Source organism: Bariatricus massiliensis (assembly GCF_900086725.1).
Classification (GTDB): domain Bacteria; phylum Bacillota; class Clostridia; order Lachnospirales; family Lachnospiraceae; genus Allocoprococcus; species Allocoprococcus massiliensis.
Window position 1 is genome coordinate 1,700,000 of record NZ_LT574838.1, and the last position, 57,671, is coordinate 1,757,670.

A 57,671-nucleotide genomic window follows, 5' to 3' on the forward strand; every position below is an offset into this window, starting at 1 on the left:
TTTCCTGCGCGGCCTGCGAACCGGCTCGGGCTCCGGAATTGGCTCCGGTTCATACTCGTCGTCGTCCTCATATTCGTCGTCCTCGTCGTAGTATTCTTCCTCGCCTTCATACTCTTCGTCGTCTTCGTACTCTTCGTCGTCCTCGTACTCTTCGTCGTCCTCGTACTCTACTTCTTCGTCTTCGTACTCTTCGTCGTCTTCGTACTCTTCCTCGTCCTCGTCTTCGTACTCTTCTTCGTCGTCTTCGTACTCTTCTTCGTCGTCCTCGTACTCTTCGTCGTCCTCGTACTCTACTTCGTCGTCTTCGTACTCTTCTTCGTCGTCCTCGTACTCTACTTCTTCGTCCTCGTACTCTTCGTCGTCTTCGTACTCTTCTTCGTCGTCTTCGTACTCTTCTTCGTCTTCGTACTCTTCTTCGTCTTCGTACTCTTCCTCGTCGTCTTCGTACTCTTCTTCGTCTTCGTACTCTTCTTCGTCGTCTTCGTACTCTTCTTCTTCGTCTTCGTATTCTTCCTCGTCGTCGGACTCCTCTTCATCTTCATCAAGGTGGAGAAGTTCTACAACGTTGCCCATATTCTCTACTTCTTCCTCTTCTTCAGGCTCGTCCTCATATTCTACGGCAGTAAGGAATTCCGAATCCTCTTCGTCCATCGGCTCAGGCTCTGTACCATTTTCCAACTCTTCCATCAATTTTCTGATATCTTCAGATAAAATAGTCTTTGTATCTTGTGGCACAGCGCTCTCATCGCTTTCCTGTTCAACCTTCTTTGCTTTTTTCTTTTCTATTTCTTTTTTATTCTTTTCAATTATCTTTGCGTTTTCCTTCTGTGTTTCTTCCCAATTGGACAGAATCTCTTCTATCTTCATCTGTCCCGTAATCTGAGGATCATCCTCTTCTTCTTTGGCAGCCACATCGACGCCGCTGGCTACAGCCACACCAGTCTTCAAGACATCCGCAAGACTTGCGCCTGTGATTGTAGTCACAATCTCAGACGTATTCTCAATCTTAGTTCTCGGCCTTGGAGGCTGCGGTCTTTCATCAGGAAGACTCTCCAAATCAGGTTCGATAATCTCTGCCATCGGTTCCGGCAGATCAGGCAGATCTATACTTCCGGTAACATGCACATTCTCTCTGATCTTCTGGGATATTCTCGGATCCGGCGCCGGACGCTCTTTCGGCTTTTTAAACATCGGTTTCTTTTTGACAGGCGCTGCCTTGCCCGCATTCCGCTGATCATACTTTTCTTGCTGCAGCGGAGTCAAAGGCTTATATTTCATCTTAAGCTCCATAGCCTGATAGACATATTTGCCCTCGCTGAACCAGAGTATCAAATCATCACACTCTTCCAAACACTCTGCTGTCATCCCTGCTTCATGATACAGCTTGGCCAGCTCAAAGGCCCATTTTTCTACATACTCTGCCCGCTTAAATTCTTCCAGCGCTTCAATCTGCTGCGCCAGCGGTGCATTCTGTGCTTTTAATATTTTATATCGGAGAATATGCTGATTCGGATCCTTCGGCGCAATCTTCACATATTCCTCGTAACAATCCATTGCCTCTTCCAGCTCATTTGTCTTCAATGCCAGAAGGCCTAAACGGTACACAATCTTTCGGCTTGTGGGAGCTTTGTCATAAGCGATAAATAAGATATCACGAGCCTTCTGGAACTCACCGGTATTCTCATATATCTCACTTACAGTCGAAAGCATAGACGTATTCTTGACCTTCCTCCAGTCAATCGTATCTGCAATTTCCATCGCTTTCCTATAAGACTTATTCTCCACGTATTCAAGCATCTGTTCTGTTTTTACGCGATATTCATATTTATCCAACGTCTCTCACCTCATACTAAATACATTTTTACTACATAAGTGTATCATAACGTTTAGTCAAAGTCAAAAAAATAGCAGTAATTTCCGCAAAAATATTAAGAAAATGTTACAGAAATTATAACTTTTGGAAACGCACACACAATGAAACAGCCATTATAATATGAATTATAATGGCTGTTCTCTATTTAGTTTTATTTTATTTATTTTTAATCGGAGGAATCAAATTGATTCCCGTCCTTGTGAGCTATATAAAATTTTATATTTAATATAATTCAAAGTTCAGATTTAATTTTTATATTTCTATATCAATCTATCTGGATATCTTATTTATATTCCCTCAATCTTCATATAAATATCTTACTTAGTTATTCCTATCTATAACCCTTCAAACTATTATCAGCGCCCTTATCATTTAATAATAATTCTAATAAGCTATTCCGTCTATAACTGATATTTATATAATTGTTCTCATATAAATCTGATATTATTAGTTAATGTTTCTTCACACATCTTCTAATGCTTTGAATTACTGTGGTATTTATCTCAATATGTCTGCAAATTATGAATCTTAGTAATAATCTTTATCGGCTTAATCTACATCTCCGATTTCTTAATCATTTTTTTCTGGTGCCGATTATTATCTATGGTAAAGGCTCATCTCACAAGAACTTTCATTTGCCATACCACTAACATATTGAGTTGTAAATTCGAAATTGTCCAACGGTCAAAGCCTCCATTTCCACTTATTTCCAAAATTCTTTTAAAAGTTAAACTTTAATTTTTAATTATTGTCCTATTTTTTAATTTAAAATATCTAATTATAGAAACTTGGAATTAAAAAACTTTGTTGCTATTATGGATTATCAGTTATAAAAGTTTGATATGTTATAAATCTCATCTACGAAACACTCATAAACCAAACATATAACGCGCCCTTTTAAAACTTTCTAATCTTCAAATAACAATTACTTTTTAATTGCATTTCTAAGTTAAATTACTTTAATTCTTAAATTATTAAAACCATTAGAGCTTTAATAATTATTTTAAAATAGAAACGATAGTTAAAAATTATGAAGCTACTTTTTTGAAATTCCCTTTCTCGTCAGGAGTTTCTTTTCTTTTGGATTGACTTTATAATATCACTGCGCCTTTCTTTTGTCAATACTATTTTTGATTATTTTTTAAGTTTTTTTATTATTGATTATCATAAACTTAATTATCTGAATATTCAGTCGGTAGGGATTGTTTGTTAACTCTATTATATTTTTGGTTGACAATAGTTATCACTTATATTATTATGTCTTCAGAGTTCAAAATAAGGCTTTTACTTATGTCTTATCACTAAAACGAAAAAGGAGCGTAACCACTATGCACAAAACCTCAGCAAACTTTCAAGCCAGTATGAACACCAGACAAATGGTTCTTATTGCTCTCATGACCGCAGTCACCTGTATTCTGGCCCCTTTCTCCATACCTATTCCCATAAGCCCTGTTCCCATATCCTTGACTAATCTTGTCCTCTATATCAGCGTCTTTATTTTGTCATGGAAACAGGCCACACTGAGTTACGCAGTATATCTGCTGCTCGGCATTGCCGGGCTTCCAGTGTTTTCCGGGTTTGCAGGGGGGCTTGCCAAAGTGGCTGGCCCTACAGGCGGTTATCTGGCCGGTTTTATTTTTCTAACTATTTTGTCTGGATTCGTAATACAAAAATCATCGGGAAAATATCGGTATCTCTTCTATACACTAGGCCTGCTTCTTGGCACGGCAGTCATGTATGTCTTTGGAACATTTTGGCTTGCCGCACAGATGAACCTGACCTTCGCACAGGGTTTAGCGGTCGGAGTCCTTCCTTACCTTCCTGTAGACATTATAAAAATCGTCATTGCATTGGTTCTTGGGCCGATATTAAGGAAAAGATTGTGCAATATCCATTAAATTTATAATATGCAAAAAATCCCCTTTCTTCTTTTCCACCATTTGTGCTAAACTAAAAGTAATGTAACCGCGAAAGGAGATTTAAAATGGGAGGTTTTTTTGGAGTTGCTTCAAAAAATGACTGCACTCTTGATTTGTTTTATGGAGTAGATTATCATTCTCACCTCGGAACTAGAAGAGGCGGGATGGCTACGCACGGACAGGATGGATTTAACCGTGCGATTCACAATATTGAAAATTCACCATTTCGTACGAAATTTGAACGGGATGTAGAAGAACTGAAGGGGAACTTAGGAATCGGCTGTATTTCAGACTTTGAGCCGCAGCCCCTCTTAATCCAATCACACATTGGAAGCTTCGCTATCACTACCGTTGGAAAAATCAACAATATGGACAAGCTACTGAAAATTGTATATGAAAACGGCCATTCACATTTTCAGGAGATGAGCAACGGTCAGGTGAACGCTACGGAGCTCATCGCCGCGCTTATTAGTAAAAAGGATTCTTTTACCGAAGGTATCCGTTATGTGCAGTCGCTTGTCGATGGTTCCATGACACTTCTCCTTTTGACGGAAGAAGGCATCTATGCCGCAAGAGACCGTTTCGGCCGTACTCCTGTGGCCATAGGCAAGAAAAAAGATGCCTACTGTGTTTCTTTTGAGAGCTTTGCCTATATCAATCTGGGTTACACAAATTATAAGGAATTAGGCCCCGGTGAGATTGTATATATTACTCCCGAGAGTGTGGAGACGGTCAGCGCTCCCTGTGAAAAGATGCGTATATGCTCTTTCCTCTGGGTATACTACGGGTACCCCACCTCTTCTTATGAAGGTGTCAATGTAGAGCAGATGCGTTACAATTGTGGAAGTCTTCTTGCCAAGCGCGATGAAGGGACTGTCGAGCCTGACTGTATCGCCGGTGTGCCCGACTCTGGAATCGCCCACGCCATTGGGTATGCCAATGAATCCGGTATTCCCTACGCCCGGCCATTCATCAAGTATACCCCGACTTGGCCTCGTTCTTTCATGCCGACCAGCCAGAACCAAAGGAATCTCATCGCACGTATGAAACTGATTCCCGTTCAGTCGCTGATTGAAGACCGCAGACTTCTTCTAATCGATGATTCCATCGTACGTGGAACGCAGCTGCGTGAGACCACCGAATTCCTATATCACAGCGGAGCCAAAGAAGTTCATGTCCGTCCGGCATGTCCGCCACTGTTGTACGGCTGCAAATACCTCAATTTCTCCCGTTCTAAATCCGAATTGGATTTAATTACAAGAAGGATTATCAAAGAATGGGAAGGGGACAATGATGAGAAATATCTGTCCGAGTACGCAGACCCTAACAGCGACCGTTATCAAAAGCTGTTGGACGAAATCCGCCGTCAGCAGAATTTCACTTCACTGCGCTATCACCGTCTGGACGACTTGATCGAGGCAATCGGCATTGACTCCTGCAAGCTCTGCACCTACTGTTTTAACGGAGTAGAATAAAAATGACAAAAGGGACACGGTGTAACCTCAGAAATGGGGTTGCACCATTTTCTTTTGCTTACATTTTGAATAAAAATCGGCGCTTCTCCATTATCGCTCATAATTCTCTTTCTTTTCTAATTTGGAATATCCACAGAGTTTATCCACGGCAAGAGAAGCATTTGACTGAAAATAAATATCTTTTCCTCTATTGCTCTCGTACATAAAATCTCTTAACGGCTTGCTTGTATAATGGGAGAAATCACCGTATATAGCAAATTTCACTCCATAATTTATAAACTTTTGAAGGATCTCTCCTGCCATACAGGTACTCAAAATAAAGAAATCATCTACAATCGCTTCTTTATTTACCGCAATATTTTCACATCCGGTTTCAAACTTTACACTCATAATTAGATTAAGCGCTGTCTGAATATCCGTAATTAAGTGTTCGTCGCTATAGATAACAGCAACAGATACATTATTCTTTTTTACAACTTCTGTTTTCATTTTTATCTCCATCAATTCTAATATTTAATAGTTCGTCTGGCATTTTTGGTGTTGTTCATGGGGGTCTCCTGTTATTCGTATAAAGTATCAATCAAGTGGTCAGCCATAAAATCAAAAACTTCCAAATGATTTTTTGGCAAAATATCTTTGTTTTTGATATTCATAATCAGCGAATAGATAACGGAAATAGCCATATTGACATCACCTTTAAGTTTCAAAGCAGGGTGACTGGAAAAAAGTTGTCTGCTTAATTCTCCTGCTTGTTCCATTTCTTTTGCCTGTTCCTCTGATAGTTTGTTCATTAAAATTGTATAGTCGGTAGTATCCGAACCGTACAAAAAAGAATTCTTATCATAAGCTCGATAGATAAGCTTCAAGGCTTTTACCACACCTGATTTTCCTTTTTCTTCTTTCATTGCCGCCGCAGCCATTTCACAAATTTCACGCTGTACAGAGCATAATACCTCACAAAAAAGAGCTTCTTTCGACTCAAAAAAAAGATAAAATGCTCCTTTTGATATGCCAGCCTGTTTACATATTTCATCAACACTTGTTTTTTTATAGCCATACTGAGTCCAGTTCTGCTTGCAAATGTCACTCAAACTTTTTCTAATATTTTCTTTTTCTCTTTCAGAAAAGCTCCTTGCCATAATTCAGCCTCCTTTATATGACTAAAAATACCAATTCGGTCATAGTTATAATAACATTCAAATTCCCAAAAGTCAATCAGGAAAAAAATTTACTTTTCGCACAAAAACAGACAGAGTTTTTACACCCTGTCTGCTATTTGTTTATGCGTAGATTATCTAAATGCGAATGTGACTGTCCCTTTTGTCTCTTACAGTAATATATCATCCACCTTCGCATAATCGCCGATACGGTAGCTTTCAATCGCGTTTCCTTTCACCACATAGAGCTTATCTTTGATATAAACTCCTCTTGTTCCCATATAGGACATACCGTTTACTTCTTCTTCCATCTCCTGATGAAATCCGTTCGTACGGTCATAGCTGAATATATAATACATCTCGCTGTTTCCATATGTGGAGAATCCTATCATATTCCGTTCTTTATCGATGAGCACTGCACGATAGTCACTGAATACATCCGAAGAGTAAGCTCCTTTTATCGTATATTTCTGAACCTCCTTGACGTCAGCGGGGTCGGAGATATCGAACATGGACAGCTTTACTCCGTTCGTCACACCAGACTCTTCCTCGGTATCCATTCCGATTCCCAGCAATAGTCCGTCATCGTAAAGGTGGAGATATTGAGAGAAGCCGGGAATCTTGAGCTCGCCTATGATTTGCGGATTCTTGGGATCCGAAAAATCTACGGAAAATAGCGGGTCTGTCTGGCGGTATGTCACAAAATAGCCAGTCTTGCCTAACAGGCGGGCAGAATATACACGTTCATCCTTCGCAAGATCAGTAATCTTGCCCACGGTCTTCAAATCCTCGTCAAGAACATAGACAGCATTGGTTGTATTCGTAGTTGTATTTGTGGCCGCATTGATTGTCGTGACGATACGAAGATATCCGTCATATTCATCAATACTGAAAGAGTCGTTGATATAACCCTTTACCTTCCCCTGCGCTTCGCCCTTGAGCATGCCGTCTGCATATGAGATTCGGCGTACCGCCGTTGTACCTCCTGACGTAAGGGACTGGAACCGCGCGTTCCTCCAGATGCTCTCATAAATATAAATGTTGCTGCCACTGACATAGCATTGTCCATTTTCAGCCAGCACCGCTTTTTGATCTACTATCTCATCCGGTTTATCTGCCTTTACGGAAGTCACCACAGTATATTGATTTGCCGTATTCATAGGCGGCAGAAAAATATCGGTACCTGCAATTGATTTACCATTTACCATTGGAATATAGGAATCTATATCTTCTGATCTGCAGTCTCCCTCAACGGTAAAGCTACTGAATAGATACAGGTATCCGTCCACGAAGCGTGAGGTAAGATACCGGCCGCTCTGACTTAGCTTGGCGGTCAGTTTGGGATTCTCCCTGTCAGAGATATCGTAAGTCAGCAGTGTGGCGTCCTCTCCATAATAAAAATATACTTCATTCTCGTCCAGATTGGTCTTGGGAATATTACAAAGTACGAATAACTGGTCGCCTGCAACATAGAATTCCGATATCTGCGCCCCTCTCTCCGGACTGATAGAGCCTATCTTTTTCATGTCATCCCCCGAAGGATCCACAATCGCGATCTCTGCGGCGCTTTCTTTCAAGGCGTACAAATAATTGCCGTCAGTCTTGACAATATCCGCCTCCCCGACACCTTCCGTCCTTACGTTTGTATCAGAGTAGGAGCCTTCTGAGCCCCCATAAGCCTGAGGCGCCGCCCCTGTGTCCGCCCTATCCGCAGACGAACTCTCCATCTTTGCTTCCTCCCTGCCAGCCGACGCATTTTCATTGACTGTATCACCCAAAAAGCCGCTGCCACCGGACGATCTAGAAATTGCCTCCTCATAACGCTCAAAATACTGGAATACTTCATCGTAATCCTTCGCACTTGCAATGGTGCTGCCTACCGATACCTCCTCGTCTGTTCCCCCTCTGCCGGAAGAACTGTTCCTCATCAAAAGTCCATCAGCCCCGCCCATCTGTTGGTATATGGCGGCGCCTCCGATTACCACGGCAAGACATGCCGCAGCCAGCCAGTAACTGTAGCTGCGCTTCCATACTTTTTGTTTCACTCCCTCAAGCTTCTCTTTCATCTTATCCGGCTCAAGGCTTTCTGGTATCTTCACATCAGAGGCCGCGGTATCCAAAGCTTCCAGAATCTTTTTTTCCTTATCCGTCATCCTGATACCTCCTTTTTTACTCTTTTAATATCAAACTCATTTTTTCCAAGGCTCTGCTCCTTTTAGAGCGTACCGTATTGGCATTCAGATCGAGTATCGCCCCAATCTCTTTACTGTTATATCCGCCAAAAACAGAAAGGGATACTACCAGACGTTCCTCTTCGCTTAAAATAAAAAAGGCATTTTGTACGTCCTCCCTTAATCCGCTGTCGGCGTCGCCTCCCCCTGCAATATGTTCCGGTTTCAGCTCCGATTCCGTCCGCTCCTTTGCCTTTAGCTTTTTCCTGCACACATTGGAAAGTATGGTGAATATCCAAGACTTAAATGCCTCATCCTTCTTCAGCTTATGTATATTCTCATATGCCGATATCACAGCCTCACTAACTGCGTCTTCTGCATCCTGAGGATGCTTCATCATACAAAGTGCGAACCGGTACAATTCTTTATAAACACTGCGGTACAGCTCCGTAAATGCTTTTGCATCTATCACGGCATTCCCTCCTCCCTCATTCAGCTTTTTTGATATGGCGTCTGATATATATAAGAGTAAAAAAAAAGTCCTTCTGTTGCATAAACTTTAAATTATTTTCAAAAAACATATGGGGATGCACCACGCAATGCATCCCCATAACTTATCTTATCCTCTATAATAATTAATGAGGCACCCCTTCAAGATAATTTCACGCTCGGCGTCAGTAAGGTCGCCCAGCTTTAACTCTATTTCTTTTATGGAACCGGCCACTACATACGCCTTCACCACAGGACTCTTTTCTTCCACCGCCCTGCGTATATCAGGCACAAAGATATAGTCACCGTTCTTAAAAGAAAGTGTCGTGTGCGCTTCTTCCGTGATGAAAGGAAGCATGCCCCAGTTGATTAAATTAGAGCGGTAACGCTTCGTCGCATACTCATTGGCAATATTTGCCCAGCCGCCCAATACCTTCTGGCAGGATGCCGCCTGTTCCCGGGCAGAGCCGTCGCCTGGTTTTACCGCAAAAATGGTGCTTCCTACACCAATATTTCCTTCTCCGGCCTGCGGACAAATCTGTTGAATCTTCTCCATCACAGGTTTCAGCTCTTCCAGAACGTTCAGCGGGCACTGCCCTGCCTCGATAGCCTTCTGGGCTTTCTGTACTTCCTTGGCCCTTGCCACATAAGCAGGGTCTTTTCTTGACAAAGTAAATTCGGCCAGCCCAAGCGGATTGGAGCGGTAAGAGGAAGTCTCGCCGGATGGAATCAGCTCATCTGTAGTTGTGACCGGATCATGAATCTCAGATACCACTTTTAATACCAGATTCTGAGGCAGCGCGCTCATTTCCGGCCAGTCTTTGATATTGGGGCCAAACTTAATCTCCACATTCGGATCGGCAGCACCCTTGCTGTCGAACACGCGGTTCGCATAGATATTTTTATCAAAATGATACGTAGGATTCGTATATTCCACATCCATGTCCGTGGCCGCGGTCAAAAAGCCCTTATTCGCCGCTGTCGCCGCAATAGAGCGGGCGTCCATAAGCGCCACGGAAGAGATTTGTCCGTTCTGAAGCTTCGAGCCTTCGCGGTTCGGGAAGTTTCTGGTGGAATGCCGGATGGAAAATGCGTTGTTGGCTGGCGTATCTCCCGCGCCAAAGCAAGGGCCGCAGAACGCCGTCTTCACAATAGTACCAGCTTCCATGAGACTGGCCACCGCGCCGTTTTTCACCAGCTCCATATAGATTGGTGTACTTGCAGGGTACACGCTAAAAGTAAATTCATCAGAACCGATATATTTGCCTTTGATGATATCGGCTGCCGCACAGATATTTTCAAATCCGCCTCCTGCGCATCCCGCAATAATTCCCTGATCGACGTACAGCCTGCCATCCACTATCTTACTCTGCAGTGAATAATCTACCGCACCGTCCAAGGACACAAGTGCCCTCTGTTCCACATCGTGGAGCACGTCTTTTAGATTGGCATTCACTTCCTCGATGGTATACACATTGCTCGGATGGAACGGCATGGCAATCATCGGCTTAATCTCACTTAAATTCACATAGACCATTCCGTCATAGTATGCCGCTGCCCCCGGATTCAATTCCTGATACTCTTCACTTCTTCCATGAATATCATAAAATTCTTTAATCTTATCGTCAGTCTTCCAGATAGAAGAAAGACAGGTCGTCTCCGTCGTCATAACATCGATGCCGATACGGAAATCCGCACTCAGCTTATCTACACCCGGGCCGACGAATTCCATGACTTTGTTATTGACATAGCCATTCCCAAAGGTAGCGCCGATAATGGCAAGCGCCACATCCTGCGGGCCTACTCCCTTTGCAGGTTCACCGTCCAGATAGATTCCCACCACGCCGGGCATCTTAATATCATAAGTCTTATTCAACAGCTGTTTGACAAGCTCCGGGCCGCCCTCGCCCATGGCCATCGTACCAAGGGCGCCATAACGGGTATGGCTGTCCGAGCCGAGAATCATCTTTCCGCCGCCTGCAAGCATCTCCCGCGCGAACTGGTGGATGACCGCCTGATGGGGCGGTACATAGACGCCGCCGTACTTTTTAGCGCAGGTCAGTCCAAACATGTGATCATCTTCATTGATTGTTCCACCTACCGCACAGAGACTGTTATGGCAGTTAGTCAGAACGTAAGGAATCGGGAACTTTTCAAGCCCCGACGCTCTGGCTGTCTGGATAATACCCACAAATGTAATATCATGAGAGGTCAGCTTATCGAACTTAATCTGAAGCCGCTCCATATTGCCGGATGTATTATGAGATTTCAAAATGCCGTAAGCCATCGTCTGTTCGGCCGCTTCTTTCTTCGTCACGTCCAGACCAGTTTTACTCTTTACCGCCGCACACGCGTCCTGCGCGTCAGCGATGATTTCTATGCCATTCACAAGAAAGGCTCCGCCGTCATACAATTTCACCATCGTTCTACTACTCCTTTTCTGTCAAATTAATTAGTTGCGTTATTCCTCAGAACGGACAAACTTCATATGGTCCGCCACCATCAATGCGATTTTAAATGTAAGCGCGTCTTCAAATACCCGGACATCCAGCCCTGTCTGCTTCTGTATCTTCTCCAGACGGTACACTAATGTATTACGGTGGACAAAAAGCTTTCTGGCTGTCTCCGAGATATTCAGATTATTTTCAAAAAACTTGTCTACCGTGGCAAGCGTCTCCTCGTCAAACTGGCTCACCGCTTTACCAGAAAAGACTTCTTCCAAGAACATCTCACACAGCGTTATTGGAAGCTGATGTATCAATCTCCCGATACCTAGCTCTTTATAGGCAAGTATGTTCTTTTCCGCATAAAAGATACGCCCCACATCCAGCGCCATCCCCGCCTCCTTGTAGGACTGGGAGACATCTTTGAGCTCGTTGATAATAGTACCGTAAGATACGCGGACATTCACCATAGCCTCTGTATTTATGACATCCACCAGCATCTCGGCAATATGCACCGCCTCACGGTAGTCTTCGGTCTCCTCCAGCGCCTTGATCAATATGACGTGCCCTTCATCCACCGCCGTGACAAAATCCCCTGTGCCCGTGGCATAGATTCCCTTTACCATATCTAAAACAATCGTATCCTCAGGACTCTTCGGCTCCAGCAAAAAGACGATGCGCCGCTTCTCTACCTGAATCCCCAGCTTCTTTGCCTGATTATAGATATCGACTAGAAGCAGGTTGTCCAGAATAAGATTCTGCATGAACCGATTCTTATCCATGCGCTCACGGCATACACGAAGCAGGCTTTCCAACTGGCTTACCCCCAGCCTTCCGCAGATGCCAAGATCGGCGGCTGTCTGTCCCCGCTCAAGAGTCAGCACATAGACCGGCTCCAGCTCCTCACAGATAAGAAACATCGCATATTCTGCTTCCACCTTCTCGGAAAGATTCCCTTCCTCACGGACACTCCGGATAAAACGCCCCGTCTCCTCTAACGCCTCACGTCCCTGCACACCGGCAGACGCGACGCAGCTTCCCGCCATACTCCATATGGCGCAGACGCACCCGGTGATTTCCCCTATCTCATGTATCGTTCTCTGTAATATCTGATTGGATAACAAATTATCACCTACTCCCTCTAAGTCTTGTGCAATGTAAGGAAAAAGGGGCTGGTTTCATCAAACAGCCCCATACCCCGCCTTATAATCTCTTTAACAGCTCTTCCCGCTCCTTCTCAAATCCAGGTTTGCCGAGAAGGGCGAACATATTCTTCTTGTAACTCTCTACACCGGGCTGGTTGAACGGATTCACCCCAAGCAGATAACCGCTCACACCACATGCGAATTCAAAGAAATAGAATAATTGTCCAAGACTATATTCATCCTGAGCAGGAATGGTCACTTTCAAGTTCGGTACATCCCCGTCCGTATGAGCCAGAATCGTCCCGTTCATCGCACTCTTATTAACAAAATCCACAGTCTGTCCGGCCAGATAGTTAAGCCCGTCCAAATCCACCGTTTCTTCATTGATTACAATCTCTGCACTTGACTGTGCAATCTCCATAACTGTCTCAAACAGGATACGGTTCCCGTCCTGAATAAACTGCCCCATAGAATGCAGATCCGTTGTCAAATCCACGGCAGCCGGGAAAATGCCTTTTCCGTCCTTGCCTTCACTCTCTCCATAGAGCTGCTTCCACCATTCATTTACAAAATGGAGGCAAGGCTCATAGTTGGCAAGCACCTCCACAGTCTTACCCTTGCGCAGTAAAATGTTGCGCACCGCCGCATACTGAAGCGCCGCGTTCTCCTCGAAGGGCTGCTCTAAAGCGTCCTTTCTGGCATCCTGCGCGCCCTCCATCAGCTTCACGATATCCGCGCCGCTGGCAGCAATCGGAAGAAGGCCGACCGCGGTCAGTACAGAGAAACGCCCGCCCACGTCGTCCGGTACTACAAATGACTCATAGCCTTCTTCTGTGGCGAGATTCTTAAGCGCACCTCTGGCCTTGTCAGTGGTGGCATAAATTCTCTTCGCAGCCTCCTCTTTGCCATACTTTTTCTCTAGCATATCTTTAAAAATACGGAAGGCAATAGCCGGCTCAGTGGTCGTCCCAGATTTGGAGATGATGTTTACAGAGAAATCTCTGTCCCCGATCACCTCAATCAAATCACGCAGATATGTACTGCTGATACTGTTCCCGGCAAAATAAATCTCCGGAGTCTTTCTCACTTCCTGGGAAACCATGTTATAGAAGCCATGGCGCAAGAACTCAATGGCCGCTCTGGCCCCCAGATAAGAGCCTCCGATGCCGATTACGATCAAAACCTCCGAGTCACTTTTAATCTTCTCGGCCGCTTTCTGAATCCGTGCGAACTCTTCTTTATCATAATCTACAGGCAGGTCAATCCATCCAAGAAAATCATTGCCTGCCCCACTTTTTGAAACAAGCGTCTCCTTCGCGTCCGCCGCCAGTTTGCTCATGTACTCTACTTCATGTTCTCTTATGAATGTTCCTGCTTTAGAATAATCAAACGTTACTTTTGCCATTACTATCCTTCCTCCCTGAATTCAGTTTTAAAAACACTTAAGCATTGTATAACTTTTTGACCCTGACATCATTTTATCAAACTGACTGTACTTTAGCAAGTTAAAATGAACTGTTTACACCATCTCATAATACTGCTCAGCCACATTCAGCGCATGATCGCCAATACGCTCAAAATCTGTGAGCATTTCAGAGTAGAGGATACTCGCATCCGCTTTACAGGTTCCCTTTATCATTCTCTTCATCTGCTGTCTTTGGTATTTCTCACGCATATCGTCTATCTTCTGCTCACGCTTCGCCGTCCTCTCCAGCACGTTCTTCGCGTCCGGCCAGCCTTGGATTGTAATTGCATCTAAAATCTCCAGACAAACTGACTTCATATCCGAGATTTCCTGCCTTGCCTCTTCGGAAAAATCAGCCTGTCTCACAACAATATCCTCCGCATATCCAAGAATATTCATAGCATGGTCGCTCACCCGCTCCAGATTGCTCAATATCTTATAAAAACCGGTCAGCTTCACGGAATCCTGCACCGCCATCTCCGAAGGCATCACAGATACAATATATCTGGAAATCTCAGCGTTCAGATAGTCCACATATTCCTCCTTCTCAAGCAACGCTTTCTTCTCTGACAAATCGCTCTTAATTACAGCGTCAAAGCTGCCTGCCACTGTGTGCAGCACCATTGCCCGCATGCGCTCTACTTCCTGCTCGATCTGAGTCAGGACAAGTGCGCCATGCCCCACTATATAGCTGCTCTCAAAAGGACGGATGAATTTAAGCTCCATCTTCTCTTCTTTGGGTTCTTTCCCATCGGGAAGAATCTTCTGGGCCGCTTTTGCCATGAAATTGCCAAAGGGCAGCAAAAGCAGTGTAGTCACAATATTAAAGACGGTGTGCACATTGGCAATCTGCGCTACCGGATTGTGCGGAGTCAAGCCTTCCATAAATTGGGCAAAGGGTGTGAGCACACAAATGAAAGTAAAAATCACGGTGCCGATAATATTGAACATCAAGTGGATCAACGTGGTTCTTTTGGCATTTACTTTCGTCCCTATGGACGCAAGGACCGCCGTGATACACGTACCAATATTCTGGCCGAACAAAATGAATACCGCACTGGAAAGGGGAATCATCCCCGTGGCCGCCAGAGCCTGCAGAATACCAACCGATGCGGAGGAGGACTGGATTACCGCCGTAAATACCGCGCCGATCAAGATACCCACCACCGGATTGCGGAAGGTCGTCATAAAATGAATGAAACTTTCCGAGTTCTGCAGCGGAGCCATCGCGCTGCTCATCATGTCCATCCCGATAAAAAGAACGCCGAGCCCGGCAAATATCTCGCTGATATGCCGCACCTTCTCGCTCTTTATAAACATAATTGCCGCCACACCTAAAAAAGCAATTAATGGGGCGACTGCACCGATATCCAGCGCAATCAGCTGCCCTGTTATGGTCGTACCTATATTGGCGCCCATAATCACCCAAACTGCCTGATTCAATGTCATCAATCCGGAATTCACAAATCCCACCACCATGACCGTAGTGGCGGAGGAGGACTGAATCACCGCCGTGATAGCCGCCCCCACCAGAACGCCTTTGAAGCGGTTGGATGTAAGCCGCTCCAGAATCTGCTTCATCTTGTTACCGGCAGCAGTCTCCAGACCACTGCTCATCATCTGCATTCCATACAAAAATAAGGCAAGGCCTCCGGGCAATGCCAGCAAATCTTTTATCTCCATGTATATTCCTCTCCATCTGTGTTATTTACAAAGTTTATATAGCTGGGCAGACTGAGGCCTCTTCTTGCCATCCTCCCTGTAAATAATGTGGAGTGTATATATCGTAAACGAAATCAGCCAGATACCGGCTATCAGACCGCGCAGAAAATAATCTGCACGACACTGAAAAAGAAAAAGTAGAGGTAGATAGGCAGCCGGTATTGATACAACCTTTATCAAAACCCTGCCTGCCGTCTTCACTTGAACTGGACGAAATACCAGATCAACAGATTGTACACTGATATCTGTACTGTGAATACTTGCTGAGTCTAAGGTGGTATCCGTTTGTAGTAAAAAAAACACCCCTATGAAAAGGGAAAGTAAAAGCAATGCTTGTCTAATCATCCGGCTCATAAGGCTGCTCTCCTCTCAAAAATACTAATGATATTCTAGCATATGAAAATGAGAATTCCAATAATATAAAAATATTTCAAAAGAAAATGCCGGAACTTTCGTTCCGGCACCGTATCGTTATTTTGTTACAGCAGAAGCTGTCAGCACTTTTTCATTCTCTTGCGTGATTTTCTCCTTCAGTTCCTGAAGCCTCACCTGTTTCCCGGTCAGAGCCTCCGCCTCATCATCGGTGTAGGTCAGGGGCCTTCTCACATATCTGAATCCTGCCTGATACGCTGAATCAACTGTGACGCCGTTCTTTCCAGCATTGCAGTGTACCGCGATTAAGGAGCCGTCGTCGTTTCGGCCTACCACAATACCTACATGATTGATGCCTGCCGCGTTGGGCTGCTGCAAAAATACAAGATCGCCCGGAAGCGCTTCTTCCTCCGAAACTGCCTCGGACATTGCCCACTGAGTGGCTGTACCGTGACCAATCAAAGAGGCCGCCGCAGAATTCTCATACCCGTTTACAAAGGCCCATGTCACGAATCCGCTGCAGTCAAGCCCGTAGTTCTGAATCGTTCCGCTGGAGCTGGTTCCCGCCGCAGTCACCTGAGCCGGATTTCCCCATCTGTCGTCCCATCCAACTACCGAGGACTTGCCGCCCCAGAAATATGGAATCTTGCCTACCAGACTATAGCCCGCCGCTACAACCTGTGCTCTCTCAGCCGATACATCCCCGCCGAGGCTCTCAAGGATAAATCCCTCCGCCCCCGTTGCCGCAGAACATAAAAGTGAGAAGCTTGACGATGTATATTCTTTGAGAAATGCAATTTCATTCTCTGTAAGTGTCTCTTTATTTGCTTCTATATAAGCGTCGATATACTGTGGTTCACATATAAGCTCTTCCGCTGTAATGGTCGGTGTATTCATCTCGCTGAGTAATTCAGCCAAACGTGCTTTACAGGAATCATCCAATCTAAATTCTGTCACGCCGGCCCGGCTCTGTTCCAAAAGGTAGACTGCCACTATATCCTGCCAGTTCTTGACGGATATCTTTAAGTCTTCTGCCTTGATTTCCTCCAGCACAACATCCTCTGCCACCTGAACCTTAGACACGGGTTCCTCCGGCGCCGGAAGTTCCGCCGCCTCTGCTTCTGCCTGCGCTTTCTTTGCGGCAGCCTCAATGGCCTTTTTCACTGACGCTTCTCTATATTCCGATTCAATCTCTGTAAGTATATTGGCAAATGTCTCAGAGAATTCAAGACGGTATGTATCTTTCAACTCATCTACATAAAATCCAATACCCGCCTTAAGTGACGGACTGGCAATGCTAAGAGACGGAACGTCTTCCTTACTGCCGGCAAATGGGTTCCCTACGCCCGGCAGGCCATTACTTTCCAAGGAAGCATTCCCCTCAGCTGGTTTTTCTAAAGGTTCTGACGGAGCTGGCGTCTCTATATCAGGATTTCCGGCATCGGGATTCTCTGTATCCGGCACTTCTGTATCCGGATTCTCTGTGTCAGGCGTTTCTATATCCGGATTCTCTGTGTCAGGTACTTCTGTATCCGGGTTCTCTGTATCAGGTGCTTCTGTATCTGGATTCTCTGTGTCAGGTGTTTCTGTATCTGGGTTCTCTATGTCAGGCGCTTCTGTATCCGGGGTTTCCACATCAGGATTCTCAATATCCGGTGTCTCTCCGTTTGGCGCTTCTGTACTTGGTACTTCCGGATTCACCGTCGCCTGAGAGTCCGTTGATTCAGGCGTTACCTGTTCCGGAATAAGTTCACAATCAGTAAGCGCTATTATCTGGCCATCCGGCAGAATCACCTTGTCACCATTTACCGTTACGGTCACTTGCTGTCCGTTATATATGGCAGTGCGCGTTTCTTCGCCCGCCACCAAAACTGCCGTGTTGGACACGAGCATGACCGACGCTATTGAAACACACAATAATCTCATTACTACTTTTCTTTTCATCTTCTGCCCTCCAATGCTAAGTTTATATATATGCCTTTCTTTCCAAGAATCAGAATAAAACTACTTTATATCACTATATCAAAAGAAAGTCATACTCCGGTCACATGAAGTTCATTTTAGAAAAAATTATCGAGTCATTTGTGACCTTAGCACAAATTTAGTATACACCCTAAATCTAAAATATGGTAGGTAAATAAAGCTAAATGTTTATTAATTTTTCTGCTCTTCTTCTTTTACGGTTTCAACCGCTGAATCAAGCAGCCGTATCAATTCCAATGTACTCCTGAAGGACTCCTTCTTCTGCTTTTGAACCCACAATATGGTACCCTGCCATGTGTTATTATGACTCCCTTTTATATCAATAATAAATGTCTGTCCGTACAGTTCTACTTTCCTAGTCTTTTTATCCATGACAATCGCTCCTTAAACCCTCATTCAGAAGTCTTATACATTCCAATGTAGTTGCAAATTTTCCTCTTTTGCCGCTCTCCATACATGTGAGCATACCCTGCCACTCTGCACTGTGCCTTGTGAGCATGAGCATCTCAAAGGTTCCTTCTTCTCCATGCATAGCCTTGATCTCCTCATCTGTATGATATCTTTCGGGCTGTCCACAATAAGCACAAGGTTCATCCGTTTCTCCAAAACTGCGTAAAATCTGATGCGGCTGTGGATGGCCGATTCGATTGTATACACTGTCAATTTTAATAATTAAATCGGCAGCGTCATAAAATTCCACCACATCCTTACAGGCAACTCCACATATCCATCCTTGGAAGCATTCCGGCCGGCGCTCCCGGAAACATATGCGGATGCTGTTTGCCGGCAATTTTGCTTGTTTTGTATCACTCATATCCATCATAAACCTTTCCCTATTTAGGCAAATCCCAAAAACCCATTTCTTCTAATCCAAATTGCAGGCCCACCCGCTTCTTATTAAGATTCAAAAAGCCGGCTTCTATTCTGTGGACAACTATCTTTGCCGTCTCATACTGACATGTCGGCAGGAGAATCAAATACTGTGAGCCACTATATTTTGTAATTACATCACCGGCACGTAGGGAATTGAGAAGCACCGTCCGCAGTGTCTGCATTGCTTCTCCCAGTATATCAAGATAAGCCTGAGAGTCCGTTTTAATCTCCTGTCTGGGAGTCACAGTGACGAGAACTAGATATTCCGAAATTCCCAAACGTTCCGCGCGTCTTTTTTCTAACTGATAGAGCTTCTTAAAGACACCATATTCACAGTAAAAAGCTCCTACATTATCGTCTTCATCCATTTCTTCCTTGATTACCTGAAGACTTAATTCCTCTTCATGTGTCTGCCTTAAAATATTCTCATAAACCTTCCGCAGATTCTGCGAAGGGCTGATTCCTAAATTTTCATAGAGTGTATCGACTGCTTTATGATATTGTTCCCTCGCAAGATAGAGCTTATTCTGGTGGACTAAAGCCTGCACGCTTAGGCAATACAAATCTTCATCCAGCGGCTCCAGCTTTAGGGACAAACTACAGACTCTACTCATCTCTTCAAATCTCTCTGCCTCTTCCAAAAGCCCTGCCAGCTCTTTTACAGCAGACAGATACATAGAGTGATAATACGTAGAAAGTGACAGCGCCCAATACTCTCCCGTAATATTAGGGAGAAACATACCTTTGTACAATTCAACTGCCTTCGTAAGAAGCCGGATTTTTTCTCCCTGCTCATTTACATCTGCGGCCCTGCCGCAACATGTTTCAAACTCTTCGGTATCAAGCACCAGCGGAAGATTCTCATTGAGCCGGTATGTCCCGTGCCCTGTGATGATAAAATCATACTCGGGCCAAGTTCTTTTCAGTAAAGTCCGGAGCCGGTATATCAAGTTCTTAAGTGCTCCCGCGGGATTTTCACTTTCTGTCTCTCCCCACAGTACATCGATAAGTTCCTGTGAAGGAATCTCTCTCGTCCGGCAGCATAAGAAATACGAGATAAGTCTGGTCAGCATCGTAGACCAGATTTTCTCTTCGTCAAGCACAATTCCCTGCGCTGTCATGCTGAAATTACCAAACATCTGAATCTTTATTTTATTATGTTCCTCATTCATAGCATCACTTCCGTTTGTCAATAGCCGCCGCTGTTATCTGAAGTATCACTGCCAACCCAATAAGCCCCGCTGCCGCGAATTTACCAGAATTACTGGTAAACACTTGCGCAATTCTTCCCATCCCGGGAACAGTAAGCATCACTTTCCCTATGTAATTGTCATAAGGGACAGGATTCATATCCTTCTTATCATTGGCGTCACCTTTGGTAACAAACTCACTCATAATCTCACTGTTAGCCACGACCCTATGGGTGATAATAGAGGCGCCGTCCATTGACCCATAAAATGCAATGACATCTTCCTCATCCACCTCCTCAGGCGGTATCCCCTTTACATATACAAGACTGCCTGTGGAAATAGCCGGTTCCATACTTCCACTTATAACCGTATATATATGAAATCCAAACACCCGCGGTACAGTAAGTGGAAGACAGACAAGTACAAGTATTATTAGTAAAACAGTGCCCAGTGCACTGCAAACAACAGCCACTGGGCTCCTTTCCTTTTTCCCTCTGCTCAAAACTGGTTTCCCCTTTTATCACATGAAATATAGTTTTATTTTGCACGCTTCTTTAAGTATACAACCAATGCTGTCAATGCCGCAAGTGATAATACTATAATCGCGATACCAGCCGCAATCGGTGCTTTCCTGCTAGTCTCTTTTTCAGAAGCGTCTATATTTGAAGTTGGAGTGTCTTCATCGTCTAAGTCCACCAGTCCTTGTGGCGTCTGTTCATCTGGATTTTCCACTGTTCCTCCGCCTTCGGTCTCAGGCGTCTCCCCTGTTCCCTCGGTGGTACCTGCTTCACCGGCTGCTCCTGTTCCTCCTGCCGTACCTGCAGTTCCGCCTGTCGTGGCAGGAGTTCCCACTACAGTTGTCACCGTAGTAGTAGTCTCAATAACCGTTCCTGATTCACCCGGTGTATACATAAAGTCAAAAACATTTTCTGCTTCATTTGCACTTAATGTCTTCGTCAGCGCCAATGCCTGCGGTACATAGTTTTCAATATACTGATATGCCACCACCGGTTTGTCACCCACATTGCCGTAAAATGTACTGCTTGGAGCAAGTGTATTGCCGTCGGCGTCAAGATAGTTCACTGTATAAGCGACCATGTTCCCCTTGACACCATAGGCTACCACATAATCCGCGTCTTCTGTTATTTTAAATGATACTACAGCTAAAGCTTCTTCATTGTCTCGCCCACTGCGTCTGAAGCCCTTCACATAATACTTACTGTCAGTCACCTGCACGTTATCGATACTAAGGTTTATCCCACTTCCTTTGCGAATATCCGTAAGCACCTCTTTGTCTGCTCCATTGATAGTACCCTTATTTCCCGCTGATATGGTCAAGGTATATCCGTACTCATCGGCTGCCAGTGCATTTGTAAAAGAAAGAGCGGAGAACAGGCAGACTATAAGGATAGACACGAGCATCTTTTTCCATCTTTTCATCTCTGCTACTCCCCTTTCCTTCTGCGGTATCTGCGGTTCTTCTTCATCGTCACAATGCCTAAAATCAGGAGAACGATTCCGCTTATCATCGCCAATGCACAGAGCAATAATATTTTCGAAGTATCGCCCGTCTTAACGACCTGTTTAATCACTTTGTTCGTTGTAGTTGTTCCACCTTCGGCTACCTCCTCAACCGCAAAATTCATCTGCAGCTTTGCAAGTGTCTGCTGGTAACCGTTACCCTGAGTCTCACCGTCTACCTTGACCCAGAGATGAACGGTTCCCTTCTCTCCATTGCCAAGGCGGTCAAGATAGAAGTAATCTTTCAGCGTATCTGATGCCTGTTTCAGGCCTTCCTGCCCTTTACCGGCGTCTTCTCCTCCGACTGTCGCGCTGTCATACAGCACTTTCGTCTCAGAGCTGTTTACATAAGTCAGGCGGTATTCATACACACCACCGGAAGCCTGCTCATTGGCATCCTCCAAAGTCTGGATGACCTCATTGGCCATATACCAGTCTGTCTTTCCACTGGCTGAATTCTGTATCTGAACCTTCAGTTCAATGCTGTCACCGGGCTGAACAAGGGCCGCCTCATCTGCCAGATTAGAAGAGCCAAAGTTACTGTCAAGCTCCTTGCCGTCAAAGTTGACAAGCCAGCCGTCCTTCCCCTGATGATCCTTTGCATATGTTGTCATGGAAGCGCCTACAACCATAATCATTGTCATGGCAAGGCACAAAATTTTCTTTTTCATGTTCTGTACCTCCTATTGTAAGCTTATACTTGTTTCGTCTGATGACACATTGACATCCACGCCCCAGGCGCTCTTGATCGCGTCCTTCGCATTATTGGTCTGTACTGCGTTGACCTCCGCGTCCAAATGGAATGTGTAACCATTGTAGTCATATACATACTGTATCGTCTTTCCGTCAGGTGATACTTGCTTCGTCACCATCTCGGCAATTTTATTGTCGATTCTGATCGTGTCGGAAAGTTCGGGTGTAGTCTCTCCTGCCGGAAGCGCCTGTGTATAGTAAAGTACTAACCGCTCCGGGGAAGATGCTACCTTGGCCTGCTCCCAGCCATTGCCTGTCAGGTTCAGCTCAATAAGCTCCGGTGAGAGATCTGTCGCTTTTCCTGCCTCATCCTGCCAGCTCTTTGTGATGATAACTCTGACAAATGTATCGATGTTGCCGCTGTTCTTCACACTCAGCTTTTCCTCATATTTCTTACCCGGCGTCAGCTTGCCGTCCTTGCCGAGCATATCGCTTAGAAGCTCACCCTTTGTCTCGGCCCATTCTCCGCTGTCTGTATAATTCTTGCTGCTGATTTCCTTGCCATTCTCCATAAGTGTTACGCCGATACTTGGCATATTTACTTGAACCGAATAGTTCTCACTGTAATATGTTAACGCCGCTCTTGTGCTTCCGATAGTACTTCCAAGCAGCAGAAGCGCTGATGCCGAAAGGAGCAGGACCGGTTTTAAAGGAAATGACTTTTTATTCTTTTTCATTTTCTACCTACCTCCTACCTGTTAGTCCGTACTGTCGGAAGTTATCACTCTGTTCCAGTCCGCGATTCCATTGCCCTCTGCATCGTAGACAACCGGCGTACATTCCTGAACTACTATAATGTTGAATTCTTCCTTCTTATCTTCTTCTGTGTTCTTCGGATATTCAAATGTTACTAACAATTCTTCTGTGCTTCCTCCTGCCGGAAGTACGGAATCATAATACCAGTACCCGTCTCCCCCGTCTCTCCAGCTGCCGGTGGGCTTATAATCCACATCGATTACTGAAAATACCTTCACTCTCACAAAACAGTCATAATCTCCAATATTGTTAATCACGACATGCTTGCCGTCTCCGTCTACCGTTTCCTCCACCTCTGTCTCGGTAAAACCGATGTTGAGCTGCACAGCCCCGCTCGCTTCGGAATGAGCGGTAAAGTAAGCCATCGCACTTCCTACGGAGAGAGTGGCAGTGAGGGCCAGCGCCGCTGCTGCCAGAAGAACAGGCTTTTTATCAAACTTTATTCTCATCACTCATACCCCCTACTCTTGTGCGTCCGCATTGTCATTCATCTTATTCCAGTCATACTGATTATTTTCATTTAACTTAAAGTTATTCACGACACCATAGCCGCCCTGCAGGTGCCCGTCATGCTGGTTCTGGAATCCTGCTGATACGGTGTCATCCGCCACGATTGTCGTGTTGACGGAATCACTGCCCACTGTTTCATAACCCGCTCCGCTGTATATCTCAGTCACTACAACATCAGAGCCTGCCGGAATGTTATCAATCACCGCTGATTTACTTCCGTATCCGTCGAAGGTCAGTGCAATCTGTCTCGCCTCCGTCTTACCGTCCAGCGTGGTAATATCAATCTGGAAAACAAAGGTGGCTTTCTCTCCAAGTGTAATATGATGGTCGAGCAACTCTTTTGTAATTTCCAGAGAGCCGAACCGCGCTGTCTGTTCCGGCTTAAGACCGACTGCGTTCGCTCCTGTTAAATCGTAGACCCATGTATCGTCTCCACTTGCGTAATAATAATTATTTGGCAGCGAAATGAGGTATGGGGTGAAATTATATACATAGTTGGCGGCTTTTACTTCTTCCGCCGTTATCAGATATAACCCGGTGGCAAGATTACTGGCAAGGGCCTTTCCTCCAACTGTGGTTGTTGTAGCGGCCGGGGTAGTACCTTTTATTAATTTATTTGCCTCTTCTGCCCTCTTGAGCCATGTATCTGCCGAGCTGTTATTATTTTCAACAGAACTCAAATCCAAACTTTCGAACCCTTTCTCCGCTTTATAAGCCCCCGTCTCGTCGATGGATGCAACCTTATAAAGATTAATCGGGACACCACCCTCTATCGTCTTTAGGTCCTCATAATCTCCGCCGATTGAAAATTCAACAGAACAGGAGGCATTGGTGTCTACCGCGTTCGCTGCCCGTGCTCCCGGCAGACTAAGTGCGGAAAACGCAAGAGCTAAAGCCAGTAATACAGCACTTCCTTCTTTTACTCTCTTCTTCATCATCGCATCTTATCCTCCTTAAGAAATCTTGTTAGCTAATGCTTCCTGTTCTCTTTCCTTTTAAACAGGAACTTCATTAATAGTATCACAAGTATCGTTATAGATAACCCTAATATCAAATATATCATATAGTAATTCTGGACTGACTGGAGCATGGAATCGGCCAGCGTCTCGGTCGCCTCTTCTTCTCCGTTGTACGGTACTCTTGTTCCTCGTACTAGTAAACGGTGGGAATTCACTCCATAGGGAGTGCAGGTAAATAATGTCACATAGTCCTTTCCCTCTTCTATCTGCAGCGCCCCCTCCAGCGTCTCATGGTCATCTTTTTCGACCATATCAAGTATCTGATCCACTTTATAGGCAAGCACCTCGTCCAGCACATGTATATAAAATTTGTCGCCCTTTTCCAACTGATCTGCGTCTGTGAAAAGTCTGGCGCTTGGCAGCCCTCTGTGAGCCGCAAGTACACTGTGTGTACTCTCTCCGCCTATCGGGAGCTTGGTGCCGTTCAGGTGCCCGGCCCCGGTCTGAAGTACCTTATCCGCAGTCCCGTGATAGATAGAGATTTTAACATTAATCTTGGGGATGGATATATAACCCATAATACCATCCTCTGCTATATTAAGAACCTTCCAGTAGTCAGTTCCTGTGACATCCTCACTTGACTCGCCGAACACATCCGTATACAAGTTATTCTGCTGCATCGTGTCATTGAAATTTCTCGCAGCTTCCCACTCTCTGGTGAAATCTTCCGGCTCCATCTCATTTACGACCTGTTCATAATTGCTAATCAATTTACTCTGTCTGTAGGTGTTCCACTGGTTGGCAACCGTCGGATAAACGAGAATTCCAAACCCTATCAGAAACAGCAGGCCAAACAGGACTGTGGAAATCTTTCTTTTCATATCTACTCCTTTTTTGGTTCCTCTTCAGCCGCTTTGCGAATCTTCTTCTCGCGCCTGTACAATACGAAAACTACTGCACCGGTAACAGCCAGACCTACAATCACCCAAAGGAGATAATTGGTATGCAGACTGAACACTCCAAGTGGTGACGCTTCGTCCTCAACTTCCTTTTCTACATAGGGCACTCTGTGTCCTCGTACCAGAAGCCGCTGCGTATTCACACCGTAAGGTGTGCAGGTGAGGAGTGTCATCAAATCTTCTCCTTCTTCCACCGCAAGGCTGTCCGTCTCTTCCGGCTCTACCACTGATATCTTATCTACTTCGTAACATAAAGTCTCATTCAATACGTGGATTAAGAAATGATCTCCTTCCTCCAGCTTATCTAAGTCTGTAAAGAGGGACGCGCTCGGCAGTCCTCTGTGCGCCGATATGACAGAATGTGTGCTTTCACCACCAACTGGAAGGGAACTTCCTTCCAAATGCCCCACTGCTTTTTGAAGAACCGTATCTTCTGTTGTGTGGTAGATTGGAAGCTTAATATTAATCTTCGGTATCTCCACCATCCCCATCATACCATCTTCCGCAATGTTGAGACAAGACATATATACTTCATCCTCTTCCTCGGTGGCATCTGCCACTGCGAAGGAATCGGGCAGGATACTGGGAAGCAGTGCATTGTTATACGCCGCCGCCTTCTCCATCTCGGCCTTATAATCTATCTTTCCGGCCGCTTCTTTTTCGGATACTACACTCTCGTAGTTGCTGATTAACTGCTTCTGCCTATAATTGTTCCATTGGTTGGCTACAAAAGGATACAGCAGTAAGGACAAACCAGCTAAAAATATAAGACAAACAATAATTGTAGTTGATTTCTTTTTCATCCGGACTCTCCTTGTTGTTGTATACTTTTTTATGAATCCGGGGCGTTTACCGCCCCGGATTATCTAACATCTAAATGAATTACTTTGTATGTTTTTTGCGGCTTGCGAAGAATAACGCTGCTGCTGCAATCATAATCAGGCATCCGCCAACTGTGAAGATTGTTGTACCGATACCACCTGTTCCCGGAAGAGCGGAAAGCTTGGTATCTGTCATAGAAGCAGTACCTTTAACGGTTTCTTCTAATTTCTCATCAACTGTTCCCCATGTGGCTACGGAGTCTGTAGCATTGATGCTATATCCTTCCGGTGCTTCAACTTCTTCAAACTTATATGTTGCGCCTGCATCGAGACCTTCAACTTTTACAGCACCGTCTTCACCAGTAACTACTTTAGTAGCTTCCGCTTTATTCGTTGTCCAAGCAACAAATTTATTGTTAGCGTCGAATTTCGCGTAGTTCTTTGTTCCTTCAACTTCTTTGTATACTACAAACTTAGCGCCTGCAAGTAATGCTTTATTCTCACCTGTCTTTGTCAGCGTGATTTCTCCTGTAACAAGCTTATCGTAATCTGTACCGTATTTTGTGTCGTTTTCTCCGTCCCCCGCTTTTACAGTATTTCCAATAAGTGTATCTGTTACGATTGCCTTATAAGTAAGAACTAATTTGTTATTTGCATCTTTGTTTCCGGTTAATATTTGGCTTAAATCAAGCGTAAAGGTTTCTTTGCCTTCTGTATTTACAGTAGGCGTTACTTTGTAAGTTGTAGCTGCATTTGCGCCTATTTTTACACTAACCTCAAGATCGCCATCTGCATTTAAAGCATACTTCGCACCAGAAATGGTATCTGTAATGATATACTTCGGATTTGAAACATTTGCCGCAATATACGGAACCGTTGTCTCAACATTGTATGTAACTTCACGGCCGATTTCAACTACTTTATCTTCATCATCATTTGTTTTAATAACAGTAGTCGGTACTCTTTTTGCTTCTATTGTAGTACTCTTTAATGTCTGCGGCACGCCTGTTGAAGCGTTGTAATTTTCAAATGAAATATATGCTGCCATTGAACTATATGCATAACCTGTTTCTTCACCTTTAATAGCATAAACACCGGCCTTTGTAACTGTAATCGGACTCGCTGTTACTGCGCTTAATGTCTGAGTGGAAAGGACAGCGTCTAAAGCTGCCTGAGTCTTAGCTGCGTCTCCACCCTTAATTAAAGCAGCGATAACCGTCTGTGCGTCTGTAGCATCATATGCTGTTAGATAGGAAGCTTCAATAGCGGCATTGGAAAACTTCCAACCTGTTACTGTCGTTGTGTCAGGCTCAATTACCTGCACATATTGAAACTTAGCTGTTGAACCTGCGTTATTAATTGTAATAGTAGCTGTTTTGTCAGCTGCAAATGTTGTCATGCTCATTCCGAGCACCATAGCCAATGTCAATAACACGGCAAAGATTTTTTTGATTTTACTCATAATCGTTCTCCTTCTCTTTTTGTGGGCCCTGCCCAAATTTCTCATTTTACTCTTAGTTCCTGATTACTGTATTTTGCGGTGCCGGGACCGCTGAAAAGCCTTTTTCATACGCTAACTCTTCAGCACCTCCCTACACTTATTTTTATATAAGATTAGTGCCGCAGCTATCATTAACAGCATGCCACCAATCGAATACCAATAGATTCCGTAACCTCCTGCACTGGGCAGGTCATATACTGGAGTATTCTCAAAGTAAAAATGTATGATAGTTTTACCCTCTATTATTTCACTTTGATGTGCAGGCTCTTTTTCTGATGATGTAATAGATTTCAGTCCGCCTTTCCCAATTTCTATAGTCCAGTTTTCTTCGTTAATAGAATAGCCTGTTGGCGCTTTTTCCTCTGTCAGAATATAGGAACCATGTTCAAGATTGTCTGTTGTTATTTTAGTTGTAAAATCCTTATCGCTATACCATTCTATTATTCCATCGTTACTGGACCGTCCATAATATGTTGGCTTACTTAGGGCCTCTATGGCATTACTTGGTCTTAGCTTAAACTCCGCACCGCCCAAAACGATATTCTCTCCACTGGTACTCCTTTTGATAATATCCCAGTTTGTAAATACAACTGCATTGGTAAATTCTACTTTCCCGACAGTTCCACCATCTTTCATATTATAACTGTAGTTCTTAATGACATTTTCTTTGTCGGTATTGTTTCCTAAAACAAAAGTTGCAGATTCACCCTTAATATCTGTATAATTTTCACAATTTGTTATGGCATTATCTACTAAAAGATTTTGTAAATCGTATCCAGCCACAGGAACTTCTGTAATTTCATAACTTCCTCTTGGTAAATCCTTAAGCTCCGCTGAAGTTAATGATACTGATGTCTCGCCTGCCGGTATAACAATAGAAACTTCTTTAAACTCTTTACCATCCTTCTTGATATTAAATTTAAAAACTTGCTTTTTTTCAGATGCTTTTTCTAAATTTTTCGTAAGCTGGATTTCACCAGAGATTACTTTTACTTTGTATATACCATAAGGCTTATCAATTACATCTTTGAAATCCGGCGACTCTTTACCAGAAACTTTGCCATCATTTAAAGCTTCTACGATATGATCCTCATCACCAGAAATATAAACTTTATTATCTATAGTAGTATTAGTATTACTCTGATCTGTAGGGATTCCAGCGTCATAGGTAACCTTTAAGTAAAATGTAGTATCACTATCCGGTATTCTATTTGTTAGTTCTTCGGCAGTAATCCCTTCTGTACACGCTTCATTTGTGTACCAAGATAGATTAAAATCGTTAGCCTCCACTCCATAGTGTCCAATATATTTTGTATCAAAGAGAGAGTTTAATATTGCTTCTTCTGTAGGTACAACATCGCCTTTATAAATAGTTACTATCTGATTGCTTACATCCAATTCAGCTTTTACATTAACTGTTGGCTGTGGAAGTTTTGCTCCAACGCCATTTTCAAAAACTATAGAGGAATTGGATTGGTTCGTTGTAACAGCATTACCACCAATATAATTGTCTCTTGCTTTAATATAAATATTTGCTGACCAGCCAGAGTTACCTGTCTGACTATTTTTAGGTGGAATTGTTATTTCTGACCACACAACATACCAGTTTCCAGAGCCATCTTTTTTAAGTAGTCCTTTGTTTCCAAGATTATCTGAAATCTCTGAATTTTCAGGCAAAGGAACTCCGTTTATATCAGTCACTTCAAAACGTGAATCAATATAGTCTTTCACTGTTGCATTTTGGATTGGTATACCAGTTATAACTGATTCCAAAATTAAATCAAATGAGTCAACCAAGCTAGCAGCACCACTGGCAAAGAGAAATTTACCATTGCCGTTATTAGCAATTTTTGTTAAATGATTCTCTCCTTCTGTATCTACGAAAAAGCCTATCGTATGAATTGTTATACCTTTTTGTCCCATAGTGGCGGCAAAATTTTCAGCACTCGTTTTATTAGTGGTAGGAACACCGTCTGATAATAAAATTGTAAATTTTTCATTTTTGCTATCAGCGCTAAATGTTCCATTTGCTTTAACAAGCCCATCATACGTATTCGTAGATGATGTAGTTGACAATCCATTAATGTATGATTTCAAAGAATCTTTATTTTCGCCGATATTCTGCATGGTTCTTCCTACCGACGCGCTCCCTGCAAAAGCAGTTATTGAAATATTACTGTTAGGAGAAATCTCTGCCAATGAGTCAATAAATTCGCATGTTGCCCGCTTCATAATTGCCAATCGTGTAGAATATCCGGTGTAATATTTTAATGAAGTATCAAGAGTTACATTTGTTTGGCTCTTCCATCCATGATTTTCATTGTCCGGTGCATCTGCAGAGTCTTCTACATAGTAAGTCCATCGTCGCCATCTGTTATTACTATACTGCAACCGATATAAATTTCCATCAGCTTCATAATAATAGTATGTTCCGTTTGGAGAAGGCGCACCAGAAACTGGTTTACTTATATCTACCCCGCCATAATAGTTCATGCTGTTTGACCTATCAAGGACCAGAGCAACATCTACTTCTTTAGTACCGCCTTCTGTGGTTATAGTTTTAATCGACGACGCGTTTAGCTTAATTTGATAAGTTCGTTTATCCCAATCAATAAGTTGAGCTGTTTTATCATAGACAAGCTGTTCGTTTATGAACTCCTCAATTAACTGGTTTGGAATTTCAGTGATAGCTGTTTCGTCTTCATCATCTATAGCAAATAGTTTGGCAACAGCTTTACCGTCCTCGTATGCGACGGTAATCTTATAAATCTTATCACTAGGAATATATCCGTCAGGAGCAGTCGTCTCTTTAAGATAATACACATCTCCTAATTTTAAATTTTCAAGTGTAATGGTTCCGTTTTCAGATGTAAGCTCTTCTTTTGCTACTGTCTCACCATCCTCATTTTTGTATGTGTTAACAGGCTGTGTTAATTCTGCATCTTTATAAAGTGTGAAACCAGCACCTGCAAGTTTTGCTCCTGTTTTAGAATCAACTTTTGTAAATGATAAACTAGTCGTTCCAATTTCATTGACTTCGATAATACTGCTGTTTGGTAATGTATAATACATATTACAGTTTGAAAGGTTGGCTCCTCGTTCCAAATAAAGAACTGTTAACCGATGTTTCTCGGCGCCATTTTCTTTTACGTACTGCGTTTTATCTTCTTCGGAATAGCTTTGCTTATTAAGTAATACAGTCCACAAATCGACTTCTTGTGGCATAGCGTCATGAATTCCGCCTACGTCAACAACAACTTTTGTTCCATCCAAAACTACCCATAAGTCATCATCTCCTGAAAAACTATAATTTAATTCACCAATATAGTCTTCTAATGAGAATTCAATGTCGTAACGCATACCAAAATAATAATTATGGTTACTATCCGAATATGCTTCTTTACTTGCTTCCTTTCCCTTATAATCGTCTAATGGGAAAAACTTACTCATATCAGTAGCTTTATTTACACCGTTCTTTGTTACTTTACTTAACCTATAAGTATTTCCATCCCGGTCTAAATTTAGCTTATAATTCTTGTAGACCTGCTTTCCTTCAAACTCTTCATCTGTAAATAATCCTGGTTCTGTTAACGTTGCGCCATTGCTATTTGTTCCCATTAGTAAAGCGCCTGTATCAATGTCAACACCCGTTATAATATCTTTGTAAATATAATCGTCATATGTCTGAGACCAATTATTAATGTTTACCGTTGCGGCACTAAATGTATTAGTCTTTCCATTTTTGTCTTTATAGCTTACTCCTCCATAACTTTTTTTGGTGACATATTTTTCGCCTTGTTTCCTGTATTGTTCATTCCCAATTGCTAATTTAGTATTGTCTGCCGCCCCTTTAGGGTAATTACTACTGTCATTGATACTTTTGCCTGATTTGGGATTTATCTGATAGTCATAAAATGTTACTCCACCCTCAACATTTTTTTCTTTTGTAGCCGTATAATAAACTCGGTAATTGGTATCTTCAGTAATTACACGGTCATCGCCTATTTCGGTTTCCACTTCTTTTCCATACTTATCAATCGTAACTTTTACAATTTTAGTAACCTCATAATTTCCGCCTTTTACTCCTAAATCAATGGAACCTGTATTATCTAAATACAACGTGCTGTCTGCAAATATTTTGTCTTTACTTCCATCAATAAAGTGTTGGATATTTACTTCTATCTTTTTAGAAGTAGTTGTCGTGATTACATATGTAGAAAAATGATTTGTCGTCATTTCAACTGTATTGTTTTCTACGGTTTTTTCTATATTACTAGCTATCTGCTGTTCTTCATTAATATGATATACTTCAACATTTTCTGCGCCTGCAACCTTCTCTTGCACTTCTCCACCTTCAAATGTTACATTTACATTGCCAGTAGGCTGTGCTTCGGTTCCGTCCACGAGGAGCTTAATATCATATGCCTGATAACGTGCAATATTAGTATTCTCTTCTAATTCTTTTTTCTTTAATGCAATTTCCACATCTTTTATTTTATCTTCTGATAATTTAGATGCAGAAATCTCATAAGAACTTCCTTGGGGAAAGGATGTACTCGAACCGCTCATTGTAATAGTTGTTCCATCAATTATAGTTGAAACAGAAATATCGTTCGCAGTTTCTTGCCCTGTAGATTCTACTTGCTGCTCTCCACTTCCTTCTGGATTGCCTGTTGATGTATCTACTGTCGGCTGCTCAGTCTCAACATCTTTAGATTCTTCTTCCACATCAGGTTGGCCCTGTGTCTCCGCTGTGGAGTCCGCCTCTTCTGAAACTGCCGCCGGCTCGCTATTCACTTCTTGATTCGCTTCCACGCTTCTGGTATTTCCTGCGTCTGCGTCATCTGCCAGAACGGATGTCGCGCTGCTAAGCACCATTACCATGCAAAGCATAAACGCTAATATTCTTTTTTTCAAATTACTTTTCATGGCGTCCTCCTTCTATCTCTTTGTTTCCTTCTAATGCTCCATCTATCAGCTTCAACAATTCCAAAGCGCTTCTGAAGTACTGTTCCTGCTGCCCTTCGACCCATGTAACGCTTCCCTGCCAGGTAGCATTTTGACAATCTATTATTTTCAATATAAATGTCCCTGTTTTTTCTTTCTTCGCGCCCATACAAGTATCTTCATCTTCCCTTCTGGAATTCTCCGCATATTTCGTATCTTGATGCTATTTTACCGCACCAACTATTACACAAACCATTACCAAAAGATGTTTCTATTAACTTTTTTACTTTTTTTTAGATTTTATAGGCTTTGTGTAATGATTTTGTCTTAGCGATATAAAGAATGCGCCTTGGCACAGTCTTGCGCCGAGCGTGGTCGCTTGCGACATACTACGTCTTCACGCGAGTGTGCCTCCTCCCGGAGGGTTTTTATGAATAGGGGACATGGTTTCCTATGTTATAAAAAACTCCGGAGAAATCTATGGGAATCCCATAAACTCTCCGGAGTCTCTTTATATTATATTTAGTCCATTTCCAACGCATTGCTTAAAATCTTCAGCAGCTCCAGCACACTGACAAACTGCTGGACATTTTCCCCTTCCACCCATTCTACCTCACCCTGCCAGGTAGCATTTTGGCGGTATTTTACACAAATCAGGAAGGTTCCCCTGATTCCTCTGTACTTAGCCACATCTTGGGCGTCCACGACCTTCTTCAATGTCCCTTTTTTATAGTGTTCCACATTGGTAAATGTACGTGCCTGTGTAGAAGCCTGAGGGAAGGATATTCTATCAAAGAAATCCTCCATCGCCTCCATCAATCTCATCACATTCGCGAATGGCCACGGGGATTGATCATAACAGTGGTAGATTCGTCCTGTCATCTCGCCTTCGGTATTCTTATCTATACAGACGTTCATGATGTTTGGCGCATGCAAAGGTACATGCGTAATTTTCTTCTGACTCATACTATCCCTTTCCATCTCTTGTCCGATACCTGTATAAATTATTTCCACATTGTGTCATCCTTATCAAAACGAATCGGGGAATCTCCCTGATCCACGTCGGCCACGGATGATATGAAATATTCAAGATACTGTCCCCATGACTTATGCTCTCTTGCATAATACTTTTTTATCCGTTCAAATATCATGGCGCAATTTTCTTTATTCGCGCCTACTAACAAAATCAAGAACTGGGATGGGCTGTATTTGGTAAAACAGTCTCCCCTGCGCAGGCAGTATTTAATGGAAACATAGAGCTCTTCTGTCATCGCCTCAAGCTTGCTGCCGTTCTCCATAGGCTGACCTTTACCGTTGGTAATGCTGCACAGCATCATGTAGACCGACTGTCCATTCCTTTCTATCATACGGGAGATAAGGCGGTAATTATCACGGAAACTGGGCAGATTACAGTAATAGGCGCCGCCCTCTTCCTCTTCCTGCTCCTTCAGCCGTTTCTCTATATCCTTGAGCGCCTGTGGATTATAGTTCACCTTGCTGCTCATCATTTCAAATTGTGTCAGCATCTTCTCCGAAGGACTGATTCCCAGCTCTTCAAAGAACATTTTAGCTGTGTTTTCATACTCTTTTAAAGCTTCTTTATATTGATTCAAGGCGATGTAACAATCTATCCGCACGGCCTGCCACTCATCGAACGGATACATCTCACAGGCCGGGGCGCAGAGCTTAAGCACCTCCTCATAGTCACCGCTGTCCATTAAATAATTACATAACTGCTTTAACGCCTCTGTATATTGGTTCTTATACTGTATACCTTCCACAAGCGCCCAGTCATCACCGGACAAATCCGGCAGAAAATCACCGGTATATATCATACACGCCTTTTTCAACAGCATTATCTTCTCTTTCAGGTCTTCCGCCTCTTCGGCTTCCTTGATGAGCTGTGAGAATCTTCTTGCGTCCACCTCGGTCTCCATCGGCGCATCCCACCGGTAAATGCCCTTTTTAATATTTACATAATCATACGGGGGAAGTCCCGCATCCGCCAGCATTTTCTTTAATCTATGTACGGTGACCCGCAGATTGTTGGCCACATCCGCAAGTTCCTCCCGCCCGTATAATTCTTCCAAAAGCTTTTCTCTGGCAATCCCCTGCTCGCCCCTGTATATCAGAATCTGAAGCAGCTTCATTGCTTTAGTCGCGTTGTTGCGGCCGAATGATACCGGTTTATCACCATATGTAATAGAAAAGCCTCCTAAAACATGTACACTTAACTTAGGTAAATTCTCACTCATAATTCGCTCCTATAATGCTTTCTACATTGAAATTTGACTCGCACTATAACTATTATAGCCAATCACAAAATTTATGACAACGTATTTTCTGAAAAGTTACCAAAATTGTAACTCTTATGCTATACTAAAATATATATTTTTCGGAAGGAGAGGAGGTTCGTATATGCAAGGTCACGCTGTTGTTCGCAAAGGCTGTCTCTTAGTCATATGCTGTTTAATTCTCTCTTTTTCTATTGCCTGTACGGCCTGTTCTTCCAAGAGTGAGGCAAAAAATAGCTCTTCTAAAAAGTCCTCCAGTTCTAAAGGCACAAAAAAAGAAGCGCCCCGGGATAATACACCGCAGGTACTGATACCTCAGGCATCGGGAAGTACTGTATACACCGGGGATGTGGTGTCGATAGACGCCTCCAATACGGCAGAGGGCTATGTAATGGTCCAGTACAACGGCAGTAATGAAAAGGTCAAATTCCAAGTAAAGACGCCAGACGGTAAAGACTATACTTACCTCGTCACACAATATGGAGAGTACGAAGTCTATCCTCTGCCGGGGGGCAGCGGCGCATATACTTTAACGCTTCTTGAGTCGGCTTCCATCGAAGATGACTTGTATGCCATTTCTTTTACCCAAGATGTAGATGTGGCCATTACCAATGAATTCACCCCTTTTTTGTATCCGAACAAATATGTTGACTTTAACGAAGGCACGAACGCGGTCAAAAAGGGAAAATCACTTGCCAAAGACTGCTATTCGGATTTAGATGTGGTGACAAAAATATATAATTATGTTATCAAGACCATTAAATACGATACCCCTAAAGCAGAGAAGGTTCCTTACGGATACACGCCGGATGTGGACGAGACACTTTCCACAAAAAAGGGAATCTGCTTCGACTACGCAGCCGTAATGTCCTGTATGCTGCGCACCCAGAAGATTCCTACTAAGCTTGAAGTAGGATATGTCGGCGATATCTATCACGCATGGATCAGCTGCTATGTAGACGAGATTGGCTGGGTCGATAATATTATTGAATTCGACGGCAAGAACTGGTCCCTGATGGATCCTACTCTGGCCGCCAACAATAAAAGCTCCGATGTCAAAAAGTACATCGGTGACGGCAGTAAATATGTTGTAAAATACACCTATTAGAATTAGAGTTTTAATACGGAAAAGGAAAGGAGTCGCCTATGGCCGCACAGGTACAGCAAAAATCACTTTCAAACATGGAAATCGCCGCTTTCTCCGAACAGATGGCAATGATATTAAAGTCAGGTATTTCCTCAATGGAGGGGCTTTCTATCATGCTTGAGGACGCTCAAAGCGAGGCAGAAAAAGTGCTTCTCGGCACGATGAATGAGGAGATGCTTGAGAGTGGAAAGTTATATGATTCATTGAAAAAAACAGCGGTCTTCCCCAGCTACATGCTGCAGATGGTTCAGATTGGCGAAGAGACGGGCACTTTGGATGAGGTCATGGAATCGCTTTCCTCCCACTATAAGCGGGAAGAAGCGATAGCAAAAAGCATACGGAGCGCACTGACATATCCTTTGATTATGATAGGAATGATGCTGCTGGTCGTTATTGTCCTCATCACAAAAGTAATGCCTATATTCAATCAAGTATTTATCCAGCTCGGCCGTGAGATGACAGGATTTTCAGGGGGAATTTTAGCTTTAGGAGGCGTCCTGTCACGATATGCTTCCGTATTTATTGCTTTACTGATTGCATTGATTCTTCTTTTTATATATTTTACAAAAACGGCATCGGGACGGAGCAGATTACTGAAATTGGGATATCATTTTCGTTTTTCCAGAGAGCTCTACGAAAAAATGGCTGCATGCCGTTTTGCCGATGGGATGTCTCTAACCTTAAAAAGTGGCGCTACTCCAGAGCACGCTCTGGAATTTTCTAAAAATTTAATTGATAATCCTTATTTTTTAAACAAAATTGTTTCTTGCCAAGAATTATTAAGTGAAGGAAAAGATTTACCTGAAGCACTTCATGAAACAAAAATATTTACCGGCATCTATTCGCGCATGACTTCTCTGGCTGGAAAAGCCGGAATTATGGATGAAATCATGGAGACGATTGCCGCACAGTACGAAGAGGAGGTTGATGAGAAAATCAACTCATTTATCTCAGTTTTAGAGCCTACTCTGGTAATTATCCTTTCTATAATCGTAGGTATTATCCTATTTTCTGTCATGCTTCCACTTATGGGAATTATGGCGGGATTATAGCAAATAAAGGAGGTATTCGATGGCACGTTTTTACCATGGCAAAAAAGAACACCATTTTCGCCGCCTTGTCCTTTCAACATTGTTGTTCTGCAGTATTGCCGCCTGCTTTTATGTTGGAGTGGATTCGGTTTCTTCCCGTACAAAAGAAGAGCAAAAAAAGAGTCTTGAGGCAGCTATTCAGAGAGGGATCACCCACTGCTTTGCCGTAGAAGGAAGATATCCTGAAAGCCTGACCTATTTGAAAAAAGAGTATGGGATTCAATATGACAGTAATGATTTTTTTGTAGATTATCAGATTGCCGGCGCAAATATAATGCCGGATGTAACAATTATTGAAAAATAAATGGGCAGGAGGACAGACATGCGTTTTTCAAATGAAAAAAAACACGTAATAGACTTTATGTTTCCAATTGCATTATTTTTTGTGTTTGCAGCCTCCTCTCTGGTTGTCATTATCTTATCTGCCAATATTTACAGCAGTACGACCAAAGCCTCAGAATCTGGCTTTAATACCAGAACGGTTCTTTCTTATGTAACAGAGAAGATTCATCAAAGCGATCAGAATCAGGCAGTGTCTATCGGTACTTTCGACGGCCTTCCGTCATTAGTCATTGAACTTACCTATGACAACGATCAGACTTATGTCACATATATATATGAAGATAACGGTATTCTGAGAGAATTATTTATACAGGACGGTGTAGCTGCCTCTGCGGATAGCGGCAGGGAAATTATGCCCGTCCACAACTTTTCTATGGAGCAGCTTTCGGATAACCGCTTTTACTTTACTTGTACCACGGACAGTGGAGAGACCTCGTCAGCCGTTGTCTCCACAAGAAGTGAGAAGGAGGCGCCTTATGAGTAAGCAAAGCTCCAGACGTTCCAGTCTGTTCCTATTAGAATTAATTGCCGCCATCTTCTTTTTCAGTCTGGCTTCTGCAGTGTGCGTGCGCTTTTTTGTCAAATCACATACCATAAGTCAGGACACAAAAAATCTGGACATGGCTGTCAATCAGGCCTCTACCTTTGCAGAACTTTTCCGCAGCGGCGACGACCTATTTCCCTTGCTGGAGAAAGAGTATTCCGCCGGTAAGCTATCGCCGGATAAAACTACATACACAATTTATTATGACAAAAACTGGGAACTATGCCCGGTAGCAGACGCAGTCTTTAGTCTCACTATTGAGCAGACGACGGACGGGCACATCTCTTCCGGTAGTTTTGTCGTCGAGGAAATAAAGGGTAATAAAGAAATCTATAATCTAGAAGCCCAGAAATATATCCAAGAGGAGGGCTGGAATTGATGAAGAGAAGACAAAAAAGTTATCCCGCCGTCCAGTTTGGCACCTCGTTGATGCTTGTTGTATTTATGATTTTATGCCTTACAGCCTTCGCTACGCTTTCCTTGTCAAGTGCCATAAGAGATTATGAATATAGTAAAAAGGCCGCGGATAAAACTTCAGATTATTATAAGGCAGACGCGGCGGCTGGCTGCAGGCTGGCGGAGATTGACACAATACTAAAAGAGACGGCTCAGGCAAACCCGGCATCCGGCGCCCCGTCCTCTTATATGGAACAGGTTCTGGACAGACTGCAGGACGAGAAGTTGTTTGATACACTAACGGACGAGGATTCTTCAAATCCACAGATAACTTACAACGTACCAGTCAACGAACGCCAGTCACTGCAAGTGACGCTGGCTTTAAACACCCCTGATACATCTGGTGACCGTCTATACCGGATTGTACAGTGGAAGGAAATATCCTCTCAGGAGTGGAACAATTCAACAACACTTCCAGTCATAGGAAGTGACTAGGAGGTAAAATCATGGATGTTATAAATTTACTGGAAAAAGCAGTTGCCGACCGGGCCTCTGATATCTTTATCGTTGCCGGGCTTCCCGCCTCATGCCGCACAAACGGAGTCATTGTACGGGAGAGCGAAGAACGGCTGATGCCGCCCGAGACCCGGGAACTTTTGAATCAAATCTATCATCTGGCGGACGACAGAGATATGACCGATCTCCTTCAAAACGGGGACGATGATTTTTCATTTGCCGTCAAAGGACTTTCCCGTTTTCGGGTAAGCGCGTATAAACAGCGTGGAACTCTTTCCGCGGTAGTACGTGTAATCACATTCCAGCTTCCAAGCCCCGAAGAAATAGGGATTCCTCCCAAAATCATAGAATTCGGGCAGCTCTCCAAGGGCCTCGTCCTAGTCACCGGGCCGGCAGGAAGCGGCAAATCAACGACACTGGCCTGCCTTGTGGATCATATAAACCAGACCCGTGAAAAACATATCATTACTCTGGAAGACCCTATTGAGTATCTTCACAGCCATAAGAAAAGTATCGTGAGCCAGCGCGAAATCAACGTGGACACCGATAGTTATGTCACAGCCCTGCGGGCCTCACTGCGCCAGAGCCCGGACATTATCCTTCTCGGAGAGATGCGGGACTATGAGACCATCGATGTAGCAATGACCGCGGCCGAGACAGGCCACCTCATTATATCGACCCTGCACACAATCGGAGCCGCCAACACTATCGACAGAATTATAGATGTGTTCCCGGCCAACCAGCAGCGGCAGATAGCCGTCCAGCTCTCCATGGTATTACAGGCCGTTATCTCCCAGCAGCTCGTCCCGGACAAAAACGGAAACGTCATTCCCGTTTTCGAGATTATGACCGTAACACCCGCAATACGCAACATGATAAGAGACAACAAAATCCCCCAGATTGACGGAATCGTATATTCCTCCAACAGAGAAGACATGATTGCCATGGACACCAACCTACTTAAACTCTACCAAGAAGGACACATCACCGCCGAGACAACAATCGCATACGCATCAAACCCTGAGATGGTGAAAAAGAAGATGGGGGTTCATTGAGGTAAAGGGGAGGGTGGCCAGAAGAGGATATACTGGGAAGAGAGAGGCGGGGCGGAAAGTTTCTTACCACGGCACGTTCTCAGTATATCCCCTTCTGGCTTTTTACTTTACTCAAGACAGAAATCTGTGTTGTTGTGTGTTGTACGCTTTTCTGTATATGAAAGTTTTTTATTTATTACTTACGAATGAGCCTTGATACACTAAATATTCTGGGATTTGCAAAGATATGGTACAACACATCAGTATTGAACATCAAAATTGAATAAAGCATATAGGCAACGGAACGCATAAAATCGGCGTTCCTTTTCTATTTCCAGTCGAATTTACTGCTACCTATACCGTAGCTGTCCGTGTGGACGCAGACGGAACGGCATTTCTGGGAACCTTTTTCAAGCTCTACCCTTATAGGTCATTTTATAATATTTGTAAATCTCTATGAAATCTTCAAAATTAGTCCTTATAATGAATTAGAGATAAAGAAAGGATATGAAAGATTATGAGAACAATTTTGAAAACAATAAAACTCTGTAAGTCTTTTAAAAATCAAAAGGCAGTAGACAATGTGTCGCTAAGTATTCATGAGAACTCAATATATGGATTGCTAGGACCGAATGGTGCAGGAAAATCAACAATCCTAAAAATGATTGTGGGCATATTAAAACCTACTTCTGGAAAAATTCAAATCAACGAGCATGACTGGCGCCGTAATGATTTAAGAAATATTGGTGCTTTAATAGAAATGCCCCCATTGTATGAAAATTTGACCGCATATGAGAACCTAAAGGTTCGTACATTAGCGTTGGGATTGCCAGATACAAGAATTTTAGAGGTTCTTGATATTGTAAATTTGACTGATACAGGTAGAAAAAAAGCAAAGCAATTCTCGTTAGGGATGAAGCAACGTCTTGGAATAGCACTTGCCCTCTTGCCAAATCCCCAAATTTTAATTTTAGATGAACCGACAAATGGGTTAGACCCGATAGGCATTCAAGAATTACGTGAGTTTATCCGTTCTTTGCCATCTAAAGGCATAACAGTAATCTTATCCAGCCATATTTTATCAGAGGTTGAACAAATTGCTGATGAAATTGGTATTATTGCAAATGGAAAATTAGGATATGAAAATCAAATTGATAATAGTACAAATTTAGAAGATGTTTTTATGAATGTTGTTATGAAATCTGAAAGGAGAAATATGAAATGAGTACCTTGATTCGTTCTGAAATCCTAAAAATGAAACATACTTTCCCATTAAAGTTAGTTGTTATTTCTCCCGTTTTCACTATTTTGTTAGGATTGGTTTTAAGTGGAACATCTGTTCAGCCTGCTTCTTATAATTGGTGGTACGAGATACTGCTTCCTATTACGCTATCAATTTTGTGTGCAAATACAATCATTCGTGAAAAGAAAACACATTATCAAAATGTATTATGCTTATCCAGCAGTCGAAACAAAGTATGGTTAAGTAAAATGATAGCAATCGCTATTTTACTATTACTTTCAAACTTGATAATGTGGCTTGGATGTACTATATTAGGGACTGTTGCAGAAACAAAGATTTCAATACTTAATGGTTTTATTAGTTGCATACTCTTGACAGTAACATATTTATGGCAAATACCATTTATTATGATACTATGCAAATTTGGCAGCTATCTGTCCTCAATATTACTTTCTATTGGTGGGAATGTTATCATATCACTTTGGGGTGCCGAGAAAAGCTACTTTCTTATCAACTTATATGCGATACCCGTAAGAATAGTTTGTCCTTTTTTAGGCATTCATCCTAATGGACTGGCTATAGAAACAGGCTCTTACTTATTGAATAAAGGAATTGTTCTTCCAGCTTTGTTCATTAGTTTAATGACAGCGGTTTTATTAACAATACTTTCCTCTAAATTATTGTCAAATGAGGTTAAATAAAATGGTTGAATTTATTAGATATACAAAAAGTGATTTATACAAACTAAAATATTCCAGCTTTTATTTCATACACCTCGCTTTGCCAATCTGCGGAGTTTGTTTACTTCTTTTATATACAGCGTTTTCATCAATAAGTGAATTAAATATAGTATCATCATTCTTTCAAATTTTTGCAATATGTTATCCTTTTGTCATTGCCATTGTTTGTACTATTGTTGAAGAACAGGAAATGGGTGCAGGATATTTTCAAAATTTGCTTACACTTCCTCATAGGGGATTTTCTGTTTTATCAAAATTTCTTATTCTTATAACCTTTGGTCTTTTAGCAATGATTGGGAGTGCTACTCTTTTCTATATATTGCTCCCTATTTTTAGAGATACTACGGCACTTTCTATTGAATTGTTTCTATTTCCTGCCTTTGTCTTATGGTCTACCAATATTATATTTTATGTAGTCCATTTCATGATAGCTTTTAGGTTTGGTAAAAATGCTTGTATAGGATTGGGTGCTATTGGCAGTCTATTGGTAGCGTTATTGCAAACGGGATTAGGGACAGGGATTTGGTTTGTCATACCATACGGAATCAGTATTCGTCTAAGTAATTATGCTTTAAATTATTTATTACGTATAGAATCTATACAAAATTCAGAAGTAACCACCGCTATAGTGATTTGTTTTACATTAACAGTTTTATTGATAATTATCTTAATGATTTGGTTTGGAAAATATAGCGGTAAACATACAGTGGAATAAAAATCCGAAACAGAAAATGGGGTGTTTATATGGCAAATATTTTAGTTGTAGATGATGAAACAGCAATGTTACATCTTATAGAAAGAATACTTGAAAAGGATAAGCACAATATAACTCTATGTGAAAATGCCAAAGATGTTTTAGACTTAGACTTTAGAAAATTTGATTTGATTTTATTAGATATTATGATGCCAGAAATAAACGGGTTTGAGGTCTGTGAAAAGATTCGCTTTTATGTTGATTGTCCAATTATTTTTCTGACAGCAAAGACACAAGAGATAGATATTATTAAGGGATTGGGCATAGGTGGAGATGATTATATTACTAAACCCTTTAGTGCAAGTGAATTACAGGCTCGTATTAGCGCACATTTACGCAGAGATACTAGAGAAAAAAAGTATTCTGTATCAATATCGGGAGTGACCTTTTTACTGAACGCAAAAGAAATTAGGGTAGATTCAACAAAAGTGCCACTTACAAAAAGTGAATATGAAATTTGTGAATATTTAGCGTTAAATAGAGGACAGGTATTTTCAAGAGAACAAATTTATGAAGCAATATTCGGGTTTGACGGAGAAAGTGACGACACGGTAATTGCCACCCATATTAAAAATATTCGTAATAAATTATCGGAAGTTGATATATCCCCGATAGAAACGGTTTGGGGGTGCGGTTATAAATGGCTGTAAAAAAACTACGCACTATTTTTATGAGATATATTTTATTAGTTGCCTGTGGAATTATTTTAATAGGCGCTATCAATATTGGAGCATATATGTTTTGTGTGAATACAAATGTTATAGTCCCAACCGTAAAAATTGATGAAGAAATCAGTAATGCCAGCGAAAAGTTAAAAACTTCCAACGAATTGGATTTCAATGATATTCCATTTTTTTGTGAATACTCCCTTTTTTCAGAAGATGGAAATTTAGAAAACAGTTCTCTTGAAACGAAAAAGGCTAAATCATTTTGGAGTATAAATATCCTCAATCACAAAGACAGTGAACGCCCATATCGTTATAAAACGATTGATCGCGGCAATGAAATACTGATTTTGCGTTATCGCATTGCGTCACAGTTTAAAAATGATATGTTAAGAAATTTCTTTCCTGTTGCAGATATACCTGTCTTAATCATAGCTTTCATTGAAATGATTGCTTTATTGATTTTTGTGTCACACTTGTTCGGCAAATATACAGGTGGAAAAATTCGGCAATTACTTGTTGTAACTCAAAAAATAGAGGAACATGATTTAGATTTCACAGTAAATGATAGTGGTATTTTTGAAATCAATGAAGCTCTAAAAGCATTGGAACACATGAAAAATGAATTAAAGAAATCACTTATGGCTCAATGGAAAGCAGATAAAATACAACAAGAACAAATATCCGCACTCGCACATGATTTAAAAACACCTTTAACCATTCTACGGGGAAATGCAGAATTATTGTATGATACAGAACTTATGGATAAGCAAAAAGAATGTGCTGATTATATTATGAATAGTTATGAACAAATGTATAATTATGTGCAAATTTTAATTGATGTCACAAAATCGAAAATCCCTCTTTCTTTTTCATTAGAGCAAATGAAAATTGCTGAAATCCTAAAGGAAGCGAAAATAAACGTGAAAGGCTTATGCGCTGTAAAAAATATTACTTTAAAATGGAATGAAGATTATAACACTATTTATATTCTTGCAGATAAAGAACAATTATTAAGAGCCATTTTGAATATCGCTTCAAATGCTGTTGATTATACACCAGATAACGGTAATATTTTGTTTGATGTTTATGAAGATATTCAGTATTTCAACATTGCTATCTCTGATACGGGAACGGGATTTTCTCCAGAGTCATTAAAACGTGCAAAGGAGCAATTTTATATGGGTGATAACAGCCGTACTTCTGGTACACATTATGGAATGGGGCTGTATATTACAAATACGATTATCAAACAACATAACGGGCAGTTATTGCTCGATAATTCTGTTGAAACTCATGGAGCAAAGGTTATTATTCAAATTCCTTTAAATACCATATGGAAGTGATTATATGGGAAAATTTTCGTCAGAAAAAGACAGAAAAATTGGAAACATACAATTTCCAAAGATTTCTGTCTTGAACTAAGCAGATTGAGAACGTGCCGTGGTAAGAAACTTTCCCATGCTCCCCTGCTTACGCTGGCGCAAATCGGCTCTATCTTTTCGTCCCCTATTCACGAAAATCTCCCTACTGGGCCAACCTGTAAATTGCTTCTAAATATATTTTCATCCAGATTGGTAGTTTATCTAACTCGAGATATTCGTTTTTTTGGTGCATCAAGTCTGGCTGGTCTGGGAGGATTGCGCCGAATGCGACGCAGTTATCCAGTGCTCTTGCGTAGGAGCATGCCCCGTCTACTTGTGGCTGGGCATCTACATCCCCGGTAACGTCTCTGTAAACGTCCATGAGTGTTTGTACGAGGAAGCTATCTTTGGGAACGTATATGGATTCTGTAATTTGAGGGTTCTCAAACTTAAATCTTGTGTTTTTTAATGTTTCTTCTATACGTTTCTGCGCGTCTTCGCACCGGTAAGTGACCGGTACGCGGTTGTCTATGGAAAAGATGAGTTTCCCGTCTGTAGTTTCGACTTTACCCACATTGAAGCTGAGGCGGCCGGACACTTCGTCCTCAAGTCCTACTCCCATATTTTCCCCATAGAGATCTGTTCCTATTTTTTCCATATAGAAATGAGCGATGCTGCCCAGTTCATTTTTCATGTGAAGGTCGTCGACGGCCTTCATAATTCCAGTAATTGCATTGGTACCCTTGGAGGGATTGGCAGCGTGGGCCGCAAATCCAAAGGCCTCCAGCTTTAACTGACTTTTTTCCTCGCTGCAGGCATAGCGGCATCCTGTGTAAGCTTCCCATTGTTTTAGACAATCCTCAATCTCTGTTTTTTTATCCGCAGAAAGCAGGACATAGGCATATTCGGCCACGGAATTGTAGGCATTTCCGCCCTCCAAAACAAGGTCTTCCTTCAACTCCGTCACGAGCTGGTACTGAAATACACCCTTCTCTGCATGTTTCAGAGGAAACTCTGCATCCGGCGTAAAGGATATCTGCGGCGGAGCTATTTTCTTCTTATTAAAATAGTAATCTACACATTTCCAATCTGTCTCTTCATTTGCGCCCACGATCAAGCGTACTTTTTTCTTCAAAGGAACTTGCATGTCTTTTAAAATCTTGAGCGCGTGGAGGCAGACCGTCATGGGACCTTTATTATCGAGAACGCCCCGTCCGTACAGCTTGCCATCAATGACTTCCGGCTGGAATGGATCGCATATCCAGCCGTCTCCGCATGGAACAACATCCACATGGCCAAGGATGCCCAGCACTTCCTCGCCGTCCCCATACTCTACATGGCCCGCATAATTATCGAAGTTCTCTGTCTCAAATCCCATCTCCTCCGCCATATTCAAGAAGCACTGCAGCGCGTCGGCCGCCCCTTTTCCAAAGGGCATGCCTTCCACTGCTTCAGATTCTACGCTGTTGACCGATACCAGCCTCTTGATATCCGCTATCAGGCTTTCTTTATCTTCTGCTATCTTTGTTTCAAAATCCATAGTGACACTCCGTTCTATTTATTATAAGAATAACTGAATGACAAGCATAATCGCACTGAAACCTGCCGTAATTCCCATCAGCGGCATAATGAATTTCAGCCATTTGTCATAGGTAACATCCACCATCGCAAGGGAAGCCAGAACAAGCCCTGTCGGTGTGATAAAGGAAATCAATCCCAGACCGTAAGCGTAGGCGGATACAATTGCTGCCCTTGAGACTCCTACGGTGTCGGCAAGCGGCGCCATAATCGGGACAGAGAGAACCGCAAGCCCGGACGAGGATGAGATGAAGAATCCAAGTACGATGAATACAAGCATCATTAAGATGATAAATACAATCGGATTCATGCCGCCGATTGCTCCGGAGAAGAATTCCAATATCGTGTCAGAGACCATGCCGTTTTCCAAAATAATGTTGATTCCGCGGGCAACACCTACGACAAGTGCGACGCTCATCAAATCTGCGGCTCCTCCGATAAACTGATCCATAAAATTCTTTTCACCGATTCCCGACGTGAAGGCCAAGAGAATCGCGCAGGCGAGGAACAAGGCCGTCATATTGTCGAACCACCAGCCTTGGGAGACAAGCCCCCAGACAAGAACACAGAAAGAAATACCAAATACCGTCAGGGACAGCTTCATTTTTCCGGTAAACTCAGGAACCTCACCCTGATGGCCGAATTTCTTCATATGATGCTCATACTGGTCATAACAAATGGACTTTGTCGGGTCTGCTTTAACCTTCTTAGCATAACGTAGGATATAGATTAACGTAATCGCTACGCCCAGAACCAAGGCAACGGCACGGATTCCCATGCCTTCCGCAAGACTGATTCCTGCGGCATTTGATGCATTTCCAACCGAAAATGGGTTGATGGTGGGGAACATTGTTCCGATAGAAGAGCCCATGTAAATCGCCGCGATGCACACCATTACGTCATACCCGGCCGCCAAAAATACGGGAACTAAAATTGGATACAGGGCGATTGTTTCTTCTGCAAGACCGAACGTGGTTCCTCCCGCTGCTATGATAACGGTAATCAAAATAATCAAAATATATTCTTTACCCTTTGTCACTTTTGACAAGACGGCAATTCCCGCGTTAAAGGCGCCCATATAGTTCAAAACGCCTATGCACCCGCCCAGTATAAAGATAAACAAAATAATATCGATTGTATCATATACACCCGATATGGGCGCAAGCAAAATCTTCAGTATGCCTTGAGGCTGTTGTTCTACCTTTTCATAAGTACCGGGAACTGCCACCGGCTTACTGATACTCCCGTCCAGAAATTTGTCAAGGTTACCAGTAACACCGAGTTCATCAAGAGATTCTTGGGTCGGCTCCATCTCCTCGATTTCTCCGTCCGGCGTCGTAATCTCAAACATGTCGCTCTTTGGATTGTAAATCAACTTAGAATATAACCCCGCAGGTACAACCGCTGTCAGCACCGCGGCAAAAATCAAAACAATAAACAGCACGGTAAGCGCCGTTGGGAACGATAACTTTTTCTTTTTATTTTCCATTTTTCCATCCTACCTGTTTTTATTATTCATTTGCAAATATTTTGACCAGCTCCACGATAATATTGACAGCGTCTTCCATTCCCTCCACTGTCACATGCTCCATAGGGCCGTGATATCCATGTCCTCCGGTGCCAAGATTTGGGCAGGGCAGTCCTTTAAAAGAAAGCTTACATCCATCTGTGCCGCCCCGAATCGGCGAGATGTCCTTCTGCACACCGGCAGCCTCACAGGCTTTTTCTGCATGTTCAATAAGATACATATGGTCACGAATAATACACTCCATATTTTGATACTCATCCTTTAACTCAAGAACTACTGTTCCTTGGCCCCATATTTCATTTAAGCTCTTTTCAATATGGCGGAGTGTATTTTTCCTTGCCTGAAAGCTATGCTCATCATGGTCACGGACGATATATTCGGCTGTCGCATGTCCCTCGTCTCCATGAATGCTCAACAAATGATAAAAGCCTTCATATGCCTCCGTGTGGCGGGGAGTCTCATATCTAGGCAGCATATGGTTAATGTCCGCCGCTATCAATACAGCGTTGATCATAATATCCTTTGCGGAGCCCGGATGTACATTTTTCCCCTGAATTACAAACTTTGCCTCACAGGCATTAAAGTTCTGATACTGAATTTCCCCTTCCCCGTCGCCGTCCAGCGTATAAGCCACATCGGCGTCAAATTTGTCAAAATCAAAATGAGCCGCTCCGCTTCCACATTCTTCATCGGGAGTAAAAGCAACGCTAATTTGGCCATGGGGGATATTCTTGTCACGAAGAATCTCTATCATCTGCATGATTTCAGCAATTCCGGCCTTATCGTCCACGCCAAGAATTGTATTTCCGTCCGATGTAATCAGTGTTCTCCCTTTACATTTTTTCAAATGTGGAAAATCCTTTGTGCTGAGTACTCGTCCACTTGTACCAAGCGGAAAATCCTCTCCATTATAATCTGGGGTACAGACAGGGTTGATTTCGCCGTCACAAAATTCGGCAACTGTATCCATATGTGCGATGAAACCAATCTTCTTCTTTTCCTCATATCCCTCTGTCGCAGGGATAATCCCATAGACAAAGCACTTATCGTCAAGCTCTGCCCTCGCCCCCAGTTCCTTCAGCTCTTGAACAAGGACATCCGCCAAATCGAACTGGCACTGCGTCGTCGGCACTGTCTCGGCATTTTCATTACAAGGTGTCTTAATCTTGACATAACTTAACAGCCTCTCCTCGACTTTCATAGTCTTTCCTCCTTATATAATCAATATGATATCCATTTTATGGGTTTTTATAGATTCAATCAAATGACCTTGATTTTCTTGACACGAAAAAAATCCATGTGGTATTATATTTTAAGTATAATGTAGTAATTATATTTACGATTTTTTATGAAACTTATTTTTTCACATAGCTAATTAACGGTAACATTGATTCTAAAGAAAGTGAATACACTATGAAAATCGATGAATGTATTGGCGGTAATATAAGGAAATACAGAACGGCATATAATATGACACTGAAAGAATTGGCCGAGAGAATCCATAAAAGTATTTCCACAGTTTCCAAATATGAGAAAGGCACCATTTCTCTTGATATGCCCACTTTCGCGGAGATAGCCCGCATCTTCCAAGTCTCCCCGGCTATGCTGCTGCAGTCTGCTGATGAGCTTCCCGATATTAACAATACATATGTACAGTCTGCAGAAGTATTATATATGTACACCTACGACAGCCCTAAAAAGTGCATTGTTCAAAGCATTATTGAGCGTTATCCTTCTGTAGAGCAGAATCATGCTTACAAAGTCAATCTGTTCAACGATGTGCACGACACAAAGAATCCGGGAAACTGTGGAGGGCTTTACACGGGAGACTGTACAAAAAAAGGATTCATTGAGACTTATATCCTGCATAACCAGATAGCAGAGTTGGAATATGTTTTAATTTCCTGTGTCGATAATTTGGTAAATCCATACCAGCAGCTGGGACTTATCTCCGGTCTTTCCAATTACACCATGTTTCCGGTTACATTTAAGACGATAATATCCAGTATCGAAATTACTAATAAAGATGTGCTGGAAGAAGAGCTTCAATTTTCAAAAGATGACTTTAAAGCAATGAAAAGAAATCAGTGTCTTACGATTTTGAATTCACGATAAAAAACAGTGCCTTTCTCCTCTGAGAAAGACACTGTTTTTCCACTTATATTTATCCCTCTTAATAATACAATATATCCTTTTATATAACATCCTTTTGTTTGCTGCTCTGTTCCAGCAGCCCTTCTATCAAAAAAATCAATTCCAATTCACTGGAAAATGGGATTGTCCGTTCTCTTTCTATAATATCTCCCTGCCAAGTATTATGCTGCCTTCCTGTTATTGAGATTTGAAATTTTTTTCCGCCTTTTATACTGTCTTCTTTCTGCATATTACTCTCCTTTTCCGCATACTTTACTCTTTGCCGGAACAAATAAAATCCCGGATTTGACTCAGCTTTTTATCTGCTATCGCATATCCCTGCCGGTAAAAAGCTTCCATCCGCTTTGTGTTGTTATCTGCCCGGCTGACCAATACCTTATGAGGGCGGATCAACAGTACCTTCTGCTCTTGCTCCAGTTTTTCCAGATACTTTATTGTTTCGTTGTAGCGTTGGTTCCTGCTTTCCAGTTGCTTCACTAGTTCCGGATAGTTTTTATATAACATGCGGTTCAATCTCTGTGGCTTTCTTGTCACAGGTTTTTGGTATCCTTTTTCTCTTGTAAGTATAACAATGTTTTTTTCATAGCCGCGCTCTATGACATGGCTTATGGGAATCGAATCTGATATGCCGCCATCCAGATACAGGCTCTCATCCAGTTTTGTCATGGGACACACATATGGTACGCTGCAGCTCGCTCTGGCAATCTGCATCAGACGTTTCCCATCATGCCGTTCTGACAGATAGACCGCTTTTCCGGTACGGCAGTCAGTCGCTACATATTCGCAGTCTGTCTCTGATGTTTCATATGCTTTATAATCAAAGGGAAGAATACGGTTTGGATATTCATCAAAACACAAATCAAAATCAATCATCCCTTTTCTTCTCAAAAAGTGGCTCCAATGAATAGGCGGACGGTTTCTTCCATTTGGAATCATACATGCACGGGACCGCCCCTTCTGTCTGGAAGCATAATCCATGGCATTGAAAGATCCCGCAGAAACTGCTGCCACATAGGGCAGATATATCTCATGTTCCTGCAGGCAATCCAGTACCCCGGCTGTAAATATCCCTCGGTTTGCGCCGCCTTCCAATATCAGTCCTACATTTTTCATCTAATTCATTTCCTTCTATTTCTATAGAATATTTCTATTTCTCGCTTCATTAATTGCTGCCGTCTGGCTCCTCACGCCCAATTTCCGGTAATTCTCACTAATATGATATTTCACATTGGCTATGGTAAGGCCCAGTTTACCGGCTATCTGCCGGACGGAGAAGCCTTCTGCCTGCAGCCGGAGTATATTCAGCGCATTTTCAGGCAGTTTAATCTCCCCAAAGCTTCCCGCATCAAGATATCTTGGGTAATATTCCGACATTTGTCTGCATTCTGCCCTGACCTGTTCTTCAAATCCTGCATCCTGAAATACAAACTTTTTTTCTTTTAACATTTTGTCAGTCACCGTCCCTTCACGGGAAAGCAGCCGCACAAAATGATAACTTTCAGCCTCACTGATACATTGCTGCATTATTTCAACCCATCTTTTCTGGTGAAGGCAGTAAAGGGCGGTACTCAGAAGCAGGCGGGCTTCCATCCGGATATAGGTGCGCTGCATTTTTTCAGCATAATGAATAAGCTGCTCTGCCAAAGTACATGCCCGCTCATATTTCCCCTGCTGGAGGTAGACCCTCACCTTGGTCAGATAGCGGAACCGCTCCATGGTGGCAAACTCGGCCAGCTCATCCGGAGCTTCCTTCATCCATGCTTCCGCCTGCGCATAATCGTTCAGATAAAGGGATATCCGGCAGCGGAAAGCATCCAGATTCTTCATTAACTTTGGCGCCTCTTTTTCAGCCCGTCCGGCAAATGCCTCCAGCTGCTCCATCGCGTATTGCTCATTCCCATCCAAGATGGACAGCCATGATAAAATTCCCGCCGCCACAAAGCCTTGTTCTATTTTGCCTCCGCTCTCTATCGCCAGCTTTCCCTTCTGGGCCAGACTCATGACTTCATAACTGTCCTGACCTTTTTCCAGAAAACTCTCCGCCAGAGCCAGTGGGACCAGACCTTTTCCATATTTCCCGAGGACAAACTCCACAGGTTTTCCAATGGACACCGCCAGCTCTCTATCATGCCGGCTCCATTCACAGAAATCCTTTCCCCCGTTCATCATCGAGGGAAGATTACTGGTCACGGAAAATTCCGGCAGACAGTTCCCACGTTCCCGGAGCAGCGTCCCGGTATGTTTTAATATCTCCGCCAGATTCACGCTTCCCCTGTGGGGCAGTCCAATATCTAAATACAGCAGGCGGCTTTTGGCCTCCCTCCGTTCGCTGCCTGTGTGGGTTTTGGCGTAAATCTCCAGTTCATGGTACCAGCGTTCACTCTCCTCTTCATTCATCAGTATCGACTGCAGCATACTCATCCCGGCTATCAATATAGGATTTTCTAATACTACTTCTTCCGGCAGATTCAGATAATAATTTTTCAGCTCATAGTAATGACCGGTAGCCGGATTTTTTCGCACATTGGATACCAGTATGCGGGAAATACTCTCCGTATCCCCATACCGCTCATACATAGACAAGGCCTCCGGAATCTGGTCATGCAGCTCATAATACAGTCCTGCATGGTGATATAATTGCCGGATTTTCTCCCTGCAGTATTTTCTCTGCAGCCGGCGGCGCATAGATAACAGCATCTGCCACCTGTACTGCCAGACCCCGTCCCTGCCGCTGACAGCGAAAAAGTTCCCAAGCTCCACCGCCCGGGCCAGCAAGGTGTCTACACGGCTGCTGCCGGTTATCATCTCTGCCAGCTCTTTTGTAAACTGCTCCACAATGGAAGTTTCCATCATAAATTCTTCCAGCTCCAAGTCCCACTGGTCATACACATGGCTTTCCAAATAATTTAAGAGATCCTCGCTGGTCTCCTCCGTATCCCCGCCGTGGAGTACCAGAAGCCGGATTGCAATAGGAACTCCCTGAGTGCATTTCCACATCTTCTCTTTTTCCGCACTTGACAGGACGCCCAGTTTTTCTTCCAGATAGGCGTCCTGCTGCTCTTTGGTAAAATAAAAGTCTTCCTCCCCAATGGTCAGAAACGAATACCGGATATATGTATCCATAAGCCATCCGGGTACCGGGGCTCTGGATATTAGAATCAACCAAACATTTCTTTGCTCCAGAAGAGCTCCGGACTGTTCGGTAAAACACCTGCGCTCCTCCTGATTTACTATCTCCTGAATATCATCCACTACAACGATATGGGGCTTTTCATCCTCTGGAATATAGATGTAATTTTCCTCGCAGACCAGCTCCACAGCCTTATGATAAAGATATTTTCTATGTATAAAAAACTGTTGGATCAGTGACGTCTTACCAATCCCTGTCACACCGTATAGATAAACCGGCGTCTTTGTCTTTTTTGCATTCCTCAGCTTATTTTCTGCATTTTCCGGGAACCTGTAATTTTCATCCTGCTGACTAATCATCATCACCCCCCATTTTTCATTTTGATTTTATCATTTACAACTTCAAAAGTGAACTAGCCAAAAGTATAGTATATTTGGTTTTTTAAACTAATTTTCAAGAACACAAAAAACCGACTGGCTGTTAGGCCAATCGGCTGATTATAAACATTTTTATGAAAACTACTTATTTCATTTATTTTGGTTTTTGATAATCCAAATGAGCCAATTTGTAAATTCGACGGCTAAATGTTTTTGGTGGGCATTGACTATCATCTTAGGACACAACACTGGAAATTCAACTGCCAGCCTGCACTCTATTCCGATCGGCGTATTTCGAAATTGATGTCTTACGCCGCCCATGATTGTTCCATCTTCTAATTTTGCAACTCCTGCTGATTGATGTGTAAATTTAGGGTTTCGAGGTGTTGTAAGTCCATTTTCATCACCAAATGTTATAAAGAATTGTACTGGTACGGGGGCATTTCCGGTTGTTTCAATAACCTCCAAAGTCCCGTTTTTATCAGGAGTTAATACATAATGCTCCGGATAGACTGATAAATTCACTTTCCGGTTTTCCATTGTAGCGTCCACCATCAACGAATCTAACATTTGACTAAATTTCTCAACAGTTATTCCCTTTGCCACTATCGTTGTTCTGGCTGCCCGCCGTCTTTTTCCAGATAGTATACTTGCGATTTTCATCACATATCTACTTAAAAATAGTTTCTTTCTCAGAATTGTCCGAATCTCATCATCTGAAAGTTGAGCTTTCTGTTCCGTTAATTTACGGCTCATCTCTGTTAACGCTGCGTTCTTGGGGATTTTTATATGCAAATCTTTATACGCTTTTATTACTCTTTTCTTTTTCCAAATATACATATCCCGCTGTGTAAATTGCTTCCCATTGATTAAGACTTTTGTAATCATAAACTATTAATCTCCTTTTGTAAATTTGCCAAAAATCTACCCGCATGAGCGCCGTCCATCTGCGTATGATGAAATTGAAAAGAAAGTGCTAGATAGTACTTAAACCATTTCTTTTTGTATCTGCCCCAAATGATAAACGGGTTGTTGAAAATACCACTGTTCATACCCACAGCACCATCAATTTCCGTGTCTATAATTGCTGATGTGCCTATTACCATACTTTCATTTGATAAGTCTCTATCCTCACAGTTTTCCGCCACCTGAGAAGTATATTTTAAATACTGCTTATTATATACATCCAAATCTTCCACATATAAAATATCACAAGAGCTTACTTCCCCATTCTTATTCTTCACAATGGTATTGACTGCAATAGAGTCATACTGTATAAGTTTATCGCCAACAGGTAGTATGTAAAACTCTTTTACACTTACAGCCGCTTTGCCGATGCAATAATCCAGAAGCATATTGAACTTCATATGCTTTCTCTTACTGATTTTAATCAGATTTGTTACGTCTAAAGTCTTGAAAAAAGTTACCATTGGATTGGGGGCCTTCATCCAAAGCTCATATGCCTGAGTTCTTGTTGTTTCTTTCGGTTGAATTTCTCTTGCCATTAGTATCCTCCTTCAAACCCACATCCCACTCTACTCGGTACGCACAAATGGTTCTTTTACTTCACTGCTCACTAAATCCATATATGCCTGTGGCTTGCGATAAGCATTTCCCCAGGTTTCAGATTTCCTATAATCTCTTATTTCATCCAAATCAAACTCAGCGATTAAAATTTGTTCCAAAACATCGGCTGCTTCGATGATTGTATTATCAAGATATTTACCCTCTTTATCAAATACAATCGGCGAAAAAGCGCAGGACTGCCCCCAATTTTCCGCAGGATAATTTGCCATGGCAATGCCCACCATATTTTCAAAAGCTCTCGAACTGAGTTGATTTTTTCTGGCTGGATTTATGTCGCAGGCATTGGGGACGAGAATAATCTCCGCACCTTTCAGCATAAGTATCCTCGCGCTTTCTGGGAATTCTCTATCATAGCAAATCATTGTGCCAATCTGCACACCGTCAAATTCACATACTTTGAATTCATCTCCATTTTGAAGTAATTTTTCCAATGAAAAATCACAAGTATGCACCTTGGCATACTCTAAAATGACTTCGCCATCTCTGTCAATGATAATGGCTGTATTCTGCGGCTTGGATGTAGTTTTTGACAGATATGTGGCGCAGATACCGATATGAAGTTCCCTTGCAATCTTTTTCAGCTCCAGAACATATTCACTGTCAATTTCTACGGCATCTTCTAACCATATTGCACGCTCTTTATCAAAACCAGTACACAGTGGATTGTCAAAAGCACCATCAAACGGCGGTGCATATCCATTCGACCACATTTCTGGAAATAAAACAAGGTCCGCTCCCATACGCGAGGCTTCTAAAACATACTGGACCGCCAACTGCAAATTAGCATGTTTGTCATTGGGCACTGCTTTTTGCTGTACCATCGCAATCTTTAATTTATCCATACTCCCTCCACAGTCGAATAATAATCATACTCTCCATATCATTTGGTATTCTATGTGGCCCGTTTCTTCTTCCACGTTCTTTTGGGATATTTGAAAACCATGCTTTTCATAAAATTCAACTGCATTTTTATTTTGTTCATATACATTCAAAATCAGTTCTGGCTTGAAAGTCTTCAAAAAGCTGATCAGCTTTCCACCAATACCCTTTGACTGAAACTCCTCTTTTATAAAAATACCTGCAATATAATTTCCTTTTAACCCTACAAACCCTTTGATTACACTGTCTTCAAACACATATATTTCAGAGGAGGATATGGCAGTCCGTACCTCTTCGAAGTGGTTGTTCCAATACTCTTCTGATATAAAATTGTGTGCACTCACATTGGCACTCAGCCAAATATCCATAATAATCTTGAGGTCATTTTTGGTCGCTTTTCTTATCATTTTATTTCCCTACTTTAATCTGAATGTGTCGGAATCTTTCTAAACAAATCCTGCCTGACTGCAGGCTGACTATAATAGATATCCTATAGCTATAAAAATATAACTATATACAAAATTTTTATCAAGTTCTAAATACATAATACCGTTCAAAATTGAAAAAATCATGCATGAAATCCCATTCCATACCTCAATGCCAACTCCTCTTGACACAAAATGGAATATGCCCCATGTAACCGCTAATACAATTCCGCCAAATGGAAAGGCGCTTTCTTTTTTCATTCGTACATCAAATGCCCTTTGTCCAAATATGATAATCAATAAGACAATTCCCACTTCTACGACATAGTACATATATTGTGCGATAAATTGAAAAATGCTCTTACCCTGTAACTCCCCGACAACCTTAAGCGTATGCCAGTCTATAAATGTCATTACTTTACAAGCAGCGAGACATCCTACAGTCACAAACCAATTTTTGGCTGAAATACTTGTCCTCTCTTTTTTGGAAGGAAAGTCATAATGTTCGCGGCTATAAAATACTATAAAACTAAGATACACTATCCATATAGACACCATGATTAGATGATGAATGCTTCTTTGATCAGCAGTATAATTCCATATATCCATATGTAGAATCAACATCTCAATTACAAATATAGAAAAGTATTCTAAGAAAAAGGCAAGGAACAAAAACAAACTGAGCCATAAATATTTCTTCCATTTTACATTATCATCCATTATTATTGTCTCCTGTGAACTTTCATTTCATATTTGCTCAGTGGCAGGCTGGAATTTATCTATTCATCAGCTCTAAAGTTTTCTCAAACGAAATACACTCTGCGTATCTTCCATTCCACATGAACTCATTATAATATCTACAAGAATTTTCGGCTGTC

At 42.4% G+C, this 57,671-nt stretch carries 53 protein-coding genes (1 of these 53 cut by a window edge); 15 read left to right on the forward strand and 38 right to left on the reverse strand.

The features are described from left to right. Nucleotides 1–1,833 carry the 5' portion of a hypothetical protein gene (locus BN6465_RS19720; RefSeq protein WP_308013066.1) on the reverse strand. It extends 957 nt beyond the left edge of the window, so 1,833 of the gene's 2,790 nt are visible here — the first part of the coding sequence; the start codon lies at nucleotides 1,831–1,833; its stop codon lies beyond the left edge, outside the window. A gap of 1,368 nt (nucleotides 1,834–3,201) precedes the next feature. Here BN6465_RS19720 and BN6465_RS19725 point away from each other — a divergent pair. After that, nucleotides 3,202–3,771, forward strand: a complete 570-nt coding sequence (locus BN6465_RS19725; protein WP_066738506.1) for a biotin transporter BioY — start codon at nucleotides 3,202–3,204, stop codon at nucleotides 3,769–3,771. Between the two features lie 86 nt (nucleotides 3,772–3,857). Continuing rightward, entirely contained in the window at nucleotides 3,858–5,267 is a 1,410-nt protein-coding gene (locus BN6465_RS19730) for an amidophosphoribosyltransferase (RefSeq protein WP_066738508.1), read from the forward strand. Between the two features lie 90 nt (nucleotides 5,268–5,357). Here BN6465_RS19730 and BN6465_RS19735 read toward each other — a convergent pair whose 3' ends face one another. The 26 genes from BN6465_RS19735 to BN6465_RS19860 form a co-directional block, all read right to left on the reverse strand. Continuing rightward, entirely contained in the window at nucleotides 5,358–5,756 is a 399-nt protein-coding gene (locus BN6465_RS19735; RefSeq protein WP_066738510.1) for a DUF4180 domain-containing protein, read from the reverse strand. Between the two features lie 71 nt (nucleotides 5,757–5,827). Continuing rightward, a complete protein-coding gene (locus tag BN6465_RS19740; RefSeq protein WP_066738512.1) occupies nucleotides 5,828–6,406 on the reverse strand; it encodes a TetR/AcrR family transcriptional regulator in 579 nt (192 codons plus the stop codon). A gap of 188 nt (nucleotides 6,407–6,594) precedes the next feature. Further along, on the reverse strand, nucleotides 6,595–8,577 hold the full coding sequence (locus BN6465_RS19745) for a beta-propeller domain-containing protein (protein ID WP_066738514.1): 1,983 nt from the start codon (nucleotides 8,575–8,577) through the stop codon (nucleotides 6,595–6,597). 16 nt (nucleotides 8,578–8,593) lie between these two features. Continuing rightward, nucleotides 8,594–9,067 (reverse strand): RNA polymerase sigma factor, encoded by a 474-nt coding sequence (locus BN6465_RS19750; RefSeq protein WP_066738517.1) that lies wholly within the window; start codon nucleotides 9,065–9,067, stop codon nucleotides 8,594–8,596. 147 nt (nucleotides 9,068–9,214) lie between these two features. Continuing rightward, entirely contained in the window at nucleotides 9,215–11,506 is a 2,292-nt protein-coding gene (locus BN6465_RS19755; protein ID WP_066738520.1) for a hydratase, read from the reverse strand. 39 nt (nucleotides 11,507–11,545) lie between these two features. Then, on the reverse strand, nucleotides 11,546–12,652 hold the full coding sequence (locus BN6465_RS19760; RefSeq protein ID WP_066738523.1) for a PucR family transcriptional regulator: 1,107 nt from the start codon (nucleotides 12,650–12,652) through the stop codon (nucleotides 11,546–11,548). A 79-nt stretch (nucleotides 12,653–12,731) separates the two neighbouring features. Next, nucleotides 12,732–14,078 carry a glucose-6-phosphate isomerase gene (locus tag BN6465_RS19765; protein WP_066738532.1) on the reverse strand — a complete coding sequence of 449 codons (1,347 nt, stop codon included), beginning with the start codon at nucleotides 14,076–14,078 and terminating at the stop codon, nucleotides 12,732–12,734. Between the two features lie 114 nt (nucleotides 14,079–14,192). After that, a complete protein-coding gene (locus BN6465_RS19770) occupies nucleotides 14,193–15,821 on the reverse strand; it encodes a Na/Pi cotransporter family protein (RefSeq protein WP_066738534.1) in 1,629 nt (542 codons plus the stop codon). 21 nt (nucleotides 15,822–15,842) lie between these two features. Next, the gene (locus BN6465_RS19775; protein WP_066738538.1) at nucleotides 15,843–16,214 is read right to left on the reverse strand and encodes a hypothetical protein; all 372 of its coding nucleotides are present in this window, start codon (nucleotides 16,212–16,214) and stop codon (nucleotides 15,843–15,845) included. 117 nt (nucleotides 16,215–16,331) lie between these two features. Next, nucleotides 16,332–18,176 (reverse strand): C40 family peptidase, encoded by a 1,845-nt coding sequence (locus BN6465_RS19780; RefSeq protein ID WP_066738542.1) that lies wholly within the window; start codon nucleotides 18,174–18,176, stop codon nucleotides 16,332–16,334. A gap of 210 nt (nucleotides 18,177–18,386) precedes the next feature. Then, complete coding sequence (locus BN6465_RS19785; RefSeq protein WP_066738545.1) at nucleotides 18,387–18,587, reverse strand: hypothetical protein; 201 nt, start codon at nucleotides 18,585–18,587, stop codon at nucleotides 18,387–18,389. Next, a complete protein-coding gene (locus tag BN6465_RS19790) occupies nucleotides 18,580–19,038 on the reverse strand; it encodes a VHS/ENTH/ANTH domain-containing protein (RefSeq protein WP_154670296.1) in 459 nt (152 codons plus the stop codon). Before BN6465_RS19790 ends, BN6465_RS19785 begins: the two co-directional genes overlap by 8 nt. Before the next feature lie 10 nt (nucleotides 19,039–19,048). Further along, nucleotides 19,049–20,260, reverse strand: coding sequence for an AfsR/SARP family transcriptional regulator (locus BN6465_RS19795; RefSeq protein ID WP_066738552.1), 1,212 nt, complete (start codon nucleotides 20,258–20,260; stop codon nucleotides 19,049–19,051). Between the two features lie 4 nt (nucleotides 20,261–20,264). Next, complete coding sequence (locus tag BN6465_RS19800; RefSeq protein ID WP_066738829.1) at nucleotides 20,265–20,750, reverse strand: signal peptidase I; 486 nt, start codon at nucleotides 20,748–20,750, stop codon at nucleotides 20,265–20,267. A 65-nt stretch (nucleotides 20,751–20,815) separates the two neighbouring features. After that, the gene (locus tag BN6465_RS19805) at nucleotides 20,816–21,718 is read right to left on the reverse strand and encodes a MucBP domain-containing protein (RefSeq protein WP_066738554.1); all 903 of its coding nucleotides are present in this window, start codon (nucleotides 21,716–21,718) and stop codon (nucleotides 20,816–20,818) included. A 5-nt stretch (nucleotides 21,719–21,723) separates the two neighbouring features. Continuing rightward, nucleotides 21,724–22,470, reverse strand: coding sequence for a sortase B protein-sorting domain-containing protein (locus tag BN6465_RS19810; RefSeq protein WP_066738556.1), 747 nt, complete (start codon nucleotides 22,468–22,470; stop codon nucleotides 21,724–21,726). Between the two features lie 12 nt (nucleotides 22,471–22,482). Then, on the reverse strand, nucleotides 22,483–23,229 hold the full coding sequence (locus BN6465_RS19815) for a hypothetical protein (RefSeq protein WP_066738557.1): 747 nt from the start codon (nucleotides 23,227–23,229) through the stop codon (nucleotides 22,483–22,485). A 21-nt stretch (nucleotides 23,230–23,250) separates the two neighbouring features. Beyond that, complete coding sequence (locus BN6465_RS19820; protein WP_066738559.1) at nucleotides 23,251–23,757, reverse strand: hypothetical protein; 507 nt, start codon at nucleotides 23,755–23,757, stop codon at nucleotides 23,251–23,253. Between the two features lie 12 nt (nucleotides 23,758–23,769). Beyond that, nucleotides 23,770–24,756 (reverse strand): DUF5979 domain-containing protein, encoded by a 987-nt coding sequence (locus BN6465_RS19825; RefSeq protein WP_066738560.1) that lies wholly within the window; start codon nucleotides 24,754–24,756, stop codon nucleotides 23,770–23,772. A gap of 32 nt (nucleotides 24,757–24,788) precedes the next feature. Next, the gene (locus tag BN6465_RS19830) at nucleotides 24,789–25,658 is read right to left on the reverse strand and encodes a class C sortase (protein WP_066738561.1); all 870 of its coding nucleotides are present in this window, start codon (nucleotides 25,656–25,658) and stop codon (nucleotides 24,789–24,791) included. A 2-nt stretch (nucleotides 25,659–25,660) separates the two neighbouring features. Then, nucleotides 25,661–26,539, reverse strand: coding sequence for a class C sortase (locus BN6465_RS19835; protein ID WP_066738563.1), 879 nt, complete (start codon nucleotides 26,537–26,539; stop codon nucleotides 25,661–25,663). 79 nt (nucleotides 26,540–26,618) lie between these two features. Further along, nucleotides 26,619–28,019, reverse strand: a complete 1,401-nt coding sequence (locus BN6465_RS19840) for a SpaA isopeptide-forming pilin-related protein (RefSeq protein ID WP_066738565.1) — start codon at nucleotides 28,017–28,019, stop codon at nucleotides 26,619–26,621. A 111-nt stretch (nucleotides 28,020–28,130) separates the two neighbouring features. After that, complete coding sequence (locus BN6465_RS19845; RefSeq protein WP_066738567.1) at nucleotides 28,131–32,987, reverse strand: SpaA isopeptide-forming pilin-related protein; 4,857 nt, start codon at nucleotides 32,985–32,987, stop codon at nucleotides 28,131–28,133. Beyond that, complete coding sequence (locus BN6465_RS19850; RefSeq protein ID WP_066738570.1) at nucleotides 32,977–33,174, reverse strand: hypothetical protein; 198 nt, start codon at nucleotides 33,172–33,174, stop codon at nucleotides 32,977–32,979. Before BN6465_RS19850 ends, BN6465_RS19845 begins: the two co-directional genes overlap by 11 nt. 353 nt (nucleotides 33,175–33,527) lie before the next feature. After that, nucleotides 33,528–34,019, reverse strand: coding sequence for a hypothetical protein (locus BN6465_RS19855; RefSeq protein WP_227183667.1), 492 nt, complete (start codon nucleotides 34,017–34,019; stop codon nucleotides 33,528–33,530). Further along, complete coding sequence (locus BN6465_RS19860) at nucleotides 34,010–35,260, reverse strand: AfsR/SARP family transcriptional regulator (protein ID WP_066738574.1); 1,251 nt, start codon at nucleotides 35,258–35,260, stop codon at nucleotides 34,010–34,012. Before BN6465_RS19860 ends, BN6465_RS19855 begins: the two co-directional genes overlap by 10 nt. Nucleotides 35,261–35,423: 163 nt before the next feature. Here BN6465_RS19860 and BN6465_RS19865 point away from each other — a divergent pair, with 163 nt between their 5' ends. The 12 genes from BN6465_RS19865 to BN6465_RS19920 all read left to right on the forward strand — a co-directional run bounded on the left by BN6465_RS19865 (nucleotide 35,424) and on the right by BN6465_RS19920 (nucleotide 45,117). Beyond that, a complete protein-coding gene (locus BN6465_RS19865; protein ID WP_066738576.1) occupies nucleotides 35,424–36,407 on the forward strand; it encodes a transglutaminase-like domain-containing protein in 984 nt (327 codons plus the stop codon). 38 nt (nucleotides 36,408–36,445) lie between these two features. Beyond that, on the forward strand, nucleotides 36,446–37,498 hold the full coding sequence (locus tag BN6465_RS19870) for a type II secretion system F family protein (RefSeq protein ID WP_066738578.1): 1,053 nt from the start codon (nucleotides 36,446–36,448) through the stop codon (nucleotides 37,496–37,498). A gap of 19 nt (nucleotides 37,499–37,517) precedes the next feature. Beyond that, the gene (locus tag BN6465_RS19875) at nucleotides 37,518–37,841 is read left to right on the forward strand and encodes a hypothetical protein (RefSeq protein ID WP_066738580.1); all 324 of its coding nucleotides are present in this window, start codon (nucleotides 37,518–37,520) and stop codon (nucleotides 37,839–37,841) included. 18 nt (nucleotides 37,842–37,859) lie between these two features. After that, a complete protein-coding gene (locus BN6465_RS19880; protein WP_066738582.1) occupies nucleotides 37,860–38,363 on the forward strand; it encodes a DUF4860 domain-containing protein in 504 nt (167 codons plus the stop codon). After that, entirely contained in the window at nucleotides 38,356–38,802 is a 447-nt protein-coding gene (locus BN6465_RS19885; protein ID WP_066738584.1) for a hypothetical protein, read from the forward strand. Before BN6465_RS19880 ends, BN6465_RS19885 begins: the two co-directional genes overlap by 8 nt. Next, complete coding sequence (locus tag BN6465_RS19890; RefSeq protein WP_066738586.1) at nucleotides 38,802–39,314, forward strand: hypothetical protein; 513 nt, start codon at nucleotides 38,802–38,804, stop codon at nucleotides 39,312–39,314. Before BN6465_RS19885 ends, BN6465_RS19890 begins: the two co-directional genes overlap by 1 nt. Nucleotides 39,315–39,325: 11 nt before the next feature. Next, on the forward strand, nucleotides 39,326–40,390 hold the full coding sequence (locus BN6465_RS19895; protein ID WP_066738588.1) for a type IV pilus twitching motility protein PilT: 1,065 nt from the start codon (nucleotides 39,326–39,328) through the stop codon (nucleotides 40,388–40,390). A gap of 496 nt (nucleotides 40,391–40,886) precedes the next feature. Further along, complete coding sequence (locus tag BN6465_RS19900) at nucleotides 40,887–41,594, forward strand: lantibiotic protection ABC transporter ATP-binding protein (protein WP_066738590.1); 708 nt, start codon at nucleotides 40,887–40,889, stop codon at nucleotides 41,592–41,594. Beyond that, complete coding sequence (locus tag BN6465_RS19905) at nucleotides 41,591–42,313, forward strand: lantibiotic immunity ABC transporter MutE/EpiE family permease subunit (protein ID WP_066738592.1); 723 nt, start codon at nucleotides 41,591–41,593, stop codon at nucleotides 42,311–42,313. The genes BN6465_RS19900 and BN6465_RS19905 overlap by 4 nt, the downstream gene beginning before the upstream one ends. A gap of 1 nt (nucleotide 42,314) precedes the next feature. Further along, nucleotides 42,315–43,067: a lantibiotic immunity ABC transporter MutG family permease subunit gene (locus tag BN6465_RS19910; RefSeq protein ID WP_066738594.1), complete on the forward strand. Its 753-nt coding sequence runs from the start codon at nucleotides 42,315–42,317 to the stop codon at nucleotides 43,065–43,067. Between the two features lie 29 nt (nucleotides 43,068–43,096). Next, nucleotides 43,097–43,756, forward strand: coding sequence for a response regulator transcription factor (locus BN6465_RS19915; protein WP_066738596.1), 660 nt, complete (start codon nucleotides 43,097–43,099; stop codon nucleotides 43,754–43,756). Further along, on the forward strand, nucleotides 43,747–45,117 hold the full coding sequence (locus BN6465_RS19920) for a sensor histidine kinase (RefSeq protein ID WP_066738598.1): 1,371 nt from the start codon (nucleotides 43,747–43,749) through the stop codon (nucleotides 45,115–45,117). The genes BN6465_RS19915 and BN6465_RS19920 overlap by 10 nt, the downstream gene beginning before the upstream one ends. 181 nt (nucleotides 45,118–45,298) lie before the next feature. Here the strand turns inward: BN6465_RS19920 and pepV are convergent, their stop codons facing one another. The 3 genes from pepV to pepT are packed head-to-tail and all read right to left on the reverse strand — an operon-like array spanning nucleotide 45,299 to nucleotide 49,442. Then, nucleotides 45,299–46,675, reverse strand: coding sequence for a dipeptidase PepV (gene pepV / locus BN6465_RS19925; RefSeq protein ID WP_066738600.1), 1,377 nt, complete (start codon nucleotides 46,673–46,675; stop codon nucleotides 45,299–45,301). A 21-nt stretch (nucleotides 46,676–46,696) separates the two neighbouring features. Further along, nucleotides 46,697–48,202 carry a YfcC family protein gene (locus tag BN6465_RS19930; protein ID WP_066738603.1) on the reverse strand — a complete coding sequence of 502 codons (1,506 nt, stop codon included), beginning with the start codon at nucleotides 48,200–48,202 and terminating at the stop codon, nucleotides 46,697–46,699. 22 nt (nucleotides 48,203–48,224) lie between these two features. Further along, nucleotides 48,225–49,442 (reverse strand): peptidase T, encoded by a 1,218-nt coding sequence (gene pepT, locus BN6465_RS19935; RefSeq protein WP_066738605.1) that lies wholly within the window; start codon nucleotides 49,440–49,442, stop codon nucleotides 48,225–48,227. A 212-nt stretch (nucleotides 49,443–49,654) separates the two neighbouring features. On the opposite strand from pepT, the gene BN6465_RS19940 reads away from it, so the two are divergent. Continuing rightward, nucleotides 49,655–50,356 (forward strand): helix-turn-helix domain-containing protein, encoded by a 702-nt coding sequence (locus tag BN6465_RS19940; RefSeq protein ID WP_066738608.1) that lies wholly within the window; start codon nucleotides 49,655–49,657, stop codon nucleotides 50,354–50,356. Nucleotides 50,357–50,435: 79 nt separating this feature from the next. Here BN6465_RS19940 and BN6465_RS19945 read toward each other — a convergent pair whose 3' ends face one another. The 8 genes from BN6465_RS19945 to BN6465_RS19980 form a co-directional block, all read right to left on the reverse strand. Continuing rightward, nucleotides 50,436–50,624: a hypothetical protein gene (locus BN6465_RS19945; RefSeq protein WP_066738609.1), complete on the reverse strand. Its 189-nt coding sequence runs from the start codon at nucleotides 50,622–50,624 to the stop codon at nucleotides 50,436–50,438. Between the two features lie 23 nt (nucleotides 50,625–50,647). Further along, on the reverse strand, nucleotides 50,648–51,508 hold the full coding sequence (locus tag BN6465_RS19950) for a patatin-like phospholipase family protein (protein ID WP_066738612.1): 861 nt from the start codon (nucleotides 51,506–51,508) through the stop codon (nucleotides 50,648–50,650). A gap of 21 nt (nucleotides 51,509–51,529) precedes the next feature. Continuing rightward, nucleotides 51,530–53,884, reverse strand: coding sequence for a LuxR C-terminal-related transcriptional regulator (locus BN6465_RS19955; protein WP_227183662.1), 2,355 nt, complete (start codon nucleotides 53,882–53,884; stop codon nucleotides 51,530–51,532). A gap of 168 nt (nucleotides 53,885–54,052) precedes the next feature. Next, on the reverse strand, nucleotides 54,053–54,790 hold the full coding sequence (locus tag BN6465_RS19960) for a hypothetical protein (RefSeq protein ID WP_066738615.1): 738 nt from the start codon (nucleotides 54,788–54,790) through the stop codon (nucleotides 54,053–54,055). Then, a complete protein-coding gene (locus BN6465_RS19965) occupies nucleotides 54,787–55,407 on the reverse strand; it encodes a CatA-like O-acetyltransferase, family 2 (protein ID WP_066738617.1) in 621 nt (206 codons plus the stop codon). Before BN6465_RS19965 ends, BN6465_RS19960 begins: the two co-directional genes overlap by 4 nt. A 30-nt stretch (nucleotides 55,408–55,437) precedes the next feature. Continuing rightward, on the reverse strand, nucleotides 55,438–56,331 hold the full coding sequence (locus BN6465_RS19970) for a carbon-nitrogen hydrolase family protein (protein WP_066738622.1): 894 nt from the start codon (nucleotides 56,329–56,331) through the stop codon (nucleotides 55,438–55,440). Nucleotides 56,332–56,355: 24 nt separating this feature from the next. Next, on the reverse strand, nucleotides 56,356–56,775 hold the full coding sequence (locus BN6465_RS19975) for a GNAT family N-acetyltransferase (protein WP_066738624.1): 420 nt from the start codon (nucleotides 56,773–56,775) through the stop codon (nucleotides 56,356–56,358). Nucleotides 56,776–56,844: 69 nt separating this feature from the next. Next, nucleotides 56,845–57,513, reverse strand: a complete 669-nt coding sequence (locus tag BN6465_RS19980; protein WP_066738626.1) for a hypothetical protein — start codon at nucleotides 57,511–57,513, stop codon at nucleotides 56,845–56,847. Nucleotides 57,514–57,671 lie beyond the last annotated feature (158 nt).

Excerpts from the sequence above, each read along its gene's own strand:
- BN6465_RS19865 (WP_066738576.1), top strand. The coding sequence starts at position 35,424 with ATGCAAGGTCACGCTGTTGTTCGCAAAGGCTGTCTCTTAGTCATATGC.
- BN6465_RS19805 (WP_066738554.1), bottom strand. The coding sequence starts at position 21,718 with ATGAAAAGATGGAAAAAGATGCTCGTGTCTATCCTTATAGTCTGCCTG.
- BN6465_RS19975 (WP_066738624.1), bottom strand. The coding sequence starts at position 56,775 with ATGATAAGAAAAGCGACCAAAAATGACCTCAAGATTATTATGGATATT.
- BN6465_RS19900 (WP_066738590.1), top strand. The coding sequence starts at position 40,887 with ATGAGAACAATTTTGAAAACAATAAAACTCTGTAAGTCTTTTAAAAAT.
- BN6465_RS19790 (WP_154670296.1), bottom strand. The coding sequence starts at position 19,038 with ATGATGGATATGAGTGATACAAAACAAGCAAAATTGCCGGCAAACAGC.
- BN6465_RS19860 (WP_066738574.1), bottom strand. The coding sequence starts at position 35,260 with ATGAGTGAGAATTTACCTAAGTTAAGTGTACATGTTTTAGGAGGCTTT.
- BN6465_RS19895 (WP_066738588.1), top strand. The coding sequence starts at position 39,326 with ATGGATGTTATAAATTTACTGGAAAAAGCAGTTGCCGACCGGGCCTCT.
- BN6465_RS19780 (WP_066738542.1), bottom strand. The coding sequence starts at position 18,176 with ATGAAAAGAAAAGTAGTAATGAGATTATTGTGTGTTTCAATAGCGTCG.
- BN6465_RS19910 (WP_066738594.1), top strand. The coding sequence starts at position 42,315 with ATGGTTGAATTTATTAGATATACAAAAAGTGATTTATACAAACTAAAA.
- BN6465_RS19745 (WP_066738514.1), bottom strand. The coding sequence starts at position 8,577 with ATGACGGATAAGGAAAAAAAGATTCTGGAAGCTTTGGATACCGCGGCC.
- BN6465_RS19965 (WP_066738617.1), bottom strand. The coding sequence starts at position 55,407 with ATGGCAAGAGAAATTCAACCGAAAGAAACAACAAGAACTCAGGCATAT.
- BN6465_RS19795 (WP_066738552.1), bottom strand. The coding sequence starts at position 20,260 with ATGAATGAGGAACATAATAAAATAAAGATTCAGATGTTTGGTAATTTC.
- BN6465_RS19890 (WP_066738586.1), top strand. The coding sequence starts at position 38,802 with ATGAAGAGAAGACAAAAAAGTTATCCCGCCGTCCAGTTTGGCACCTCG.
- BN6465_RS19840 (WP_066738565.1), bottom strand. The coding sequence starts at position 28,019 with ATGAGTAAAATCAAAAAAATCTTTGCCGTGTTATTGACATTGGCTATG.
- BN6465_RS19905 (WP_066738592.1), top strand. The coding sequence starts at position 41,591 with ATGAGTACCTTGATTCGTTCTGAAATCCTAAAAATGAAACATACTTTC.
- BN6465_RS19725 (WP_066738506.1), top strand. The coding sequence starts at position 3,202 with ATGCACAAAACCTCAGCAAACTTTCAAGCCAGTATGAACACCAGACAA.
- BN6465_RS19830 (WP_066738561.1), bottom strand. The coding sequence starts at position 25,658 with ATGAAAAGAAAGATTTCCACAGTCCTGTTTGGCCTGCTGTTTCTGATA.
- BN6465_RS19810 (WP_066738556.1), bottom strand. The coding sequence starts at position 22,470 with ATGAAAAAGAAAATTTTGTGCCTTGCCATGACAATGATTATGGTTGTA.
- BN6465_RS19920 (WP_066738598.1), top strand. The coding sequence starts at position 43,747 with ATGGCTGTAAAAAAACTACGCACTATTTTTATGAGATATATTTTATTA.
- pepT (WP_066738605.1), bottom strand. The coding sequence starts at position 49,442 with ATGAAAGTCGAGGAGAGGCTGTTAAGTTATGTCAAGATTAAGACACCT.
- BN6465_RS19880 (WP_066738582.1), top strand. The coding sequence starts at position 37,860 with ATGCGTTTTTCAAATGAAAAAAAACACGTAATAGACTTTATGTTTCCA.
- BN6465_RS19960 (WP_066738615.1), bottom strand. The coding sequence starts at position 54,790 with ATGATTACAAAAGTCTTAATCAATGGGAAGCAATTTACACAGCGGGAT.
- BN6465_RS19730 (WP_066738508.1), top strand. The coding sequence starts at position 3,858 with ATGGGAGGTTTTTTTGGAGTTGCTTCAAAAAATGACTGCACTCTTGAT.
- BN6465_RS19815 (WP_066738557.1), bottom strand. The coding sequence starts at position 23,229 with ATGAAAAAGAATAAAAAGTCATTTCCTTTAAAACCGGTCCTGCTCCTT.
- BN6465_RS19740 (WP_066738512.1), bottom strand. The coding sequence starts at position 6,406 with ATGGCAAGGAGCTTTTCTGAAAGAGAAAAAGAAAATATTAGAAAAAGT.
- pepV (WP_066738600.1), bottom strand. The coding sequence starts at position 46,675 with ATGGATTTTGAAACAAAGATAGCAGAAGATAAAGAAAGCCTGATAGCG.
- BN6465_RS19785 (WP_066738545.1), bottom strand. The coding sequence starts at position 18,587 with ATGGATAAAAAGACTAGGAAAGTAGAACTGTACGGACAGACATTTATT.
- BN6465_RS19940 (WP_066738608.1), top strand. The coding sequence starts at position 49,655 with ATGAAAATCGATGAATGTATTGGCGGTAATATAAGGAAATACAGAACG.
- BN6465_RS19970 (WP_066738622.1), bottom strand. The coding sequence starts at position 56,331 with ATGGATAAATTAAAGATTGCGATGGTACAGCAAAAAGCAGTGCCCAAT.
- BN6465_RS19875 (WP_066738580.1), top strand. The coding sequence starts at position 37,518 with ATGGCACGTTTTTACCATGGCAAAAAAGAACACCATTTTCGCCGCCTT.
- BN6465_RS19930 (WP_066738603.1), bottom strand. The coding sequence starts at position 48,202 with ATGGAAAATAAAAAGAAAAAGTTATCGTTCCCAACGGCGCTTACCGTG.
- BN6465_RS19770 (WP_066738534.1), bottom strand. The coding sequence starts at position 15,821 with ATGGAGATAAAAGATTTGCTGGCATTGCCCGGAGGCCTTGCCTTATTT.
- BN6465_RS19755 (WP_066738520.1), bottom strand. The coding sequence starts at position 11,506 with ATGGTGAAATTGTATGACGGCGGAGCCTTTCTTGTGAATGGCATAGAA.
- BN6465_RS19835 (WP_066738563.1), bottom strand. The coding sequence starts at position 26,539 with ATGAAAAAGAAATCAACTACAATTATTGTTTGTCTTATATTTTTAGCT.
- BN6465_RS19980 (WP_066738626.1), bottom strand. The coding sequence starts at position 57,513 with ATGGATGATAATGTAAAATGGAAGAAATATTTATGGCTCAGTTTGTTT.
- BN6465_RS19765 (WP_066738532.1), bottom strand. The coding sequence starts at position 14,078 with ATGGCAAAAGTAACGTTTGATTATTCTAAAGCAGGAACATTCATAAGA.
- BN6465_RS19845 (WP_066738567.1), bottom strand. The coding sequence starts at position 32,987 with ATGAAAAGTAATTTGAAAAAAAGAATATTAGCGTTTATGCTTTGCATG.
- BN6465_RS19825 (WP_066738560.1), bottom strand. The coding sequence starts at position 24,756 with ATGATGAAGAAGAGAGTAAAAGAAGGAAGTGCTGTATTACTGGCTTTA.
- BN6465_RS19915 (WP_066738596.1), top strand. The coding sequence starts at position 43,097 with ATGGCAAATATTTTAGTTGTAGATGATGAAACAGCAATGTTACATCTT.
- BN6465_RS19850 (WP_066738570.1), bottom strand. The coding sequence starts at position 33,174 with ATGGGCGCGAAGAAAGAAAAAACAGGGACATTTATATTGAAAATAATA.
- BN6465_RS19870 (WP_066738578.1), top strand. The coding sequence starts at position 36,446 with ATGGCCGCACAGGTACAGCAAAAATCACTTTCAAACATGGAAATCGCC.
- BN6465_RS19735 (WP_066738510.1), bottom strand. The coding sequence starts at position 5,756 with ATGAAAACAGAAGTTGTAAAAAAGAATAATGTATCTGTTGCTGTTATC.
- BN6465_RS19950 (WP_066738612.1), bottom strand. The coding sequence starts at position 51,508 with ATGAAAAATGTAGGACTGATATTGGAAGGCGGCGCAAACCGAGGGATA.
- BN6465_RS19820 (WP_066738559.1), bottom strand. The coding sequence starts at position 23,757 with ATGAGAATAAAGTTTGATAAAAAGCCTGTTCTTCTGGCAGCAGCGGCG.
- BN6465_RS19945 (WP_066738609.1), bottom strand. The coding sequence starts at position 50,624 with ATGCAGAAAGAAGACAGTATAAAAGGCGGAAAAAAATTTCAAATCTCA.
- BN6465_RS19885 (WP_066738584.1), top strand. The coding sequence starts at position 38,356 with ATGAGTAAGCAAAGCTCCAGACGTTCCAGTCTGTTCCTATTAGAATTA.
- BN6465_RS19775 (WP_066738538.1), bottom strand. The coding sequence starts at position 16,214 with ATGAGCCGGATGATTAGACAAGCATTGCTTTTACTTTCCCTTTTCATA.
- BN6465_RS19955 (WP_227183662.1), bottom strand. The coding sequence starts at position 53,884 with ATGATTAGTCAGCAGGATGAAAATTACAGGTTCCCGGAAAATGCAGAA.